The sequence below is a fragment of the Lysobacter sp. cf310 genome (assembly GCF_900114355.1).
GTDB lineage: Bacteria > Pseudomonadota > Gammaproteobacteria > Xanthomonadales > Xanthomonadaceae > Lysobacter.
This window is the reverse complement of sequence record NZ_FOSS01000005.1, coordinates 1-53,340: the sequence shown is the minus strand read 5'-3', so window position 1 is coordinate 53,340 and position 53,340 is coordinate 1. Positions and strand designations below refer to the sequence as shown.

Below are 53,340 nucleotides of genomic sequence, written 5' to 3'. Positions count from 1 at the left end.
TCGGCGGCGATCGCGATCAGATAGGCGATGTGCAGCAGCATCGGTGCGCTCCGTTACGGCCGCGCGCCGGATCGCGGCCTGTCGCGCGCATGATGACACCCTCGCATCGCGGCCGCGCATCCCCGCAGCGGGCGCTGACGGTCAGGCGCCCGCGAAACCGGCGATCGCCGCGCCGAATTCGGCGCCGACCAGATCGTAGTGGCGCACGTCCGGCTCGAACTCGAGCAGGAAGTCGCGATCTTCGGGGTAGTACTTGGCGACCTCGATCGGGTCGCCGGCGAAGGCCGCGATCGCGTCCCGCGATGGCCACAGGCTCACGGTCAGGAAATGGCTGACCTCGCCCTCGTCGCGGCGCAGCACGCCGGCGCCGAGATTGCCGGCGGTGGCGCGGTAATCCGGGATCGCGCGTTCGGCCAGGAAGCGCGCATACGCGTCGCCGCGGGCCAGCGGCGTGCGGCCGTGCCATACCCTCACGATCATGACCATGCTCCCGATGGACTGGGCCGATCTTAGCCGGCCGCGCGCATGGCGGCCTTGGCCGCGATAGGGGACAATGCCAGGCACGGGATGCCGTCGCGTCCCGCGCCTTCGGAACGCCCCGCATGAAGATCCTGGTCACCGGCAGTGCCGGCCACCTCGGCGAAGCGCTGATGCGCCGCCTGCGCCACGACGGTCACGACGCGCACGGACTGGACGTGATCGCCTCCGCCTGCACCGATACGGTCGGCTCCATCGTCGACCGCGCCCTGGTCGCGCGCTGCATGCGCGGCGTCGACGCGGTGCTGCACACCGCGACCCTGCACAAGCCGCATGTGGCCACCCACAGCCGCCAGGACTTCGTCGACACCAATATCTCCGGCACGCTGAATCTGCTCGAAGAGGCGGTGTCCGCCGGCGTCGGCGCGTTCGTGTTCACCAGCACCACCAGCGCCTACGGCCGCGCCCTCACGCCGCCGCCCGGCGCGCCCGCGGCCTGGGTCACCGAGGACGTGGTGCCGGTACCGCGCAACATCTACGGCGTCACCAAGGTCGCGGCCGAGAGCGTGTGCGAGCTGTTCCAGCACAAGCAGGGGCTGCCGGTGCTGGTGCTGCGCACCTCGCGCTTCTTCCCCGAGCAGGACGACCTCAAGGCCTCGCGCGATGCCTACGAGGACGCCAACATCAAGGCCAACGAGCTGCTGTACCGGCGCGTGGACATCGAGGACGTGGTCGACGCGCACCTGCTCGCGATCGCGCGCGCGCCGGCGATCGGCTTCGGCCGCTACATCATCAGCGCGACCACGCCGTTCACGCGCGAGGACCTGCAGCAGCTGCGCGAGGACGCGCCGGCGGTGGTCGCGCGCTACGCGCCCGCTTATGCGGCCGAGTACGCGCGCCGCGGCTGGCGCATGTTCCCCAGTATCGAGCGCGTCTACGTCAACCAGCGCGCCCGCGACGAGCTGGGCTGGCGCCCGCGCCACGACTTCGCCCACGCCCTGCAGCGCCTGGCCGCGGGCGAGGACCTGCGCAGCGATCTGGCGCGCGCGATCGGCAGCAAGGGGTATCACGCCGCAACCTTCGCCGAAGGCCCGTACCCGGTCGATTGAGACCGGTCGGCGGGCGCGTCGCGATCAGGGCGTCGGCGGCAACTCGTAATCGAAGTCGTAGTAGTGCTTGCCGTCGACGATGTCGATCGCCATGCGGCCGCTCAGTCCGGTCAGCTCCTCGTCGCCGGAATCAGGCACCACTTGCAACACCAGATTAGGCGTGCCGCGGTCCATGATCGCGCTGTGCTGCAGCACGAAACTGCCGCGACGACCGGCCAGGCTGCCTTCGACGCGCTCCATCGCGACATAGCCCGCCGAGCCGGCGACGCCGCTGCGGAACGCCAGCATCTGGCCCTGGCTGCCGGCCTCAAGCTCGCCGTGGTAGCGCTTGTCCAAACGCATGCGGCCGATGTAGCGCCCGGCTGCAGCCTCGTCGGCGGGTTGCGGAATCATTTCGACGTCGAAGACGCCGCGGATGCGCGTGCTCATGGGGCCGTCCTAGCGTTGGGCGCACGGGTCGCGCGCAGCGTGCGATCCTCGCTCCGCGCGCGGTGCAGGTCAATCGCCGCGCGTGCGGATCGGTCATGCAGCGGTCTTGGGCCGATGAACGGTCGTGCGCGCTAGCCAGGGGCGCGATCCGTGGCGATGGCGAACCTGGATCGTCAGCACCGATCGTCGGTTTCGTTGCGCGAGCGCACCGCCGACTCGTCATCCCCCGGGTAGAAGCCGTTGCTTCGTGTGTGAGCGTCGTAAGCCGCGATAGCGTCGCCCCGTGCCTTGCGCAATCGCGGCTTACGCCGCTCCCACAAACGCATCCGCGTCGGCGAACTTCATCGGCGGCGCATGCCAGGGTGCCGGACGACGGGACGGCCGCAGACGCAGGACGGAGAAGACTCCTCAGCCTAACGCCTGATTGCAACAAAGTTGCGACAGCATAGCGCTCGCGAACGCAGACCGGCGTCGTGGCGGCGCGCCGCGTTGTGATGCCGGCCACAGTCGCGCGGCCGCAACGCAAGGATGATCCGCTGCGTTGTCGTCGGACCCCGCAAGCGGCGCAGTCCGCTAGGGGCGCGAACACGCAGTGCAGGCGCAGGGGGCGCGTGCGCGGCGATTGCACCGACGGTCCGTGAGGGCCGTGCCGTCGGTGGACTGCCATCCGTTGCGCCGGCGCACCGCGTCCGGCGGCGATCGGAGTCGCGTATCCGGTGGGGCCATTGCCCGCCGCACGCATCGCCTTGAGCGCAGCGAACCGGCGCAAGCCGCACAGCCACGATGGAACCAACCAGGAAGATTCCAGTGAACAAGACCCACAAGGAACGGCTGCGCCACGGCGCGACCGCGACGCTCGCGCTGGCCGGCGCGCTCGTACTCGCGCCGAATGCGAGCGCCGGGCAACGCACCCTGCAATTGTCGGAAGACGATGCGGTCACCCAGCGCATCGCGCCCGCGCGTGGCGCCTCGATGCTGGCCGCGCCCAGTAATCGCGTCTGCCAGGCCGGCGCCAAATGGATACGCCTGGGCTTCAAGACGCTGGAGCTCAAACCTTACGATTCCCTGGTCATCCGCAGCTCCGGCGGCGACGTCTACCACTTCGAGGGCGGGCACTGGAACGGCCGCTCCTTCCACGCGCGCGCCTTGCGCGGCGATTGCGTCGAGATCCAGCCCTACTTCGGCAATCCCGACAGCCGTTTCGAGCTGGAGAGCTACGACTACGGCACGCGCGCCTTGGCCGCCAGCCCGGTGATCGTGGCCGGCGCCGGCGACATCTGCGACAGCAGCGGCAACGCCTGCGCAGGCACCTCGGACCTGATCGTGGCGATCAACCCGACCGCGGTGTTCACCGCCGGCGACAACGCCTACAGCAGCGGCACGCTCAGCGAGTACAACAACCGCTACGCGCCGACCTGGGGCCGCTTCAAGGCCCTGACCAGCCCCACTCCCGGCAATCACGAGTACAACACCAGCGGCGCCAGCGGCTACTTCGACTACTTCAACGGCGTCGGCGCCCAGACCGGTCCGGCCGGCGATCGCAGCAAGGGCTATTACAGCTGGGACGTGGGCGAGTGGCATTTCATCGCCCTCAACACCATGTCCGGCGGCAGCGTGGCCAGCGCCCAGATCACCTGGCTGCAGAACGATCTGGCCGCCAACACCAAGCCCTGCACGGCGGCCTACTTCCATCATCCGCTGGTGAGCCGCGGCAACTACACCGGCTACAGCCAGGTGAAGCCGTTCTGGGACGCGCTGTACGCGGCCAAGGCCGACCTGGTGCTGGTCGGTCACGACCACAACTACCAGCGCTACGGCAAGATGAATCCGAGCCAGGCCGCGGCCAGCGACGGCATCCGCCAGGTCCTGGTCGGCACCGGCGGCCGCGCGTTCTACGGCCTCAACGGCAGCCATCCCCTGCTCGAGGCCAGCAACGCCAGCACCCACGGCGTGCTCAAGCTCAGCCTCACCGCGACCGGCTACACCGGCGAGTTCGTGCCCAAGGCCGGCAGCAGCTACACCGACAGCTTCAGCGGCACCTGCAACAAGGGCGCGCCGCCGGCCAACAGCATGACCCTGGACGCGGTGCGCGACGTGACCGTGAAGTCCAACGGCAGCCGCGACAACGGCGCGGTGCTGTATGCCGACGGCGACGACGCAGGCCTGCAGCTGCGCGGCCTGATGGGTTGGAACGTGGGCGCCGCGGCCGGACTGGACATCACCTCGGCGACGGTGTCGCTCAACGTCAGCAATTTGTCCAACGGCGCCTACGATCTGTATCAGGTCACCGGCGCCTGGACCGAGGCCGACGCGACCTACGCCGGCGCGACGCTGGGCAGCAAGCTGGGCACGGTCACGCCCAGCGCCACCGGCACCCAGACCATCGCGCTCAACGCCGCCGGTGTGCAGCTGGTAGAGAACTGGGCCTCGGGCGCGGTCGCCAATCACGGCGTGGTCCTGGTCAACACCTCGGGCGTGGTCGACGGCGTGGATTGGAGCTCGCGCGAGGGCGCCAGCGCGCCCAAGCTCAGCCTGAGCTATACCGGCAGCGGCGGGAATGCGGCACCGGTGGCGAACTTCAGCGCCGCCGCCAGCGGGCTGAGCGTGGCCTTCACCGACAGCTCCAGCGACAGCGACGGCAGCATCGTCTCGCGCAGCTGGGCCTTCGGCGACGGCACCACCTCGACCGCGACCCATCCGAGCAAGACCTACGCGGCCGCGGGCACCTACACGGTGAGCCTGACGGTGACCGACAACGGCGGCGCCAGCAACACCAAGACCGCCTCGGTCACGGTGACCGGCAGCGGCGTGCAGACCTACAGCAACGCCACCGATTACGCCATCGGCGACAACACCACGGTCGAGAGCCCGATCGCGGTGTCCGGCCGCAGCGGCAACGCGCCCAGCAATGCCTCGGTGACGGTGGCGATCGTGCACACCTACCAGGGCGATCTGAAGGTGGACCTGGTGGCGCCGGACGGGTCGCTCTACAACATCCACAACCGTAGCGGCGGCAGCGCGGACAACGTCAACAAGACGGTGACCTTGAACCTGTCCAGCGAAACGCTCAACGGCACCTGGAAGTTGCGGGTGAACGACAACGCGGGCGGCGATATCGGCAAGATCGACAGTTGGAGCGTGACGTTCTGAGGCGGGCGTGACGCCGAACCGCTGAGGACGCCGCGAGCGTTCGCAGTCCACCCTGTGCCCCGGCCCGACCGCCTCGCGGTCGGGTCTTCGGTGCGGCGCGAGCCAGCGGCTCGCAAGCGGCCCCTCACCCCAGCGCGAGAGGGGCCAGACATCGCATCCTTACTCGAATCCCCTCTCCCGCGCGCGGGAGAGGGTCAGGGTGAGGGGATGAGCGCGTAGCGCGAATGCGTTGGCTTTCGCTCAAAGCGTCCGACTGATAGTGAAACTTCCGAACACCGGCGTCTGCTTCTGGCCCTCGAACTCGCGGCTGCGGTGATAGCGCGCCAGCGCGAACTTCCAGCGGCCGTACATGAAGGCCAGGCCGTAGCCGGCGTCGGCGACGAAGGGGCGCTTGTCGACGCTGTGGCTGTCGCGGAAGCTGTTGCCGTCCAGGGTGATGTCGTACAACACCCAGCGCGCGTCCAGGGTCAGGAACAGATGCGCGCCGAACTGGTTGGCGCCGCGATGCTGGCGCGTGGGCGCGGTGTTCTCGCCGGCCGGACGCAGCGGCGTGCTGCCGAAATCGTCGGGCAGGTGGCGGCCGAAGCGCCATTCGGCGCCGGCATTGGCATAGGTCGCCAGGTTGCCCAGGCTGCCGCCGTAGTGGGTGATCGCGTCCCAACCCCAAGGCCCGTTTTCCTCGTCGCCGGCCGAGTAGCGGCGCATGCGCTCGTGGACCAAACGCACCACCGGCTCGTCGTGCAACTGGTGGTCCCAACCCTGGAAGGTCTCGTCGCCGAGCAGCTTGTGGACCTCGTTCTGGACCTGCTTGCCGTAGGCCGAAGGGCCGACGATGCCGAACTGCAGCTGGGTGGTGCGCAGGTGGTCGCCGCTGCGCGCGTTGTAGCCCAGGCTGGCGAGCAGGGCGCCGGCGTAGGGCCGGTCGTCCTCGATCAGGTCGCGGCGGCTGTAGTCGGTGGGGGTGAAGATGCCCTGGGCGAAGCTCACCACCATGTTCTGCTGCTCGAAGCCTTCCGGCGTGAGCGCGCTGACGTGGCGGTTGATCCAGCGCGCCAGCCGCGGCAGGCAGGGGTCGTCGGTGTAGTCGACCAGGTTGGGCGAGACCAGGGTCAGCTGCACGCCGTTGCTGTAACCCTGGTCCTGGCCGCCGAACAGGTCGTTGTCGACGCGGAAATTGACCGTGGGCGGCAGCTTGGTATGGCCGGTGACGCAGGTTTCGCGCTCGTCGGCGCGGGCGGCGCGGGCGGCGTGGGCGGCGTGGGCGCCGAGCAGGAGCAGTAGCAGCAGTGCGATGCGATGCATGGGGGCGGTCGGATAGCGGTGGGGAATGCGCGCGCGCCGGGCGGTGGCTTCGCGTGGCCGGATTCACATGAGGGCGGGGCGGCCGCACTGCAGGCGCAATGGCGCGACGCTGCATCCCATTCGGACGCCGGTGGCGCCCGCGTGGGCGCTGGTTCGGCAAGACTGGTTCCACTCAATCCAAGGAATCTGGACCTGATTAGGGAGCCATGGCAGACCTAAGCTGGTCCCGTCTCCCCAGCCAGGTCCGGACGATGGCCCGCTCCGCTCCCCTCCCGCCGGCGGCCGAGATCGCCGCGCACGATCCGCATCCGCGCCGCGAACTCGACGTGCTCGGCACCACCCTGCGCTACGTCGACAGCGGCGCCGGCGACCCGATCGTGTTCCTGCACGGCAATCCGACCTCGTCCTATCTGTGGCGCAACGTGATCCCGCATGTCGGCGACCTGGGCCGCTGCCTGGCGCCGGATCTGGTCGGCATGGGCGGCAGCGGCGCGTCCGCGGACGGCGGCTACCGTTTCGCCGATCACGCGCGTCATCTCGATGTCTGGTTCGACGCGCTGGCGCTGGAGCGCGTGGTGCTGGTGCTGCACGACTGGGGCTCGGCGCTGGGCTTCGACTGGGCGCGCCGGCATCCCGAACGCGTGCAGGCGATCGCCTACATGGAGGCGCTGGTGCAGCCGCGGCGTTGGGAGGACTTCCCGGACGGCCGCGATCGCATCTTCCGCGCGCTGCGTTCCGAGGACGGCGAACGTCTGGTGCGCGAGCACAACTTCTTCGTCGAGCAGGTGTTGCCGCGCAGCGTGCTGCGGACCCTGAGCGAGGACGAGATGGACGCCTACCGCGCGCCGTTCCGCGCGCCCGAGGCGCGCGACCCGACCCTGGTGTGGGCGCGCGAGCTGCCGATCGAGGACAGCCCGGCCGATGTCGCCGCCTGCGTCGAGGCCAATGCGCAGTGGCTGGCCTGGAGCCCCATCCCCAAACTGTTCGTCAACGCCGAGCCCGGCGCCTTGCTGACCGGGCGCGCGCGGCGTTTCTGTCGCAGCTGGCTCAACCAGCGCGAGGTCACGGTACCCGGCATCCATTATTTGCAGGAAGATGCTCCGGACGAGATCGGCCGCGCCTTGCGCGACTTCGTCGCCGAGGTTCGCGGCGTCGAAGCCGGCGATCCCGCCTCCCCCTTTGCCGGAGTTCGCTCATGATCGACCTGTATTTCTGGCCCACGCCCAACGGCCTCAAGCTCAAACTGTTCATGCTCGAGTCCGGGCTTGCGCATCGCCTGCTGCCGGTCAACATCGGCAAGGGCGAACAGTTCGAACCCGAGTTCCTGAAGATCTCGCCCAACAACAAGATTCCGGCCCTGGTCGACCACGCGCCCGCCGACGGCGGCGCGCCGCTGGCGCTGTTCGAATCCGGCGCGATGCTGCAGTACCTGGCCGACAAGATCGGCCGCTTCCTGCCCAGCGACGCGCGCGGTCGCGCGCAGACCCTGCAATGGCTGTACTGGCAGGTCGGCGGGCTCGGCCCGATGGCCGGGCAGATCGGTCACTTCAACATCTACGCGCCGGAAAAGGTGCCCTACGCGATCGACCGTTACACCCGCGAGACCCATCGCCTCTACGGCGTGCTCGATCGCCGGCTGGCCGGGCGCGACTACATCGCCGATGCGTATTCGATCGCCGACATGGCCTGCTACCCCTGGATCGTGCCGCACGCATCGCATGGCCAGTCGCTGCAGGACTTCCCGGAGCTGCGACGCTGGTTCGAGCGCATGCGCGAGCGCCCGGCGGTGCAGGCCGCCTACGCCGACACGCCCGATGCCTACGCGCCCAACACCAGCATCAGCGAGGAGCAGCGCCGGATCCTGTTCGGGCAGGGCGCGCCCACGCGTTGAGGCGAGCGCTCAACGCACCCGCCGCGCGTCCTCGCGCAGGTTGACGGGGCGGTAGTTCGGGTCCGACTCGCGGCGCAGGTACACGCTCTCGTGCACCAGCGCGCCTTCGCGCAGGGTGCGCGCGCGCTCGCGATGCGGTTGCCAGCGGCGCTGCCAGCGCCCGTCGGCGGTTTGCGACCAGCGCGGGATCGGCAGCCGTTCGGACAGCTGCCACAGCCAGCGCCGGATCTCGTCGTGGCGCGGCGCCAGCGCGAAGCGACGCAGCGTCTCGTGATCGTCCAGATCGGGCAGTCCGGCATCGGCGCGCGCGCGCGGCTCGCTGCGCAGGCCCGCGGCCTCGGCTTCGCGCAGCATCCAGGCCAGCGGGATGCGCGCCAGCTCCAGTTCGCGGCCGCCGCTGGGATAGCCGCCGCCGACATCGCCGTGGCCGCCCGCGAACCAGACCTCGCGCACGTCCTGTCCGGGCGGCGGCGTGCGCGTCCACAGGTTCTGCACGAAGTTGCCGCGGCGCTCGTCCAGCGCCATCGCCTGGCGCACGGTGGCGACGCTGGGGTTGGACGCGGTGTGGCTGTACACGCGCGGCAGCCAGGGCAGGCCGACCGAGCTGACCGTGTCCCACAAGCCGAGGAAATGCACCGACACGCGCCGCGAATAGCTTTTGCGAAAGCTGCGGATGCGACGGAAGTAGTCGCGCAGCGCCTGCTGCTGGCGCGGTGGCGGCGTCGCGGTCCGGCGCGGCGGCGTGGGCATGCTCGCATAGGCCTGCCAGGCGAACGCGACCATCTCATGCATGCCCGGCTGCAGCAGGCCCACCGTGTTGAGCATGCCCGCCAGCACTCGCACCGAATAGGCGCCGCGGCTGAAACCGAACAGGTACAGGCGGTCGCCTTCGCGGTAAGCGTCGGACAGGAATTCGTAGGCGGCGCAGACATGCCGCTGCAGCATCCAGCCGCTGGCCGAGTCCAGCCCCATCAGCAGCCGCCGCCGCATCGGGCCGAGCACGCCGATCGGCTCCAGCGTGCCCACGCCGGGCTGGTAGTAGGTGAGCTGGGACGGGGACTTTTCGATCAGCCGGTACAGGCGCTGCACATGGGTGCGCGCGTCGGCGGGGGAATTGTTGGTGCCGTCCAGGCAGACGACGATATTGCGCGCTTCGCTCATGCACGGCCTCGCATGGGTCGATCAGTATGGACCGGGCTCATCGCACAGCCTGAGACCACGCGCCTAGCGTTGCCGGCGCAGTTCGGCCAGGCGCGCGCGCACGCCGGCGATCAGCGCCTCCAGCGATTCGTAGCGCGGTACGCCGTAGCGGTCGGCGGTGATGTCGACGTTGCCCTTGCGCCAATAGCCTTCCGGGCAGGCCAGCAGCACTTTGCCGGAGGGTGCGTGCAGGCCCAGTTCGAGCAGGGTGATCGGGCTCTGCGAGGCCGGCGCGAAATACATCAGGATCACGTCGGCGCGGTTGAGCGCGCTCAGTTCCCATTCGACCTGCTTGCGGAATTCCGGCTCGGCGGCCGAGGGCTTCCAGGCCGGGTTCCAGTCCTCGCGGCGCGGGTTCAACAGCACCACGCCCTCGTCGGCCAGGGCCTGCTCGACGCGCGCCTGCCAGTTCTCGCTGCCGCCCATGTCGATGCTGCCGGCCAGGAACACCTTGAGGCGGTCGTCCGTGGGCAGCGGCTGCGGGGATTTGACCGTGACGGACGCGGGCGCCGGCGGCGCCGCGACCTGCGCGGCCAGCGTGGGCGCGGACAGCAGCGACAGGAAGCACAGCAGCCAGGTTTTCATCGCGACCTCGGGCGGGACGGTGGGGCGCGCCGCGTGGCGCGCCCGCAGTCTAGCCCAGCGGCGGCTTACTCCAGCACGCCGGTCAGGGCGGGTTTCCAGCACTTCTTGGCGATCGCCTCGAAGCCGCTGGCGACCGGGTGGATCTCGTTCTCCCACTGCGACACCGTCTTGAGCGTGCCGCGCGAATCGACCAGGCGCATGTTGGCGTTCTGCGACACGAACGCGCGCAGCGCGCGCGCGAACTGATCGACCAGCCAGGTCGTGACCACGCGTTGGCCCTTGGGATCGGTGAGGCCGACATTGTCCAGGAACGGCTTGACCCAGGGCCCCATGGTGAACGGCCCGAGCTTGAACGCCTTGCCGCTGGGGAAGATGTAGTCGTAGGTGTGCACGTAGATGATGGTGTCGCGCGAGAGCAGGTCGCGCATCTGCACCACTTCCTTCATGTCCTTGATCGCGTAGCGCAGCGCGTGTTCGAAGGTTTCCAGGCGGATGTGGTCGAACACTTCCGGCGGAATCTCGCCCCAGGGGCCCGCGCCGGTGGACTGCGGTTGCGCGGCGGTCTTGACGAATTCGCGCAGCTCCTCGCCGACGATGTCGTTGCCGCCGTTGGACAGCAGGATCGCGTCGAAGCCGAAGGTGCCGATCTCGCGCTGGATGCGCGGCAGCGCCGCCTTCCACATCGCGCTGTCGCGGCCGGCCACGCCCTCGCGCAGGAATAGGGTCCGCTTGAACAGCCGCGCGATCTGCTTGTTGAGGTCGGTCGGATGCGGCACGTACTGGAACCAGGAGTCGCCGAAACACAGGGCGCGCCTGGCGTCGGGATGCTTCTCGATCGCCGCCGGATATTTGCTCAGGACCAAATTGTTGTTGCCGATGTTCATGCTGCACTCCCTGTGCGGTGGTTCCCTCATGCTCCAACGCCGGCCCTCGCGGCGGGCGGACAGCGGTCGCGGTTTCGCCCTCAGCCGGCCAGCGCGGCGGCCAGTCCGCCGACCGTGCGCAGCGCGGTTTCGACCGGCTCGCTCCAGGGCTGGCCGCAGCTCAGGCGCAGGTGGCGGCCGTAGTCGCCGCGGTTGGAGAACAGATGCCCGGGCAGGGTGCCGATGCCGCGCGCGAGCGCGGCTTCGAACACCGCCTGGCCCTGGACCTGCGGCGGCAGTTCCAGCCACAGGGCCATGCCGCCGGCCGGCGCGCTCACGCAGGTGCCGGCCGGCCAATGCAGCGCGATCGCCTCGCGGTAGCGCTGGGCGTTGATCGCCAGTTCGCGGCGCAGGCGGCGCAGGCCGCGGTCGAAGTCGTGGCGCTCCAGATACTCGACGATGGTCAGTTGCGACAGCGTGGAAGTGGCCACGGTCGAGAAGCACTTCGCGCGCAACAGCGCGGTCGCCCAGCGCCCGCCCAGCACCCAGCCCACGCGCAGGCCCGGCGCGAGCATCTTGGAATAGGAGCCGCAGGTGATCACGCCGCCGCCCTCGTCGTAGCGGCGCAGCGGGCTGGGGCGTTCGCCGGAATAGGCGAGCTCGCCGTACAGATCGTCCTCGATCAGCACCGTGCCGTGCGCGGCGCAGGCGGCGACGATGCGGCGCTTGTCGGCATCGCCGGTGAGGCTGCCGACCGGATTGTTGAAGTTGGGCACCAGCACCGCCGCGCGCACCGCATGCCGTTCCAGCAGCTCGGACAAGCGGCTGGGATCGATGCCCTGGCCCGGGCGGTTGGGGATCTCGATCACGCGCAGGCCCAGTTCGGCCACCGCTTGCAGCAGGCCGTAATAGGTCGGGGTTTCGACCAGGACCACGTCGCCCGCGCGCGCCACCGTGCGCAACGACAGGCTGATCGCTTCCATCGCGCCGGCGGTGATCACGATCTCGTCCGGGTCGACGTCGACGCCGCATTGCGCGTAGCGCTGGGCGATGCGCGCGCGCAGCGGCGCCAGGCCCTGCGGCACCGCATAGCTGAGCGCGGCCTGGGCGTTGCGGCGCATCACCCGCGAGGCCGCCGCGGCCAGCGCGGCGGTGGGCAGCAGCGAGGGTGCGGGCGTGGCCGCGTGCAGCGAGATCAGGTCGCAGCGGCCGAGCACGTCCAGCACCCCGAGCAGGGCCGGGTTGCGGATCGGCTGCGGCGCGCGCGGGCGGCGATGACTGCTCGCGCGCGGCGCCGGCGCCGCCGGCGCGCGCACGTAATAGCCCGAACGCGGACGCGCTTCGATCAGGCCCTCGCGCTCCAGTTGCAGATAGGCCTCGACCGCGGTGGCCAGGCTGATGCGCTGGTCGCGGCCGAGCCGGCGCAGCGAGGGCAGGCGTTCGCCTGCGCGCAGGGCGCCGCGCTGGATCTGGCCGCGCAGGCGCTCGGCCAGGCGTTCGTAGAGCAGCTCATTGGCCATGGCGGGCCTCCCGGCAGGCCACGGGCCTGCGCATCTGTACCGGTCGAAACCGAGTCTAACTGAATCTGTACCGGTCGCGCGCGCGGCCCTAGCCTGCTCGCATGAACCCGACCGCCGCCCCCGCCGTCAGCCCCGCCGAATCGCGCACCGCGCTGATCCAGTTGTTCGTCGCCGAGATCCTGATCGGCTCGGTCGGCGTGTTCGCCCACGAGGGCGGTCAGGACGCGATCACCACGGTGTTCTTCCGCTGCGTGTTCGGCAGCGGCTTCCTGATCGCCTGGGGCCTGGCGCGCGGCCACCTGCGCGGGCTCGGCGGCGAGCCCGCGCTGATTCGCGCCGCGATCGTCAGCGGCGTGCTGCTGGTGTTGAACTGGGTCGCGCTGTTCGCCGGCATGGCGCGTTCGTCGATCGGGGTGGCGACGATGGTCTACCACTTCTTTCCGTTCGCGATGCTGGCGATGGCGGCGCTGTTCTTCGGCGAGCGCACGCGTCCGGCCGACTGGGCCTGGACCGCGCTGGCCTTCGTCGGCGTGGCCTGCTCGGCCGATCCGATCAAGCTGTGGCGCAGCGCCGATGCGGGTTATCTGATCGGCATCGGCCTGACCTTCGTCGCCGCCCTGCTGTGCGGCGCTTCGCTGATCCTGTCGCGTCGGATCAGCCGCGAGCGCCCGTTCGCGGTGGTGCTGATCCAATGCCTGGTCGGCGTGGCCATGCTGGCGCCGTTCGCCGACTACGCCGCGGTCGCCCAGGTCGGCCCGCACTGGTATTGGCTGGCGGGTCTGGGCCTGATCCACAGCGGCGTGTGCTACGTGCTGTTCTACTCGGCCTATCCGCGCCTGCCGGTGGTGACCATCGCGGTGCTCGCCTTCGTGTATCCGGTGATCGCGCTGCTGCTGGACTACCTGCTCTACGGCAGCGTCCTGGGCGGGGTGCAGATGTTGGGCGTGTCCCTGATCGTGCTGGGCACGCTCGGCGTCAATCTGCGCTGGCAATGGCCGCGGCGGCCGCGGCCGGCCGAGGCCTGAGCGCAGCCGCGCGACGCGCCCGCCGGTCTACAGGCGGATCGCGCCGTGCCAGGCGGCCTCGACGTGATCGACCACGTCCGGCCATTGCGCGCGCCGATAGCCGCGCATGCGCGCCCAGCCGGCGGCGAGTTCGTGTTGTATGTCGGTCCACGCGCGTTCGGCGTGGTGCCGGCGCGCTTCGATGCCGTAGGTGACGGCCAATTCGCGGTCCTCATGCGACAGGGTCGCGTGAGACGACGCGGCATCCAATGCCAGATCGTTCATGGCTCCACCTCTCCTTGAGCGGGCCCCCTGCCAGGACGACGATACGCCCGGCCGGTTAACTATCCGTTACCCGTGCGGCGCTGGCGAGGGCCGGAATCGCGCACCGCGTCGCAATCCGGCTGTTACGTTTTGTTGCGTTCGCAAAATTGCGACGGACGGCGGTCTTGGACCGCCGATTCGGGCCGGTCGCGCGGCGGCCGCCGGACAAAAAAAGCGCCGCCCCTCGCGGAGCGGCGCTGCGCCCATGGCGACCGACCTCATCCCTTGATGCAGATCACCTGGCGCAAGGTATGCAGCACCTCGACCAGATCGGTCTGCGCGGCCATGACCGCGTCGATCGATTTGTAGGCCGCCGGCGATTCGTCGATCACCGCCGCGTCCTTGCGGCATTCGACGTGGGCGGTGGCCTCGCGGTGCTGCTTGAGGGTGATGCTCTGACGCGCCTGGGTGCGGCTCATCACCCGGCCGGCGCCGTGGCTGCAGCTGTGGAAGCTGTCGGCGTTGCCCTTGCCGCGCACGATGTAGCTGCGCGTGCCCATGCTGCCCGGAATGATCCCCAGCTCGCCCGCGCGCGCGCTGACCGCGCCCTTGCGGGTGACCAGCAGGGATTCGCCGTGGTGCTGCTCGCGCTGCACATAGTTGTGGTGGCAGTTGACCGCCATCTTCTCCAACTGGAACTTCGGCAGGCGCTGGCGCAGCTCGTGCAGCACGCGCGCCATCATCGCCTCGCGGTTGTGGCGCGCGTAGTCCTGCGCCCACGACACCGCCTCGACGTAGTGCTCGAACAGGGGCTCGCCCTCCAGGAAGAAGGCCAGGTCCTTGTCGGGCAGGTGGAAGCCGAGCACGCGCCGCTCCAGCTCGCGCCGGGCCAGCTCGATGAAGTAGGTGCCGATCAGGTTGCCGGTGCCGCGCGAACCCGAGTGCAGCATCACCCACACCGCATCGGCCTCGTCCAGACAGATCTCGATGAAGTGGTTGCCGCCGCCGAGCGTGCCCAGCTGCTTGTCCACCTTGTCGTAGCGGATCTTCGGATGGCGCGCGCGCACGGCCTCCAGCCGCGCCATCAGCCCGGACTGCGCGAGCCGGGTGTCGATGCTGTCGGGTCGCTTGCGGTGATCGCCGCCGGGACCGTTGCCGACCGGCACGCTGCGTTCGATCGACGAGCGCAGCAGGGCCAGGCTGTCGGGCAGGTCCTTGGCGCGCAGGGTGGTGCGCACCGCGGCCATGCCGCAGCCGATGTCGACGCCGACCGCGGCCGGAACGATCGCGCCACGGGTCGGCACCACCGATCCCACGGTCGCGCCCTTGCCCAGATGGACGTCGGGCATCACCGCCACCCAGGGCCCGACGAAGGGCAGGGCGGCGATGTTCTGCAACTGGCGGTGGGCCTGTTCGTCCAGCGGTACGCCGCGCACCCAGCCCTTGATCGGCGTGGCGCCCGGTGCATGCAGCAGTTCGTATTGATGATTCATGGTGTCGCTCCTGTGCGCTGGCGCCGCGGAGTCCGCGGCGCCAGCGCTTGCTTCTCTCTTAATGCAGATGTTCGCCGTCGTGGTTACGCAAGCCGTAACGCTGCAGCTCGTGCCGATTCAGCTGGCGCTTGCTGCGCGCGTACAGGTCGCTGCGACCGTAAGGTTTGCAGGCCCCGCAGGCGCGATGACCGCAGGGCTTGCCGATCCAGCGGGCCGGGCGCCTGGCGATCACATCGAACGGCATCGTGAACTGAGCCGGCTTGCCGCGTACGCTCGTCAGTGCGGCCGTTTCGGGCAACGGGGCCAGTTCGACCTCGTACCAGATGCCGTCGATGCGGCGCAGCTGATGCAGTTCGTCGACGCGACGCAGATCCGGCGACGCCTTCGCCGCACGTTCGAGCGCGCGCCGACGCCGCAGCGCACGCCTGGCCGCGATCGCCTCATCGTTGTTCAGCAGCAAGCCGCTGTCCGGATCCACGTACAACTTCGGCGACCAGGGATCGCTCAGCGGTTTCAGGCCGCCCCAACCGTGGTCGAGGTGGAGCCTGCCGTCGAACGCGACCACCCGCAGCGCGACGAACTGGTCGAGGTGCTGGTGGATGTGCTGCTGCACGGTGTTGCGGCGGTCGATGCGCGCGCACAGCTCCGAGTAGACCTGGTCCCAGCGCCGGCCCACCTGTCCTTCGAGGTAGCGCCGCAGCGGGTTGAGGTTCTCGTTGAGCCACTTGTGCGAACGATGGCGGAACTTGAGGCTTTCGCGTTGGGTCTGGTCCTCGGGATCGGTCGAGGGGCGGCGTTCGCTGCTGTAGCGACCTCCGCGCCGCGGCCGTTCCACGATGACCTTGTACATGTCCTTACGCATAAGGGTTTCCAATGGAATGGGATGCGATGGCCGCTCCCTGGGGAGCGGCGTTCTCGGTGTGGGTCGGCGGCCGAGTCGTCATCCGGGATTCCACGGATCACCCCTTCAGCCGCCGCTCTTGAGGCTGACCAGCTGCTTGAGCACGCCGTCCAGGCCGCCGAAGACGGTGAGCTTGTCGATCTTCTCGGTGACCTTCTCCAGCGCCTCCAGCTCCTTCAGGCGCATCAGCGTCGGGCTGTCCTCGATCAGCTTGGCGGTGTTGAGCAGGCTGCGCGTGGCGTTGGCCTCCTCGCGACGGCGGATCACGTTGGCCTGGGCCGTCTTCTCCGCTTGCACCACGCCGTTGAGGATTTCCTTCATCTCGCCCGGCAGGATCACGTCCTTGACGCCCACGCCCAGCACTTCCACGCCGAGACCGTCGAGCTGGTCGCGCACGTAGCCGTAGATGTCGGCGTCCAGCGAGGCCTTGTCGCCGAGCAGCTCGTCCAGGGTCTTGGCCGAGACCGCCTTGCGCAGGCCGTACTGCAGCTCGCGGTACAGGTAGTCATTGACCTTGGCCACCTTGCTGCGCGTGGCGACCGGATCGGTCACGCGCATGCTCGCGGCCAGGTTCACGCGCAGCGATACCTTGTCGCGCGTCAACAGCTCCTGGCCCGAGACCTCGACCGACTGCACGCGCAGCTCGACCAGCTCGACGGCGACGTTCTTCTGGAAATTCCAGTAGGCGTAGCTGCCGGCGTCCAGCGTGCGCACCAGCTTGCCGTCGACGTAGAGCAGGCCCGCCGAATCGTTGGGCACGGTCACCGCCAGAGCGACGCGATCGAGCAGGCCGATCTGGCGCAGGCGCTGCGCGATCTCGCTCCGCAGCTCCAGACCCGCCGACAGGGTCGTGGCGACGACCTCGATCGGGACCAGGCCCTTCCAGTACAGCTTGCGCGAGCCCGGCGCGAGCAGGTCCTCGAGCTTGCCGTTCTTCATCACCAGGCCCACCTGATCGACGCCGATGTCGGCCAGGACGAAGTGTTCGCCCAGACGCGCGCCCAGCGCGGCCACCAGCGCGTCGGTGTCCTTGCCGGCGTACTCCGGCTTGGCGATGTCGTGCAGCACCACCTCGGTGCGGCCGCGCCAGTCGACGATGCGATAGACGCCCGGTCCGAGCACGCGCTCGAAACGGCGGTTGCGGTAGATCAGGGCGCGCTCGGCGTCGCCGACCACGACCCGCTTGTTCCAGAACATGACGCTTTCTCCTTAGGTGTTCTGCGGGTTTCGATCCGGTCGTGTGGACGGCGCGCGACCGGATCGTTCGTCGCGCGCTGCGTGGACGTCGCGGTCGCACGCGCACGCGGCGACCGCAAAGCGGAAGGGGGTGGAAGCGCCCCCGACGGCGTCGGCGCGGAACCCGCGCGCGCTGGGCGAGGGTCCGTGGCGGAGCCGGTGCGCGACGCTGTTCCGTCGCGTCCGGCCGTCCGCCGCGGTCCCTCGCCTCGTGGGCGCGGGTCCGGCGTCGTTGCCGCTGCGGCGCTCCGTCCTCCGCCGCATCGAAACGCGGCGTCGGTCGAAACGCCGCAAGGGGCGTTTCCGGGTGGGGGCTTGCGCCCCCGGTATCACTGACTGCGTGAAAGGCAGTTGTCGGAACGGGATTCGAACCCGCGACCGTCGGATTAAAGTCCGATGCTCTAACCGTCTGAGCTATCCAGTGATCAACGTGCCGGACTCGAACCGGCGACCTGCGGAATATCCGCCGCTCTTGCCTCTGAGCTAACGTCGCTTTTCGAAACACCGCTGGCGTCCCGTGGCATACGCAACGGCAGGGCCGCGCGCACCGGACGGGATGCGAACCCGTGCCGCTGCGGAACGTTCGATCGATGTTTCGCATTGGCGTCTGTCGCCAGACGCCAATTCGTGCGGGCGCGTGCGCCCCATGCCTTGCGTTCTCCCGCCCTACCGCCCGTGCCGAAGCATCCGGACACAGCGCCTTGCGGCGCCTCGACGACAACGCCCCTGCGGCGCGCGAATGCGCGCGGATGCTTCGGGGCCGGCTGGAAACCGCTGAATTAAAGGAAGAGTGATCCTTCGCGGACGCGGAAAACAAAACGCCCCCGGGTTTCGAACCCGAGGGCGTTCGCGTTCCTCGGGAGGTCGGGGTCACCGACCTCCCGCATAGGCAAGGTCAGTGTGGAGTGCGCAGCTGCGCTTCGATGCGATCGCCGACGTTCATCGGCGCGCACGCGTCCTTACCGTGGCGCAAGGGCCGCGGCTGGAGCGATTTGGCGATGTCGATGAAGACGTTCATGGCGGAAGATTCGAAGTCTGCGTATGGCCGCGCTGGGCCGAGGTCGCGCACATTACGCCCGTTAAAATTTAGTTGCAAGACCGTTCGTCGCCTCATCAACGGTCGTTGCGATGCCTGCGTCGCGATCACGCCGCTTGCGACCGCGCACGCAGCGCCGCGATCACGTCCTGGCTGTCGACGACTTCGGCGAACTCGGCGCGCAACGTGGCCAGGTGCGCGCGCGCGATATCGTCGGCGGCGACGATGCGGCCGTGTTCGTCGCGCAGATCGAAACAGGCGCAGGCATCGGCGACGACGATGACGCGGTAGCCCAGGTTGGCGGCCACGCGCGCGGTGGTCGACACGCACATGTCGGTGCTGATGCCGAACAGCAGCACACAGTCGATGCCGAGCCGGCGCAGGCGCAGGTCCAGATCGGTGCCGATGAAGGCGGCGTTGACCGACTTGCTCACCAGCGCTTCGCCGGGCAAGGGCTCGAATCCGGGCCGGAACGCGTTGCCCGGATGCGAGGGCCGCAAGGATGAGCCCTCGATCACCGAGTCGTGGCGGACGTGGATCGGCGTCAGGCCGGCGTCGCGCCAGGCCGCGAGCAGGCGCAGGCCGTTGGCCTCCATGGCCGGGTTGTTGCGCGGGCCCCAGGGCGGATAGTCGAAGCCCTGTTGTACGTCGATCGGAATCAGGGCGGTGCTGCGCGGGTCGAGCTTCATGGCGTGGTCTCGTCGGGTGGGGAGGGAGCGGGGCGCGGTCCGCCGTAGGCGCGCTCGACGCGGGCCACGCGTTGTTCGAAGCGTTGGTACCAGAGGCGATGGCCGCGCTCGCGCGCGAGGGTGTGTTCGGCGTGCATGCGCCAGGCCGCGATCGCGGCTTCGCTGTCGAAGTAGGCCACGGTGATGCCGAAGCCGCTGCCGTCGCGTGTGGATTCGTAGCCGAGGAAGCCGGGCTGTTCGACCACCAGCTCGACCATGCGCTCGGCGGTGGCCGCATAGCCGGCCTCGTCGCAGCGGTTGCGCTGCGAGGAGAAGATCACCGCGTAATAGGGCGGCGGCGGCAGCGCGGCGAAGCGCGGGCTGGGGGCGGTATCGGACATGGGCACGCACGGCATCGGGGTGGCGGGTACTGTGCGCACTCGCCGGCGCCGGTCTCAACCCGGCACAATGCCGGTCGCACCGACATAACGCCGGATCCGACCATGAAAGCGCTGGATGCCATCGATCGCCAGTTGATCGCGCTGCTGCAGGACAACGCGCGCCTGTCCACGGTCGCTCTGGCCAAGGCGGTGGGGCTGTCGCGCAGCACCGTGCAGGAGCGCCTGCAGCGGCTGGAGGCGGGCGGGGTGATCGCGCAGTACACCGTGCGCCTGGGCCGCGACGGCGATCCGCTGCAGGCCTGGCTGCTGGTGCGTTATGCGGACGGCTTCAGCTGCGACGACGTGATGCCCCTGCTGGCGCAGTTGCCGCAGCTTCGGTTCTGCCACAGCGTCGCCGGCGAGATCGATCTGATGGCGCTGGTGCAGGTGGAATCGCCGGGCGCGCTGGCCGATCTGCGCGAGGTCGTGATGGCGATGAAGGGCGTGGACGACGTCACCACGATCCCGGTGCTGCGCACGATGCTGGACCGGATGAGCGGCTAGCGCGCGGCGCGCACGCGTCGTCGCGACGCGTGCGTGGTGGGGCGGGCGCATCCGCTCGCGCGGATGCGCCGTGGCGCATTCACGAAAGGCGGCGCGAAAGCGCGTAGTAAGCCAGGTTGCCCAGGCCGGTCGCGCCCAGCAGCACGGCGATCACGCCGGGGGTCACGTCGCGCCAGCCGAAGGCCTCGATCAGGGCGAAGGCGACTGCCAGGGTGAGGGCCAGCAGGCCCCAGCGCAGCGAGGAGTGGCGGCGGCGCTGATCCTCGCCCTGAACCAGGGAGCGGATCAGTTCTTCCGAGCCGCTGCCCTGCTGGATCAGCTTGCTGCGGAAGCGGGCATCGACCACGAACTTGATGGCGTAGGTGACGCAGAGGAACAGGGTGACGGGGATGAGGAAATCTAGCTCCATGGCACGGTCTCGGGATTGGGTCTCGGGGCAATGGATACGGCCGCCGTCGGAACGGTTGCAGACCCCAGCATGGCCGGCCGGTGGCCGGCGGTCCAGCTGGGGGGGCGGCGGGTCGCCTCACTAATCGTGTGCCGGCATTGCAACCATTCGCCCCCGCGACGTATCCACTGCCCTAGATGACCGTTCCCCCGCCCCCCGCCAACGACGATCGCGCGCTCGTGGACGCCGTACTGGCGCGCGCGCCGGGGGCGTTCGAGCGTCTGGTGCGCGAGTACCAGGGCCTGTGCTGGCACATCATCCAGCGCATGGTCCGCCAGCCGGACGATACCCGCGAGCTCTGCCAGGAAGCCTTCCTGCGCGTGCACCAGTGCCTGCACCAGTACCGCTACGAGAGCGCGCTGAAGTCCTGGATCGGCCAGGTCGCCTACTCGGTGGCCAAGCGCCATCTGGAACGCAAGCGCATCCCCATCCTGGAGGTCGCCGACGACGAGGACGCGCTGTCGCCGCTGGACCAGGTCAGCGACGGCTTCGACCTGGAGGCGGCCTGCGCCGACGCCGAGGTCGCCGCCGCCCTGCACGCCCAGATCGAGGCGCTGCCGCCGCTGCAGCGGACCTTGCTGACCCTGTATCACCTGGACGAGGTGCCGATCGTCGAGATCGCGCGCATCACCGGCCTCGCCGAGGGTACGATCAAGAGCCATCTGTTCCGGACTCGGGCCTTGCTGCGCGAGCGCCTGCAGTCCAGCATGGGAGTCACCGCATGAACATGTCCCACACTCCGCCTCCGCCCGACGATCGCGAGCAGCGCGAAGCCCAGGAATGGCTGGCGCAGGAACGCGCCCTGCGCGACGAGCGCGCCGGCCTGCCGATGGACGCCGGCGATGCGCGCGTGGCCCAGTACCGTTTGCTGGTGCGCGCCCTGCGCGCGCCGGCGATGGAGCCGCTGCCGGCGGATTTCGCGGCCCAGGTGGCGCGTCGGGTCGAAGCCAGCGCCACGCTTGGCGACCGCCTCGAACAATGGCTGCTCAACGGCTTGATCCTGGTCATGGCCGCGGTCGCGCTGTACGTGGTCGCCAGCTACGGCGGTGCGTGGTGGGATGCGATCGCCGCGCCGCTGGCGCGGATGCCGTCCGGCTTGGGCGCCTGGTTGCCGGTGCTGGGACTGTGCGCGGGCGGCACCTGGCTGTGGGATCGCATGTCCGATCTCGGCGGCCGCGACCAGCGCGCGCACGCCGCCTAGGCGTAGCTCAGGGCGCGATAGCGCTGGAACGCCGGCCGCGCCGCGATCCGCGCCAGATAGGCCTTGAACACCGGCCGCTCCGGTATCGCGCCGAGCACGCGCATGCCCCGATCCAGGCCATGGGCCCACTGCGTATCGGCCGCGCTGTAGCGCGCGCCGGCGGCGTAGGCGTGCGCGCTTAGTCGTCGCTCCAGATAGCCCAGCACCTCCTCGTAGGCGCCGAACGGGAACGCGCGCGGCGCGTAGTCGCATGCGTGCGCGTGCGCGACCAGGCAGGGATCGAGCACGGCGTCGGCATACACCAGCGCGCTCAGATACGCCGCGCGCATCGGATCGTCGATGGCCGGCGCCAGCCCGGCCTGCGGAAACGCATCGGCCAGATACACGCAGATCGCCGCGCGCTCGATCACCACCACGCCGTCGTGCACGATCGCCGGCACCTTCTTGTGCGGATGGATCGCGCGATAGCTTTCCGGCGCGCCGTCGTCGGCGTGGATATCGATCTTGAGCACGTCGTAGGCGACGCCCAGTTCCTCGAGCAGATAAAGGATGCTCGAAGAGCGCGATCGCGGCGCGTGATAGAAGGTCAGCATGAGGGGTCCTCGGACAGGCAGCGCGAGCCGGGCGGAGCCGCCGCCGGCGACGCGTCCGCCATCGGGTCCTTGTAGGCAAGGGGGCTGACAGGTTTTGTCAGTAGTGGAAAATCGCCCTGCCGTGTCACCCAGGTAACAGCCTTTCCGTGAGCGTCTCACCAGACTCGCCTGTGTGTACTCAACACAGGAGGTGTTGGTGATGAACAAGCCGGGCGATGGATCGCAAGAACTGGGCCTAGCCGACGAGATGTTCGTGAAAGCCTGGCGAGCGACCAAGCCGGAACTGGACCGGCGCGCCCGCAGGCTCTCGGACGGCCACCGCGACCGCGCCGACGACTTGCTCGCCAACACCGCCATCAAGGCTCTGTTGTTCATGCGCCGCTCGCCGGACGCGATGAGCGACCCCGAGGGTTTCCTGTTCGTGGTCCTGCGCCACGTGTTCCTGGACAGCGTGCGCCGCAACGGCCGCGACGGCGAGGTCTTCGACCGCGGCGTCGACATCGAGGCCGAGGGCGTGGCCCAGGGCCTGGACCTGTCCGCGCTGCAGCGCATGGAGCTGGAAGAGCAGTTGGGCCGGGTGATCACCGCGGTCGCCTCGCTCAGCCGCGACCAGAAGCGCCTGTTCGTCTACCGCTTCATCGACGACCTGCCGTACCCGGCGATCGCCGAGCGCCTGGCGATCAACCAGCCGTTGGCGCGCAAGCGGGTCCAGCTGCTGCGCGAGCGGATCAAGGTCGCGGTGGACCGCGATTGAAGGCGCGGCCGCGTTCACAGAATCGGACGCGGCGCGTTTAACCCATAGCTATCGCATCAAACGTCGTACGCCGACGCCGCCTCCGCGCCGTCGTACGGCCATAGGACGCCGCGCGTGCCGGGTTTCGGGCACGCGCGGCGGAACGCCTCGGCGCGGCGCTGGTCGGGGACTCCATCAAACACGCGACTCCCAAGGACAGGTCCATGGCCGACACCACGCCCGTGAATTCGCAAATTACCGATGCCGTCACCCAGACCAACGTCAAGGTCGTGGCCGAGGCCCCCGCGCAGGCGATCGCCGCGCTCTACCAGGTCGCCAGCCACTCGGCCGGCCTGTCGTTGCAGAACGCCGTGCACAGCCAGCAAGTGCTCAACCAGATCTCGACCGCGGTGGTGTCCAAGGCGGTCGGTCTGATCATGGCCATAGGCGAGAAGTCGTCATGACCGCCCCCGCGACAGCGGACGTTGAGTAGGGGAGTAGCGCCATGCCTTTCTGGAACAGGAACAACCCGCCGACCGCGCCCGCGACGACGCCGGCGGCGCCCGCAACGCCGGCGAGTCCAGCGGCGCCCGCAACGCCCGCCGCCCCGGCGACCGCGGCGATACCCGCCGATCCGGCCACGCCCGCCTCGCTCGCGGCGGCGGCGAGCACGACCCCCGCGGCCACGGCGACGACGCCCGCGATCACACCTGCCGCCGAGGCCGATACGGGCGCGACGCCCAGCGCGACCACCGCCGCGGCGGGTGATCCCGCCAGTGGTTCGGGCACGACGGGCTCCGGCACCACCGACTCGGGCACGACCGGTAGCGACACGACGGGATCGGGCACGACGGACAGCGGCAGCACCGGATCGGGCACGGCCGGCAGCGGCACCACCGGCTCCGCGGCCACCGGCTCCGGGACCACCGGATCGGGTAGTGGCGGATCGGGCGGCGGCGGTTCCGGCACGACCGGCTCCGGCACCGCATCGGATCCGCCGGCCAACCCGCCCGCGCCGCCGCCGAGCGTGCTGGCGACGATGAATACTCAGATGCTGGCCCAGTCCGCGGCCGCCAGCCCGCCGACCGACGCGCTCAATCAGAAGATCGTGCAGGCGGTGCAGCTGAGCAACGCCGAGACCGCGCAGTACGCGCCGTCGCAGATCGCGATTCCGCCCAACATGATGATCACCCAGGCGGCCGGCCTGGTCGCGCAGTCGGCGGCGGCCTACTTCGACGGCGTCAGCAAGCTCGCGCTGGCCAGCCAAGGCATCTTGCTCAAGGAGATGACCCAGAACCTGGTCGAGAACCAGCTGGAGAAGGCCGCCGAGGACGCGCTGGGCGTGCTCGCCACCGACATCCTGATGGGCGCGGCCGCCGCGGTCGCGGCCGCCGCCGGCGCGATGGAGGCCGAAGCGGCGAGCTTCGCCATCGATCGCATCGATCAGAGCATCTCCAAGTACGCCAGCGTGCTGCAGAACCACAAGAGCGCGTCGTCCTGACCTGACGAACCCCGCGAGAGCGCGTCGCCGCGATGCGCTCCGGACCCGAATGCCGCCTTGCGGCGCAGACCTTAGGAGCCCCGTCCATGGCCTTTTTCGAATTGACCTCGCCCGTGGCGATGCAGCAGTACCCGTTCGACTACCACAGTCACTTCGGCGGCATCCTGCCGGTCGAAGGGCGGCTGGATGCGTCCAGCGAATACAAGATCACCTACCAGCCGCCGAAAGGTGACCCGATGGAGGTGACCGTGCCCAAAGGCCTGCGCCTGTCGCTGGCCGGGATCATGGGGGGCGGAAGCGGAGACGAGGCGATCGTGGAAGGCACGATCGCGCTGTTCGATCTGGCCCTGCAGATGATGATCGAGAACGGCAATCCGCTGAATGCCCTGGCCAGCAAGGTCAACAAGGCCCAGTACGAACGCGGCGAATGCGCGGCCGAATCCATCTATGTCGCCTGCGTGGTGCTGGCGCGGCGCTGGTCGCTGTCGCCGAATCTGATCAACGCCTTCGCCACCAGTCCCGAGCTGTACGAGGAGATCCGTACTCAGCTGCGCACCCGCGTGCAGGGTAATCCGGAACTGATCAAGGTGCTGCGCTATTTCAACAACAAGATCTACAGCGCCAACAAGTACACGCCCTTCGACGACTGCTACAAGACCCGTTCCAGCCTAATGAAGGCGGTGCGGCGCGATCCCAAGTACAAGGGCCGCTACGAACAGTGGATGCTGGCGACCTACGCTTTTCTGTACCAGAGCGGGGTGCGCTGCATCCAGGCCGCGATGGGCGCCGACGAGATCGTGGCCGCGGACCAGATCGCCCAGGCCTTCAACAAGTTGAATCCGGACGACCAGAGCAGCTATCGCCTGCTGGTGCACACGTCGGCCGGCTACATGCCGGGCGATAGTCTGAGCAAGGAGTTGAAGGAGGTCATCCTGCCGCTGCTGACCGGCCCCGGCACCAGCACGGTGATCGGCATCGACCTGCTCGGCACCGAGACCAAGGTCGCCGACTTCGGCCAGTTCTTCCGGTTCCTGTTCGAGAACCAATCGGATCTGAACAAGAACTTCAACAGCGGCGATGGCGCGCGCTCGCAACAGCTGATCTGCCACATCCACTGCGGCGAGGGCGCGGCTTCGACCACCGACAACCGATCGATGATCGGCTATTACTACGTCAATGCGGCCGAGCCGCCCGGCGAGGACTTCTATCGCGCCTACTCGGCCTACATCGCGCGCGGTGTCGCCACCGCCCAGGGCCGCCTCGCCGATGAGCCGCGCGGCAGCCGCGGCGCCGCACCGCGCAAGAAGAGCGACGTGTCGGGCCTGTTCGACGAGCTCTTCCGCAGCGATTCGCTGACCCACGGCGGCTGCACCCTGCGCCGCTTCGACATCAACAGCCCGGCCAGCATCGCCATCGTCGCCTACAACGGCAAGCGCAGCGAGATGGCGATGAGCGAGACGCTGGACACCATATGGGCGCCGCAGAAGCAAACCTGGTACGCGTTCTTTTCCGGTAGCCAGCAGTTCGCGTTCCGGCTCGGGCATGCCTATTACTACCGAAACTACATGGCGGCGCGCTATCCGCTGATCGCGTTCGATACCAACATGGGCAGCAACGCGATCACCGGCGCCTCCGGCCTGTTCGATTCGGTCGAGGGCTATCGCATCAATCGCGGCTTCCGTCATCTGGACGGCTACATCGACACCGACGTGCTGCACCAGGCCGGAAACGCGGTGGCCTACCTCGGCGCGAATGCGTTGACGCAGGCGCAGGTCGCGGAGCTCATCGCGATGGTGCGCGCCCAGTCCAGTCTGACCGATGTGTTGAACGACGAGACCAACGCGACCTGGATCAAGAGCCAGCTGACCACAGGCATGGCGCCTATCTGCACTCTCAAGAATGTCGGCGCCTACTACAAGCTCTATTCCGCGCTGGTGGTGCAGCTGGCCGATCAGACCAAGGTCAAGTCGTACTGGTTCGACGCCCTGAGCCGAGTGCTGACCCTGTTCAACAACTGGCGTTCGTACTTGTTGGGCGCCGACGGTCAGGGCGTGGAGCACACCGACGTCCAGGACGAGTTCCTGCGCATGGTGATTCTGCTGGCCTACCAACTGCTGCCGCCCGGCCAGACCCGGGTGCTGAACCAGACCATGCTCTCTCTGCAGGACCTGGTGATAACGATCGCCACCGACTACTGGAAAACCACGGTGAATTCGTCGCTGAGCCTGAAGTCGAACACGGCCTTGGGGGTGGAGACGATGTACGGCTTCAAGTCGCCGGCCTCGGTGGTCACCTTGACCCGGCCCAAGCCGGACAAGAAGTGAGTGCCGCCGCGTCCGCGCTCGGCGTGGACGCTTTCCTTCCCGGCCGCGCGGCGCGCGCGGCCGGCACCGCCAGGAGCTTGCGATGAACGAACTCGTCGAACACCTGCTGCATGAAGAGATAGACGGTGCCGATACGCCGGCAGCGGCCGGGAAGTCGGCCGACCCATCGGCGCCCGCGTCGCCGCCGGCCTCCCCGCCCGTCACCGCCGCGGCCGCCGACAAGGCGCTGGATCCCGAGCTGGTGAAAGTGCTCGAGCGCCTGATGCAGCCCGACGTGCTGCGCGCGCTCACCCAATTGCTGCGTGCGCGTTGAGCGCCCGTCCCCCAACGCCTGCGAGTAGTGCCATGAGCGTAAGCCGGAACGAGTTGACCGAGCAGGTGCATGAGTTCGCGCGCCAGTGGCTGGGCCACGATCTGGACGAGAACGAGCGCAAGCAGCTGGCCGAGTTCCTGACCACCCTGAGCGCGGACGAAGCCGTGCTGGGCGGTTACACCGACCAGGCCCGGCGCCATGCCGCCGACATCGTGGATCAGGGCCGGCAGCGCGTGGAGGCGGCGATGAAGAGCGTGCTCGGCGCCGCCAGCGCGCCCCCCGGCGAGGCCGCGGCGCCCGCCAAGGGCGCCGCGTCGACGCCCCCGCTGACCCGCGAAGAGCAGGCGATCCTGCGTTTGCTGGAGTCTTCGCGCACGCTCGACGACCTGCGGCCCTCGCAGCTGAAGGGCGCCGGCGTGGGCGAAACCGCGGCCGCGCAGCTGGCGATCGCGCAGATCGCCGACCGCCTCGCGATCCTGATCAAGGCCGAAGTCGAAGCCTGTTTCGAGCGCCAGTACGGCCCGCTCACGCGCCAGATCGAGGCCGTGCTCGAAGCCGGGCGCGCCGAGGCCGGCGCCCGCAAGACCCCGTCCGCCGCGTCGTCCGCCTGATTCACAAGGCGGGTTCCGCAGCGTTCTTTGAAACGTACGGCATGGGCCGTACACGACCCCGAGGAGTTAAACCATGGCTTTCCCGACCGCCGTCAACGATCAGATCACCGATGCCGTCACCCAATCCAACGTCAAGGTCATCGGCGAAGCGCCGGCCTTTGCGATGGGCTCGATCTACCAGAGCCTGGCGCACTCGACCGGCATCCTGTTCCAGAACGCCATCGCCGCGCAGCAGCAGCAGAACACGCTGGCGCAGGCCGCCGCCAACCAGGGCGTGATGCAGATCTACAGCCTCGACACCACCGCCGCCGCGGGCGCGACCGAGAAGGTCGCCCAGACCGGCGTCTCCGACAACCTGACCAGCCTGCTCACCGTGCTCAACGCCTTCAAGTAAGGGATCCCCGGCCGATGGCCACCGCGCCATCTGCCGGATCTCCCAGGCGCGCACGTTCCTGATGACCGCACAACGAGGATGACCTCATGGCATTTCCCACCGCCGTCAACGACCAGATTACCGATGCCGTCACCCAGTCCAACGTCAAGGTGATCGGCGAAGCGCCGGCCTTCGCGATGGGCTCGATCTACCAGAGCCTGGCGCACTCGACCGGCATCCTGTTCGAGAACGCCGTCGCCGCTCAGCAGCAGCAGAACACGCTGGCGCTGGCCGCGGCCAACCAGGGCGTGATGCAGATCTACACGCTCGACACCACGGCCGCCGCGGGCGCGACCGAGAAGGTCGCTCAGACCGGCGTGTCCGACAACCTGAGCAGCCTGATGACCGTGCTCAAGGCCTTCACCGGGACCAAGCCGGTCAAGGGTTTGAACAGCGGTTCTCCGTAAGGCGGAAGGCGTCGGGCGCGACACCCGACGCCGGACGCAAGGGATGCGGCGGCCCCCGATGCCGCGTCCGCGAGGCAGTCCGCCGGCGTCCGCGCCGGCAGTCGGCCCCGCACCAGCCCGGACCCGTCGCCGCCCACGCGGCCTCAGTCCGGACCCAGGGAACGACCGCGACCGAACCGCAGGCGGCCCAATGGATGGGCGCCCGCCGATCGCGGCACAGGCCGGCGCGGCTTCGGTTGGCGGCGGCAGGGGATCGAATATGGATCGTTCGTCACGCAGCGGCGGCCTCAGCCACCGGCGTCGCGGCGGCTGCATGCTTGCCTATCGCCGGTCATTCGGTAGCGACGGCTTCGCGGCGGTCGCTTTCGCGTTTTCGGCCCCATGGGCCATCGCCGAACCCGAGCGCGCCGACGCGCGCCCCCCGTCGCGCGTGTGGTCGTGCGCATGTGCATGACGCTGGACCGTTCCGCCAACGCACGCGCAAGGCAGTTGATCCTGGAGCAATCTCCGCTGTTTCAGGGCTTGCCCGACACCCTGCTCGAGCACGTCGCCCGCAACGCCACCGAACGCACGCTGCGCGACGGCCAGGCCCTGTTCCTCAAGAACGACCCCAGCGATTTCCTCGCCCTGGTCGCGCGCGGCCGGATCTACAAGATCCTGTACGGCCCCGACGGCCAGGAGCTGATCGTCGACACCATCGAGGCCGGCGAAACCGTCGACGAAACCGCCTTGCTCGACGCCAAGGACCGCAACTTCACCGCCATCGCCTACGGCCCCGCGCGCGTGCTGCTGCTGTCGCGGCGGCATTTCCCGGCCCTGACCTCCGAACCGGTGCTGCTGGAGCGCGCGCACGCGACCTTGTGCCTGCGCCTGCGCAAGGCCGTGGACAGCCTGGAGACCATGTGCCTGCATCGCCTGGAGTCGCGCCTGGCGCGCTATCTGCTGTCGATCATGCACGATGGCGGTCGCGCCGCGGTCGACGGCTTCGAGGTCGCGCTGCCGCCGACCCAGAGCATCCTGGCGGCGATGGTCAACGCCAGCCGGCCGAAATTGAACGCGCAGCTGCAGACCTGGCATCGCAGCGGCCTGGTCAGCCGGCGCCGCAACATCCTGCGCATCAACGATATCGACCAGTTCCGCTGCAAGGCCTATCTGGGCCGCGATTTCGCCCGCGCCGAACCGCGTGCGCGCGCCAAACCGAACTAGCGCTCGTCGGCGGGCAGGTGGGGCGCGTACAGCTGCGCGACCATCTCCTTGAGCAGCGCGCCGCGCCGGCGCGGCAGCGGGTCGGGCAGCACGTCCAGGGCGACGATGCGGTCGAGGCGGAAATGACGGTAGTCGCCGCGCAGCTCGCACCAGGCGCCGACCACGCGCGCGTGGTCGAAGAAGGCCAGCGCCAGCGGCCAGATCGTGCGCTCGCTTTCCTGGCCGTCGCCGCTGCCGTAGCGGATGCGCAGCTTGCGCTCGTCGCGCATGGCGTCGCGCACGCGCTGCATGGTGGTGGGCGCGCCGCGTTGGGCGTTGCTGGGCGACACCCATAGCCCGATCTCGCCGATCGCGTCGCGCAGGTCGCGCGGCGCGGCCGCGGCGATCTTGGCCAACGCGTTGCTGGCCGCCAGCGACAAGGCGCGATCGTCCTGGCGCTGCACCCAGCGCGCGCCCAGCACCAGCGCCTCGATCTCGTCCTGGGCGAAGTTCATCGGCGGCAGGAAGAAGCCGGGCCTGAGCAGATAGCCGACGCCGGCCTCGCCGTCGATGGGCGCGCCCAGGCTGACCAGGGTCTGCACGTCGCGGTAGATCGTGCGCAGCGACACGCCCAGTTCCTGCGCCAGGCTCGCCGCCGCGATCGGCTGGCGGTGCCGGCGCAGGGCCTCGATCAGATCGAACAGGCGTTCGGTGCGGCTCATGCGGCGACGGTGATGGGATGAGCTGCGCACGATAGCAAGCGCGCGGACGCGGCGCGCATGCGCGTGGCGTCGGACGCGCGGCGACCGCCGCCGCCGCAGTCGCGCGATCGTGGCCTACGCCGCTCCCGCAGCGCGTGTCGCCGCGCTCAGCGCAGCAACGGCCCCAGCTGGGTCCACACGTGATCGCGCAGTTTGGGTTGCGCGCTCGCGACCGGGTGCAGGTTGTCGTCCTGGAACGCCTGGCGATCCAGCGCGATCGGCTCCAGCAGGAACGGCAGCAGCGCCGCGCCGTGGCGCCGGGCGAGTTCGGCGTAGTTGCGTTCGAAGCCCTGGGTGTATTCGCGGCCCAGGTTCGGCGGCATGCGCATGCCGATCAGCAGCACCCGCGCCTTGGCGGCCTGGGCGGCGGCGATCATGCGCTCCAGATTGGCCCGGCTCTGCGCCAGCGGCAGGCCGCGCAGTCCGTCGTTGGCGCCCAGTTCGATCACCACCACCGCGGGTTTGTGGCGGGCGAGTTCGCCGGCGATGCGCGCGGCGCCGCCGGCGGTGGTTTCGCCGCTGATGCTGGCGTTGACCACGCGCCAACCCGGGCGGGTCTGGGCCACGCGTTGCGCGGTCAGCGCGACCCAGCCTTGCGAGGCCGCCAGGCCGTAACCGGCCGACAGCGAATCGCCCATCACCAGCACGGTACGCGCGGCCTTGGTCGCGGGCGCCGGCGCCGCGGCGGCCGGCTGCGCGCGCGCGGGCTGGGCCTGCAGCGGCGTCGCGATCAGGGCGCAGGCCAGGATCAGGGCCAGGGGCCCGGTACCGATGGCCCATTGAAGCCGGCGCCGCGATGCCGCATATCCTTGTTTATTAAGCGTCATTAATAAGGCCTCCGGATGATGTCGCTGGAGCAAGCATAAGGACGATCATGGCCGATTCCATTCAAGTGCACGCCGTACGCGCCGGTTCCGTTCAGCGTGATGCGGGCCGCCGCGGCGCCGCCCGTCGCGATGCCGGCGCCGACCCCGTTCATGGCGCGCCCGCGCTGCGCGTCGAAGGCCTGGGCAAGCGCGTCGCTCTGCCCGGCGAAGAGCTGACCATCCTCGACGGGGTCGGTTTCGATATCGCGCGCGGCGACACCGTCGCCATCGTCGGCGCGTCCGGCTCGGGCAAGAGCACCCTGCTGTCGCTGATGGCCGGCCTGGACACGCCCAGCAGCGGCAGCGTCGCCCTCGACGGCGAACCGTTGTCGGCGTTGGACGAGGATGGGCGCGCCCGCGTGCGCGGCGAGAAGGTCGGCTTCGTGTTCCAGAGTTTTCAATTGCTGCCCTCGCTGACCGCGCTGGAGAACGTGATGCTGCCGCTGGAGCTGCGCGGCGATCGTGAAGTCGAAGGCCCGGCCAAGGCGATCCTGGACAAGGTCGGCCTGGGCCAGCGCCTGGGCCACTACCCGCGCCAGTTGTCAGGCGGCGAGCAACAGCGCGTCGCCCTGGCGCGCGCGTTCGTGACCCGGCCCTCGCTGCTGTTCGCCGACGAGCCCACCGGCAATCTCGACACCCATACCGGCCAGGCCATCATCGAGCTGCTGTTCGAACTCAACGCCGACGCCGGCACCACCCTGGTCCTGGTCACCCACGACGAGCACCTGGCCCAGCGCTGCGGCCGCATGCTGCGCCTGGACAGCGGCAGGCTGGTGCCGTGAGGACGCTGGGGCTGGCCTGGCGCCAGCTGCGCCGCGACTTCAAGGCCGGCGACGTGCGCATCCTGTTCGCCGCGCTGGTGCTGGCCGTGCTGGCGGTGACCTCGGTGGGCTTCGTCACCGATCGCGCCGAGCGCGCGCTGGCGATCGAAGCCAACCGCCTGCTCGGCGGCGACGCCGTGGTCCGCGCCGATGCGCCCATCGCGGGCGCCTTGCGCACCGCCGCGCAGCGCGACGGCCTGCGTCGCACCGAGACCATGGAGCTGCAGACCATGATCCGGGTCGGCGAGCGCCTGCAATTGGGCGAGCTGCGCGCGCTGGGCGAAGGTTTCCCGCTGCGCGGCGCGTTCCGGGTCGCCGACCGCGGCGGCGAACGCGACGCCGACGGCGTGCCCGCGCGCGGCACGATCTGGATGAGCCGCGCCGGCGCCGACACCCTGGGCGCCGCGCTGGGCGACAGCATCGCGATCGGCGATGCGCGTTTCACCCTGGCCGCGCTGGTGGTGCAGGAGCCCGACGCCGCGCTGGACTATTTCAATATCGCGCCCAAGGTTTTCCTCAACCTCGGCGACGTGGGCGCCACCGGCCTGATCCAGGAAGGCAGCCGCATCCGCTATCGCCTGGTGATCGCCGGCGACGCCGCCGCGGTCGAAGCTTTCGTCGCCGCCGCGCGTCCCGCGCTGGGGCGCGGCCAGCGCCTGGAAACCATCAGCGACGCGCGCCCGGAAATCCGCTCCGCGCTGGACCGCGCCGGCCGATTCCTCGGCTTGGCCGCGCTGGTGTCGGTGGTGCTGGCGGCGGTCGCGGTGGCGATGGCCGCGCGCCGCCACAGCGAACGTCATCTGTCCGGCACCGCGGTGATGCGTTGCCTCGGTGCCAGCCAGCGCACTCTGGTCGGCGTGCACGTGGGCGAGCTGCTGATGCTGGGCCTGGTCGCCTGCACGGTCGGCGTGCTGCTCGCGTTCGGACTGCAGTGGCTGGTCGGCAGCTGGTTGGCGCAGGCCTTGAAGCTGTCGATACCGCCGGCCGGGCTGATGCCGGCGCTGCAGGGTTACGGCGTCGGCCTGGTCGTGCTGCTCGCGTTCGGCGCGCCGCCGGTGCTGGCGTTGCGCCGGGTGCCGGCGCTGCGCGTATTGCGCCGCGATCTCGACCCCACCGAGCCCAGCGCCTGGCTGGTCGCGCTGGCCGGTTTCGTCGGCCTGGGCGCGCTGCTGTGGTGGAAGGCCGGTTCGGCAACGCTGGGCACGGCGATGCTGCTCGGCATCGCAGGCACCCTGGCGGTGCTGGCGCTGCTGGCCTGGCTGCTGATCGTGGCGGTGCGCCGCCTGCGTTCGCGCCTGCGCGGTAGTCTGCGTTATGGGCTGGCCAACGTCAGCCGCCGCGCCGGCACCAGCATCGCCCAGGTGTCGGCGTTGGGCCTGGGCTTGATGGCTCTGCTGCTGCTGACCTTCGTGCGCACCGATCTGCTTGACCGCTGGCAGCTCGCGCTTGCCGCCGATGCGCCCAACCGCTTCATCATCAACGTACAGGACGACCAGCTCGCGCCGGTACGCGGTTTCATGAGCGAGCAGGGCATCGCGGCGCCGACCTTGTACCCGATGATTCGCGGGCGCCTGGTGTCGCGCAACGGCAAGGCGGTCACCGGCGCCGATTACGCCGATCAGGGCGAGCGCGCGCAGCGCCTGGCCGAACGCGAATTCAATCTGTCGGTGGCGGCGAAACTGCGCGACGACAACCGCGTCACCGCCGGCCGTTTCTGGGGCGAGGCCAAGCTGGCGCGGCCCGAGGTCTCGGTCGAGGAAGGCTTCGCCGAGCAACTGGGCTGGAAGCTGGGCGACCGGGTCGCGTTCGACATCGCCGGGCAGCCGTTCGAAGCCACCATCACCAGTCTGCGTAGCGTCGATTGGGAAAGTTTCCGCCCCAACTTCTTCGTGATCGCTTCGCCGGGTTCGATGGAGGGTTATCCGGCCAGCTACATCACCGCCGTGAGCGTGCCGCCGCAGCGCACGCGCTTCACCGCGGACCTGGTGGCGCGCTTCCCTAACCTGTCGGTGATCGACGTCGACGCCGTGCTCAAGCAGGTGCGCGGCACCGCCGACCAGGTCTCGACCGTGGTCGAAGTGGTGTTCTATTTCTCGCTGGTGGCCGGCGTGCTGGTCCTGATGGCCGCCGTCAGCGCCAGCCAGGACGAGCGCCTGCTCGAAGGCGGGGTGATGCGCGTGCTCGGCGGCAGCCGCCGCCAGCTGCGTCTGGCCCAGGCTTCGGAGTTCGCGGCGATCGGCCTGCTGTCGGGCCTGGTCGCGGCGACCGCGGCCTCGGTGTTGGCCGGCGTGATCGCGACCCAGGTGTTCGACCTGCCCTGGCGCGTGGACTGGGTCATGGCCGTGGTCGGCGCGGTACTGGGCCTGGTCGCGGCCTTGCTCGCGGGCCTGTACGCGACCCGGCGCGTGCTCGACGCGCCGCCGTCGGTGACCTTGCGCGAACTGCAGAACTGAACCCGCGCGACGCCTGCGTTCGCGTCGGCGAGCGCAGGCGCGTGACCGGCGTCAGGCCTCCGAGTGCGGCTCGGCCTGAAAGCGTCGCGCGTAACCGCGCTCCTCGGCGACGCGCTCGACCTCATCGTCGGCCAGCTCGGGCGCGGCATACACCGCATACGCGACCGCGCCCTCGCGTCGGCCGGTGTGGTGCAGCCGGTAACGCGGCCGCCCGCCGCCGGTGTTCTCCGGGTAGTGGCGCGGCGGCTGCGCGCCGTCCAGGTCGAGTTCGCTGTTGTCGACCATTCCGCCGATGAAAAGAGCTCGCATGCGTGGGCTTCCTTCGTTTTGCATGCAGCATGGCGCGGCCGATGTTGCGGTGGCATGAAGCCCGCGTTCGCGCTAGGCGGCTCCGCGCGTGCGCCGGAGCAGCCACAGGCCCTGCGCAAGCAACACCGCGGCGATCGCGAGTGCGATCCAGGCCGCGACCGGCGCGCCCGACAGGGGCGAGCGCGATTGCTGCACATACACGCCGACCAGGCCCCACAGCGCGGCCAGCGCGTACGCCCAATTGCCGCGCATGCGCGCGTTGAGGGTCAGCAACAATGCGGCGGCGACCGCGTACAGGCCCAGGCTCCAGGCCAGCATGTCGTCGCTGGGCAGCAGGCGATAGGCGACGATGGTCTGCGCGGTGTTCAGCAGCGCGGCCAGCGACAGCCAGCCGGCATGCAGCGACAAGGGCAGCCAGGCCAGCCAGCGCTGGCCGGGCAGGGGGCTGGGATCGCGCGACAGGCGCAGCGCGCACCAGCCCAGGCAAGCCAGCGCGGCCCAGATCACCAGCAAGGCCAACCAGAACCATTGCCGCGAGAACACCGGCATCCACAGCGCGGTCAGGGCGAAGCCCGCGGCCGCGACCGGACGTATGCGCGCCAGGGTGGCGTCGTGCTCGCGCCGCGCTTGCGACTGCCAGAACGCGAACAGGGCATCGCAGAGAAAGATCGGGCCCCAGATCGCGAAGGCGTAGCCGGCGGCGACCAGCAGCGTCGGATAGCGGTCGGACAGGGTGCCGTTGTCGGGGCCGAACGCGCCGCGTTGCGACCACCATGCCACCAGCGGCATGGACAGGGCGGAGAGCAGGACTAGCAGGCGCATGGCGTCGCTCCTCGGGACCGGCCCGCACCCTAGCGCGGAGCGGCGTGAAGGCGGCGCAGTGGCCGGCACGGGCGTCCGCGCGCTGCGACAGGTAAAATGAATCGGATGATCCGCATTCGACCCTGCCGTGCGCGCTGACGCACCCGATAACGCCCTCGAAACCCTGTTCCTGCCGTTCGCCGAAGGCCGGTTGAGCTGGCCTGCACAGGGGGGAGCGCTGTTCCTGCGCGCGCGCGACGGTTGGTCGCTGCATGCGCAGCCGCGCCCCGGCCTGGTCTGCGAGCAAAGCTTCAAGCCGCAGGCCGAGGCGCTGCGGCGCTCGGGCCTGAGCCTGGACGAGGACGACGGCATGCGTCGTTACCCGCTGGTGCTGATGCTGCCGCCGCGCCAGCGCGACGAGGCGCGCGCGCTGATGGCGCGCGCGCTCGCGCGCACCGCGCCGGGCGGGCGCGTGGTCGCCTGCATGAGCAACGACGAAGGCGCGCGTTCGGGCGAGACCGATCTGGGCAAGCTGGTCGGCCCGGTCGGGCAGTTGTCCAAGAACAAATGCCGGGTGTTCTGGAGCGCGCCGCTGGACGGTCCCGCCGACGCGGCGCTGGCCGCGCAATGGCAGGGCCTGGACGCGATCCGGCCGATCCTGGGCGGACGTTTCCAGAGCCGGCCGGGCGTGTTCGCCTGGGACCGCATCGATCCGGCCTCGGCGCTGCTGGCCGCGCATCTGCCGGCGGATCTGGCCGGGCGCGCGGCCGATTTCGGCGCGGGCTACGGCTATCTCGCCGCCGAACTGCTCGCGCGTTGTCCGCGCATCGTCGCGGTGGATCTGTACGAAGCCGAAGCGCGCGCGCTGGATCTGGCGCGGGTGAACCTGGCCGCTGATCGCTTGCCGGCCTCGGCGCGCGAGGTCGCGCTGGACTATCGCTGGCAGGACGTGACCGCCGGCGTCGACGCGCGCTACGACGTGATCGTCAGCAATCCGCCGTTCCACGCCCAGGGCCGCGCCGAACGCCCCGACATCGGCCGCCGCTTCATCGAGGTCGCGGCGCAGGCGCTCAATCCCGGCGGCCGGCTGTGGCTGGTCGCCAATCGCCATCTGCCCTACGAGGGCGCGCTGGAGACCGGATTCGCGCAGGTGCGCACGGTCGCCCAGCAGGGCGGTTTCAAGATCGTCGAGGCGATCAAAGAGGCCGCGCCCGCGCGCGGCCGGGCGGGGCGCGCATGAAGCTGGTCAAGTTGATCGGCAATCTGGGTTACGGCAGCCGCAAGGAAGTCGCGGCGATGTTCCGCGAAGGCCGCATCACCGACCCGGAAGGCGAAGTGCTGTATGCCGACGATCAGGTCGGCCATGAGCGCATCCGCATCGACGGCGCGCCGCTGGATCCGCCCGCGGGTCTGGTGCTGATGCTGCACAAGCCGGTTGGTTACACCTGTTCGACCAAGGACCCCGGCCGCATCGTCTACGACCTGCTGCCGCCGCGCTTCCGTCTGCGCTCGCCGCTGTTGTCCACGGTCGGGCGCCTGGACCGCGACACCAGCGGTCTGTTGCTGCTCACCGACGACGGCGGCCTGCTGCATCGCATCGTCTCGCCCAAGGCCAACCTGGCTAAGGTCTACGAGGCCAGCCTCGCCGCCGATCTGCGCGGCGACGAAGCGGCGACCTTCGCCAGCGGCACGTTGATGCTGGAGTCGGAAAAGACGCCGCTGGCGCCGGCGACGCTGGAAACGCTGACGCCGCGCCAGGCCCGGCTGGTGCTGACCGAAGGTCGTTATCACCAGGTGCGGCGCATGTTCGCCGCGGTCGGCAATCACGTCGAAGCGCTGCATCGCAGCCGCATCGGCGGCCTGGGCCTGGACGAATTGCCGTCCGGGCAATGGCGCGCGCTGGACGCGGCCGATCTGGAGCGATTGTTTGGCGGTTGAACCGGCCGCCGCCGTTCACCGCCCGCGGCTGTCGTCGCGGGCCGACATCCTGCAGGACCCAAGATGCTGACCGACACCGCGCGCGCCGCCGCGCTCGAGTTCCTTCCCGCCGCGGTGCTGTTCGACATGGACGGCACCATGATCGAAAGCGAAGCGGCGTTGCTGGAGTGCTGGCGCCAGGCCGCGCAGGATTTGGGCTACGACCTGGAAGATGGCTTGTGGCTGTCGATGGTCGGTTTGCACGACAGCGCCTGCCACGACCTGTTGCGCACGCGCCTGGACGAGGCGCAGGTGCAGGCGCTGCTGCGCACGATGCAGGCCTTGTACGACGTGCGCGTCGATGCCGGGCTGCCCGTGAAGCCGGGCCTGATCGACTTGCTGGACCGCCTGGCCGCGCAAGGCATGGCGACCGCGGTGGTGACCTCCACGCGCCGGCCGCGCGCGCTGTACAAGCTGGAGCGCGCCGGCCTGCTCGCGCATTTCGCGCTGGTGGTCGGCGGCGACGAGGTCGCGCATCCCAAGCCCGCGCCGGACATTTACCTGCTGGCGGCGCAGCGCCTGGGCGTGGACCCGGCAGGCTGCGTGGTGCTGGAGGACTCGCCGGCCGGCGTGCGCGCGGCGCTGGCCGCCGGCATGACCCCGATCCACATTCCGGACCTGGTCGCGCCCAGCGCCGAGGTGCGCGCGCTGGGCCATCGCATCGTCGCCAACATGGGCGAAGCCCACGACTTGCTGGCGCCGTGGCTGCGCGATGAGGCGCTGGCGGGCCTCTAGGGGGCGGGCGTGATTCCCTGCTCCTTTGAAATGGAGGCTAGGGCGATTGGCTACTGCCTGAGTAGCAACGGCGAACAGCAAATCTCCCCTAACCCCTCTTTTTCAAAGAGGGGGACCAGGCGCAGGAACGGCCTGGGCTCGGGGCACGCAACAACGTTTGCAGACCCTCCATGTCGCATCCCCCCTTTGAAAAAGGGGGGCTAGGGGGGATTTGCTTCTGCTCGAATAGCAACAGCGAACAGCAAATCCCTCCTAGCCCCAAAGCGGAGGGTCGATGGCAGGAGCGGTCCGGTCTTAAGGCGACAACAACTTGCGCCAGCCCTCGATGCCGAGCTTCTCCAAGGTCTCCAGATTGCGCTCCACGATCACCTCCGGATCCGGGAACGCGACCACCGCGCGTTCGACGCTGGCCTCGCGCAGCAGGTGCAGCATCGGATAGGGCGAGCGGTTGCTGCAGTTGCCGACCTCGTCGTAGGCGGTGTCGGCGAACTGGTAGTCCGGATGGAAGCTGGCGACCTGGATCTCGCCGTCCAGCTCCAGCGCCTCGACCGCGGCGTCGGCGGTGTCGAGGAAATCGTTGTAGTCCAGGAAATCCGTGAGCACGCGCGGATGGATCAGCAAGGTGGTGTCGACCTCGTCGGGCTCGGTCTGCTGCAGCCGGACCAGTTCGTAGGCCAGCTCCTCCAGCAGGGCTTCGGGCGTGGTCGCCTCGCTGAGCACGTAACGGACCTGGTCCTTGGCCACCACCGCCTTGGCGAACGGGCACAGATTCAGCCCGATCACCGCCCGTTCCAGCCAGCGACGGGTGGCGACGATAGGTTCGGCTTCGGCGTCCATGGCCTGGGGCTCAGTCGCGGAAATTTTCGAACTGCAGCGGGCGCTCGAACTCGCTGGCCTTGAGCAGGGCGATCGCGGTCTGCAGGTCGTCGCGCTTCTTGCCGTTGACGCGCAGCTTGTCGCCGTTGATCTGGGCTTCGACCTTGAGCTTGGCGTCCTTGATCGCGGCCACGATCTTCTTGGCCAGCTTCTGCTCGATGCCCTGTTGCACGGTGATCTTCTGGCGCGCGCCGGCCAGATTGGTCTCGATGTCGCCGAATTCCAGGCAGCGGCCGTCGATGCCGCGCGCGATCAGGCGCGCGCGCAGGATGTCCTGCATCTGCTTGAGCTGGAACTCGCTGGGCGCGGACTGGTTGATGAACTTGTCGTCGAGCTCGAACTTGGCCTCCACGCCCTTGAAATCGAAGCGGGTGGACAGCTCGCGATTGGCCTGGTCGACGGCATTGGTGAGTTCGTGGGTGTCGACTTCGGAGACGACGTCGAAGGAAGGCATGGCGGTATCCGGATCGGTGCTGCGGGTGGGGAGGTAAAGGGTAGCGCAGGCGCGCAGCCGCGGCACGTAGCGTTGCGCGCGCATTGACGGCGGGCCCACGCGGGCCTGGCTAAACTGAGGGCCTTGCTCAGCCACCGGACCCCGCACATGCTCAAGACCGCCGCCTACGCCGCCGCCAGCGCCCAGTCGCCGCTGGCCCCGCACTCGATCGAGCGCCGCGAGCCCGGTCAGAACGAGGTCCTGATCGACATCCTGTATTGCGGCGTCTGCCATTCCGACATCCACCAGGCACGCGACGAGTGGGGCGGCTCCATCTTTCCGATGGTGCCGGGCCACGAGATCGTCGGCCGCGTCGCCCGGATCGGCGCCGGCGTCGACAAGTTCCAGGTCGGCGACGCCGTCGGGGTGGGCTGTTTCGTCGATTCCTGCCGCGAATGCCCGCAATGCCGCGACGGCCTGGAGCAGTACTGCGACCAGGGCATGACCGGCACCTACAACTCGCGCGAACGCACCGGCGGCGCGCCCACCTACGGCGGCTACTCGACCCGGATCACGGTCGATCAGGACTACGTGTTGCGGATTCCCGCCTCGATCCCGCTGGACCGCGCCGCACCGCTGCTGTGCGCGGGCATCACCACCTATTCGCCGCTCAAGCACTACGGCGTCAAGGCCGGCGACCGGGTGGCGGTGGTCGGCCTGGGCGGCCTGGGCCACATGGCGGTCAAGCTGGCGGCGGCGATGGGCGCGCAGGTCACGGTGCTGAGCACCTCGGAGTCCAAGCGCGAGGCCGCGCTGGCGCTGGGGGCGCAGGACTTCGCCGCCACCCGCGATCCGGCGGTGTTCAAGCGGCTGTCGCGATCCTTCGACTTCATCATCGACTCGGTGTCGGGCGAGCACGACTACAACGCCTACCTGTCGCTGCTGAAGGTCGACGGCACCATGGTGCTGCTGGGCATCCCGGAAACCCCGGCGCCGGTCGCGGCGGGCATGCTGATCTCCAAGCGCCGGCGTCTGGCCGGTTCGATGATCGGCGGCATCGCCGAGACCCAGGAAATGCTGGATTTCTGCGCCGAGCACGGCGTGGCCTCGGATATCGAGCTGATCGACATCGCCCGGATCAACGAGGCTTACGAGCGCATGATCAAGGGCGATGTGCGCTACCGCTTCGTGATCGACATCGCCAGCCTGGAAAACGCGGCCTGATCGCGACTGCGGCGGGTTCGCTTCGCTGTCTGGGGGGAGCCGCTCCCGCAATGGAGCGGCGGCGCCTGCGGTCGCGCGCCCCGCCCCGCGCCATCGTCTAAGCTGGCCGCATGCAACTGCTGCTGATCCCGCTGCTCGTCCTGCTCATGATGCTGCTCGGGGCCTTGCTGCTGCCGGTGGCGCTGATCCAGCGCTATCGCTACGGCAAGTCGCGCCGGCGCGCGATCGCTTGGACGATTTCCCTGAACCTGGTGGCGACCTTCGCCTCGCTGCTGCTGTTCTTTCTCAGCGCCTGGATCGTCGGTCACTGGATCGCCGACGCCAGCGTCTACGCCGCGGTCGGCGTGGCGCTGGGTCTGTTGCTGGGCGTGACCGGGCTGGCCCTGACCCGGTTCGAGCCCGAGCCCGGCGGCCTGTACTACACGCCCAATCGCTGGCTGGTGCTGGCGCTGACCCTGATCGTCGCCGCGCGCCTGGGCTTCGGCCTGGTGCAGGCGTTGCACTTGTGGGGGCAGCAGGACGCGCGCGACGCCTGGTTGTCGCGCCAGGGCAGCCTGCTCGCGGTCGGCGGCATGATGCTGGGCTACTACCTGAGCTACGCGTTCGGATTGCGCCGGCGTTGTCGACGCTTGGCCTGATCGGGCCATGACGCCGGCCGCGATTGCCGGCAAGATGGGCGTTCGCCTCCCCCGGCCGCGGACATGACGCCCGACTTCCCTTCCAACGCCGTACGCGGCGACGCGGCCGCATGAGCGCCGATCGCAAGCGCCAGACCCGCGCGGCCTTGAGCATGCTGGCCGCGGTCGGCCTGTTCGCGGTGATGGACGCCGGACTCAAGCTGCTCAGCGCGCGCTACCCGCCGTTCCAGGTGGCGTCCTTGCGCGGCGCAGCCTCGCTGCCGTTCGTGCTGGCCTGGGCGCTGGCCACGGTGGGGCCGGCGGCGCTGCTGCGCGTGCGCTGGTCCCTGCATCTGCTGCGCGGCGTGCTCGGCATCGGCATGATGGCGGCCTTCGTGTACGCGCTGCGCACCCTGCCGCTGTCCACCGCGTACTCGATCTTCTTCGTCGCGCCGCTGCTGATCACCGCGATGTCGGTGCCCTTGCTGGGCGAACGCGTCGGCCCGCGTCGCTGGATCGCGATCGCGGTCGGTCTGATCGGCGTGCTGGTGCTGCTGCGCCCCACCGGCGAGGGCATGCTCAGCCTGGCTTCGTTGGCGGTGCTGGGCGCCGCCTTGGCCTATGCGATCAGCGCGATCACCGTGCGCCTGCTGGCGCGTACCGACAGCACCCAGGCGATGATGGTGTGGCTGATGGCGATGCTCGCGATCGGTGCCGGCGCGCTGGCCTGGCCGGATTGGGTCGCGATCCGCGGCGCGGATCTGTGGCTGATCCTGGGCGTCGGCGTCGCCGGCGGTCTCGGCCAGTACGCGATCACCGAAGCCTTCCGTCTCGGCGAGGCCTCGCTGATCGCGCCGTTGGAATACACGGCTCTGGTCTGGGGCGTGCTGCTCGACCTCAGCCTGTGGGGCGTGCTGCCGGACGCGATCACCTGGGTGGGCGCGGCGATCATCGTCGCCAGCGGCCTGTACCTGCTGCGTCGCGAGCGCGTGCACGCCGAATCCGAACATCCCTGAATCGGGCTCTGGCCGGGCCCAGCCCGGTATCGCGTTTGCCTGTCTGTCTCCACACACAGGCAGGCTCGATGAAAACGTTCAGGACGAACTCCGTCACCGGCAAGCGCGCAGCGGTCGCGCTGCTGCTCCTCAGCGCGGTGGCGGCCGCGACGGTATGGGCCTATCAGCGCCCGGGCGATCAAGTCGTATTGGAACCGGTGAAGCAGGGCGCGGATATTCCCGCCGGCAGCCGTCAACGCAAGCTCTCGCTCAGCGCCGCCAAGGCCGCCGCGCCGATCTCGATCGCGGGCGCAGCCGTTACCGACGAGGACGTCGGCGACAGCGACTCCTTCGGCCGCAATCTGCGCTGGCTGGGTTTGGCCGATATGGCGGTCGAACTCACCGACACTTGCCCGGGCACCGACCCGGATGCGGGCTGCCAGGTGCTCAATCCGGCGCCGGCATTCACCTCGTTCGCGTTCGAGGATCTGGGCCACATCACACTGCCGGGCAAGTCCACCCAGTCGCTGCTGTGCTACTGGTTTTCGCCGGTGCTGACCGTGCGCTACGCCAATCCGACCGCGAACCCGGTACTGGCGCGCTTCCGCTATTCGCCGACGCTGACCATCGAGAATCCGGTCCTGGCCACGCCCGGCCTGATCGACCCGACCACGGGCCTGCCGTTCAACGGCAAGCTGCTGACCGGCATGACCTCGTCGGAAATGTTCGAGGTGCCGCTGGCGGCGGGCGTGGCGTTCACCGAACGCTCGCGCGACTCGGCGGTGTGCATCGCCGGCTTCATCAGCCGCAAGTCGCTGGCCGACACCTACGGCCTCAGCGACGCCCAGATCAAGGAATTCTTCAAGAAGCCCACCACCGTGCGCATGAACATCAGCGGCAACGCGCAGTACGTGGAATCGGCCTCGCTCTACTTCGGCTTGCGCATCATCGGCGACTGAGGTCGCGGAGAGTCATTGGCGGCAGGCGCGGGGATGGGGGGCGCGCCTGCCGCCAGCTTTCGCCGCGCCGCGCCATGACGGCGCGGCGCGATCGGCGTAGCGTCCGCCATAGTCCCGCACCGAACGCCGCCATGCGCCACGATCCCGCTACGCTCAGCGATGCCCCGTTGTCAGGTTCGCGACCGCGGAGGCCGGGCTGATGGCCAGCAGCGCCGCCAAGACGGTTGCGGCCTACTTGGCCGAACTCGCGCCCGAACGACGCGCCGTGGTCGCGGCCGTACGCGACCTGGTCAAGGCGCATCTGCCGCCGGGCTATGTCGAGGAGATGTCCTACGGCATGATCGCCTGGAACATTCCGCTCGCGCGCTACCCCAAGACCTACAACGGGCAACCGCTGTGCTACGCCGCGTTGGCGGCGCAGAAGAACGCCTACTCCCTGTACCTCAACTGCGTCTACGCCGACTCCGAGCGCGAGCGGCGCCTGCGCGAGGCCTATGCGCGCGCCGGTCTCAAGCTCGACATGGGCAAGAGCTGTCTGCGCTTCAAGTCGCTGGACGGCCTACTGTCGGACGAGGTCGGCACGATCATCGCGTCGACCTCGGTGGAGCAGTACATCGCGATGTACGAAGCGAGTCGCAAGGGTTAACTGGCGGCACAGCAAATCCCCCTCGATCCCCCTTTTGCAAAGGGGGAAGACAAGCGTGCCCTCGGTCGTATGTCGTTCCCCGTTTGGAAAGGGGTTTAGGGGATTTGTCTTTAGTGCTTGCGCCCTACGGCGCCACCGCCTTCGCATCCCGCACCACCACCTCGCCGCCTTTCATCACGAACAGCGGCTGCGCGTCCAGGGCGTGGATGTCGGCGAGCGGATCGCCGCTCACCGCGACCAGATCGGCGTAGCGGCCGGCTTCGACCGCGCCGACCTTGTCCGACCAGCCCAGCAGCTCGGCCGCGTCCGAGGTCGCCGCGCGCAGCGCCTGCATCGGCGTCATGCCCCATTCGACCATCTTGGGGAACTGCTTGCGGTTGTCGCCGTGCGGATAGACGCCGGCGTCGGTGCCGAAGCCCATGCGCGCGCCCGCGTGCACGGCCTTGCGGAAATTCTCGCGCTGGGTGCGACCGACCAGCTTCTCCTTGTCGATCATCTGCTGCGGGAAGCCCAGGCGCGAGTACTCGGCCAGGATGTAGTCGTCGTTGTAGACGTCCATGACCAGCCAGGTGCCTTTCTGCTTGGCCAGGCGCAGGCCTTCGTCGTCGATGAAACTGGCGTGCTCGACCGAGTCGACGCCGGCCAGGATCGCCATGCGGATCGCCTCGGCGCCGTGCGCGTGCGCGGCCACGCGCTTGCCCCAGCGGTGCGACTCGTCGACGATCGCGTTCATCTCTTCCTGGGTGTACTGCGGCGCGCCCACCGAGGCCTCGGCGCTGAGCACGCCGGCGCCGGCCATGAACTTGATCACTTCGGCGCCGTGCTTGACGTTGTCGCGGACCTTGGCGCGCACCGCCTCGACGCCGTCGGCGACGCCGGTGGCGTTGTGGAATTCCAGATAGGGCGAGAAGCCGGTGTTGCCGTCGATGTGGCCGCCGGTGGCGCCGATCGCCAGGCCCGAGGGCAGGATCCGCGGGCCCTGCAGCCGGCCGCGCTCGATCGCGCGCGCCAGGGCGACGTCGATGTATTCGGCCGAGCCGACGTTGCGCACGGTGGTGAAGCCTGCATGCAGGGTGCGTTCGGCGTAGAGGTGCGCGGTCACCGCATCGTCGATCGGGCTGCGCTTGAGGATGTCCTCGAAGTAGTTGCCGGTGCCGCTGGTGGAGTCGCCGGTGATGTGCACGTGCAGATCGATGAAACCCGGCAGCAGAGTGGCAGACCCCAGGTCGATCAGCTCCATCCCGGCCGGCGCCTCGCCGCCGCCGGATACGCCGACGATCTTCTCGCCCTCGATCAGCACCAGCGGCCGCTCGATCACGCGCTGGTGGGCGGTGTCGATCAGGCGCGCGGCGCGCAGCGCGATGCGCTTGGGCGCGGCAGGCGCTTCGTTCGCAAGCGCCTCGGCGCCGGGCAGCGCGAGCAGCAGCAGGGCAAGCAGGACGGGTAGACGCATGGCGGCACTCGGCTGGGGCGGAAGCTGCGAGTGTAGCCACGCGCGCGCGCGCGCAGCAGTGCGCCAGCGCCGGATTCGGCGCCGGCGCGCGGCGGGCGTGGATCGGAACCGACGGCGACGCACAAAAAGGGCGGGCCCCGTCGCCGGGGCCCGCCTGTTGTCGCTGCGTGTTGCCGCGCTGGTCTTAGAAGCGCGCACCCAGGCCGACACCCAGGACCACCGGGTTCAACTCGGCCTCGCCGACCTTGACACCGTTGACGCGTGCGTCGGACTTGCCCTGCAGGTAGCGCACGTCGGCGCGCGCGAACCAGGTCGGGTTGATGTTGAGGTCGACGCCGGCGGTGGCCATCGCGCCCTTGGCGGTTTCCACGCCGATGCGCTGGCCGGCCAATGCGCCGGTCGGCTCGGCCTTCTCGCCGCTGTAGTTGGACTCGTAGTAGCCCAGGCCCACGAACGGACGCACGACCTTGTCCGGCGCGCCGAAGTGGTACTGGCCGCTCACGGCGTAGGGCTGCGCATCGACGCTGCCGGCCTTGGCGCCGTTGAGGTTGACGCGGTGACCGAACTTGTCGGCCGCGCCCCAGGCTTCGACCGCGATGTTGTCGGTGATGTAGTAGCTGGCGCTGAGGGTGGCGGCGCCATCGCCGTCGGCCTGGGCGCGGGCGCCGGCGATCGACGGGTTCTTGGTCGGCTCGGACAGGGCGTAGCCGCCGACGACGGCGAAACGCTTGCCCGCCGCGGTGCCGGTGTCGGCGTCCTGAGCGAAGGCGGCCGGGGCAACGGCCAGGGTGCCCAGCAGGGCGAGGGTCAAATGACGAAAACGCATCATGGCGTGGACTCCTTAAGTTTCTTTTGTGAGCCTTGGGGGAGGCGTGCGCAGGCTAGGACTTCGCGCATGAACCGTGCTTGTTTCGCGAGCGCGCGGCTCGGAACTTTTGCGCGCGCGGCGTCGCGATCGCCGTCGCGCGGCGGTGCCCGCAGTGATGAACCGAGCTTGAAAGGGCGCGCCGAGCGCGCCGCTTCCTGGCTGAACGAGCACGCCGCGAACGCTGCGCTGGTCATGGCGCGGCTGTGCGCAAACCGCATCGCAGCGGGCTGCGTATGGAAAGGAGTCGCGGCGCGCGGCGATGCTGAATATCGGCCGAAGCGCGAACCGTATGGAGGCCGTCGCTCACGCGCATACCGATGATCGTCTTGAAATCGCGGCGCGCGGCGCTTTGCAACCGACCATGAACGCTGCCGTTTGTCGCGGCGCCGCTGCGCCGCGCCATGACGAAGGTCACGCTCCCCACCGGCAGGGGACGCGCCGCCGCGCGCACGGCATGATGGCCGCATCCCGACATGGAGTTCGACGATGCGCCGCCCTGCCCAGATCCGTCCCGCCCGTTCCCTCGCGCCGCGTCTGCTGGCGCTGACCCTGCTGGCCTTGTCCTGCGGCGGCGCCTGGGCCGCGGAGATCGAGTGCAACGTCGAGAGCGACTACGAGCTGACCCTCAACGAGCGCAGCGTGATCTTCACCCGCGACACCGGCACCCCCAAGGCGATCGTGATGCGCCAGGGCCGGCTGTTCGTGGACGACAAGTGGCTGAGCCTGAGCGCGGCCGACAGCCGCCGCATCGCCGATTTCGAACAGCAGACCCGCGCCGCCATGCCCGAGGCCCAGCAGATCGGGCGCGAGGCCGCCGAGATCGCGTTCACCGCCCTGGGCGAGGTCGCGGCCAGCTTCAGCAGCGATCCCAAGACCGCGCGCGCCAAGATGGACAAGGCGCGCGCCCAGATCGACGCACGCCTGGCGCGCTCGGTCACGCCGACCCATTTCAACGGCGACGACCTGGGCGAGGGCATCGGCGACGCCGTGGCCGAGGTGATCCCCAGCCTGATCGGCGACATCGTCGGCGGCGCGATCGGCGCGGCCTTCAGCGGCGACGAGACCCGGCTCAAGCGCCTGGAGAACCTGGACGCGCAGGTCGAGGCCAAGGTCAAGCCGCGCGCCGACGCCCTGGAAGTGCGCGCCGAGAGCCTGTGCCGGCGCATGGTCGAGCTGGATCGGATCGACGATTCGCTGGAAGTCCGCCTCGACGGCAAGCCCTTGAATCTGATGACCGCGAAGGCCGAGCGGAGCAAGGTCACGACCAGGAAGTAAGCGCGGCGGGCCTCGACGCGCCTGCGGCACTGCCTTTCGGCACGAATGCCGCGGTCGCGCCCGCCTGGCCCCGACCGGGCCGCGCGCCCGCGCGGCCCCAGTACCCGCCCGTACGCGCAAGCCGCCAAAGGCCGCGGTTGGCGTGGCTGGCTCCAGCAGCCACAATAGGGTTTTCGCGCATTTGCGGAGCCCCACGATCATGGCTGAGCTGAAGGAAGCACGCGTCCCCGACATCGGCGACTACGACGGCGTCCCCGTCATCGAATTGCTGGTCGCGGTCGGCGACACGGTCCAGCAGGACCAGGGACTGGTCACGCTGGAGTCCGACAAGGCGACCATGGAAGTCCCGGCGCCGTTCGCCGGCATCGTGCGCGAGCTCAAGGTCAAGATCGGCGACAACCTGGCCGAAGGCAGCGTGGTCGCCCTGATCGAGCCCAGCGAGGGCGCCGCCGCCGCGACGCCGGCCGCCGCCGAAGCGCCGAAGGCCGAGCCGCCCAAGGCCGAGGCGCCCGCCGCTCCGGCTGCGGCCGCGGCTGCGCCGGCTGCCGCGCCCGCTCCGGCACCTGCCGCTGCTGCGCCCGCCGCGCCGGTCGCCCTGGCCGGCGCCGGTGCCGGCACCGATCCCGAAGCCATGCCGCCGCGTACTCCGCCGGTGGCCTTCACTGCCGACGAACTGCTGCCGGACAAGGTGCCCTACGCCAGCCCGGCGGTGCGCCTGTTCGCGCGCGAGCTCGGTGTCGACCTGGGCCGCGTCGCCGGCAGCGCGCGCGGCGGCCGCATCTCCAAGGAAGACGTGCAGTCCTTCGTCAAGGGCGTGATGCAGGGCGGCGGTGGCGCGCCGGCCGGCGCGGGCGCCGCGCCCGCGCTCGGCGGCGGCCTCAACCTGCTGCCCTGGCCCAAGGTCGACTTCAGCAAGTTCGGCGAGACCGAAACCAAGCCGCTGTCGCGCATCCAGAAGCTGTCCGGCGCCAACCTGGCGCGCAACTGGGCGATGATCCCGCACGTCACCCAGCACGACGACGCCGACATCACCGACCTGGAAGCGCTGCGCGTGGCGCTCAACAAGGAGAACGAGAAGGCCGGCCTCAAGCTGACCATGCTCGCGTTCCTGATGAAGGCCAGCGTGGCCGCGCTGCAGAAGTACCCGACCTTCAACGCCTCGCTCGACGCCTCGGGCGAGAACCTGACCTTGAAGAAGTACTTCCACATCGGCTTCGCCGCCGACACCCCGAACGGCCTGGTCGTGCCGGTGGTGCGCGACTGCGACAAGAAGGGCGTGCTGCAGATCGCCAAGGAAACCGGCGAACTCGCGGCCAAGGCGCGCGAAGGCAAGCTCGGCCCGGCCGACATGAGCGGCGGCTGCTTCTCGATCAGCTCGCTGGGCGGCATCGGCGGCACCGCGTTCACCCCGATCGTCAACGCGCCGGAAGTCGCGATCCTGGGCGTGTCGAAGTCGGCGACCAAGCCGGTCTGGGACGGCAAGCAGTTCGCGCCGCGCCTGATCCTGCCGCTGTCGCTGTCCTACGACCACCGCGTCATCGACGGCGCCGCCGCCGCGCGCTTCACCGCATACCTCGGCCAGCTGCTGGGCGATATGCGGCGCGTGCTGCTGTAAGCGGCCGCGCGGCGCCGGGCGCGATCATGCCGATCCGACTTCGCCACTGCGCGATCGGGCTGTTGCTTGCCGTCGGCCTGTGGGCGACGGCGGCCTCGGCCGCCGATGCGCCGCCGCCGCGCAACCTGCAGGCGACCTTGGACGCGCACCTGGCGGCGATCAACGCGCGCGACTTGGACGCCCTGCTGGCGACGGTCACTCGCGGCGATAAGCTCACCCTGATCCTGCCTAACGGTCAGGTGCTCGACACCCGCGAGCAGTTCCGCCAGTTGCATGTCGACTGGTTCGCCGAGCAGGACTGGCGCATGCGCTTCCAGATCCATTCGGTGCGCGAGCTCGGCGACGTCGGGGTCGCGTTGGTGAAGTACGAATCGCAGACCCGGCAGCCCGACGGCGCCTATCAGACCCGACGCAGCGCCTGGCTCAGCCTGGTGTTCGCCAAGGAGTCCGACGGCTGGCGCCTGGTGTACGACCAGAACACCGTGATTCCCCCGACCACGCCCTGACCCAGGATCCCGACAGGCCCCATGAGCGACTCCCGCGCCTTCTCTGTTTCCGCCTTCGCGTTAACGATCACCGCACTGTTGCTGGCCGCGCCACTGGCGTACGCCGCCGACGAGTGCAAACCCGAACTGGGCCGCGGCTGGCCGCCGGCGACCGAGAACCACGGCAGCGCGGTCGAACGCCTGTTCGCGGCCGGCGCCACGCCCACGCTCAGCCTGACCACCCTGCCGCGCTACAGCACCGAGAGCGGCCTGCTGCTGATCCCGGGCGAGGGCGATGCCGATTGGCGCCTGCGCTACGCCGAGGCCGACGACCGCGTCGCGTCCTGGAGCGGCGGCACCCTGCGCATGCGCGTGGACCAGGAGCCGGAAGTCGCCGAAGTGCCGATGCCGGCCGCGCTGGCCAAGCGCATGGTCGCCGACTGGCGGCGCGCGCTGCGCGCGACCGTGCCCGAGGACCGCGCCGCGAGCTTCCACGACGAGGACACCCTGCTGTTCATGGTCGACGGCATGCGCGTGAGCGGCCTGCTGCCCGAGTGCGGCGCCGGCGAACTGCTGATGCGGCAGAGCGAACTGTTGATCAAGGCGACCGACGACGGCAACGAGCGGCGCGCGCGCCGCTGGACCGAACTGTCGGCGCAACTGGACGAACTGGACCAATGGCTGGCCGGCAATGCCGCCGCCGGCGCGGGAGTAGCGAATGGCAACGATTGAAGTCAAAGTCCCGGACATCGGCGGTTACGACGACGTACCGGTCATCGAGTTGCTGGTCGCCGTCGGCGACACGGTCAAGAAGGACCAGGGCCTGGTCACGCTGGAGTCGGACAAGGCGACGATGGAAGTGCCCTCGTCGGCCGACGGTGTGGTCAAGTCGATCAGCGTCAAGCTCGGCGACAAAGTCGCCGAAGGCACGGTGATCGCGGTTCTGGAAGCCGCTGGCGAGAGTGAGGCCAAGGCTGCGCCCGCCGCTGCCGCGCCTGCACCGGCGAAGGCCGCCGAAGCCGCGCCCGCGCCGAGCGCGCCGACTGTGGCTGCCGCGCCCGCGACGCCAGCGCCTAGCGCCGCCGCGTCCAGCGGCCGCAAGGCCGACGTCGAATGCCGCATGCTGGTGCTCGGTTCCGGCCCCGGCGGCTACACCGCCGCCTTCCGCGCCGCCGACCTGGGCCTGGATACGGTGCTGGTCGAGCGCTACGCCACCCTCGGCGGCGTCTGCCTCAACGTCGGCTGCATTCCGTCCAAGGCCCTGCTGCACGCGGCCGCGCTGATCGACGAGACCTCGCATTCGGCCGACATCGGCCTGGATTTCGGCACGCCCAAGATCGACCTGGGCAAGCTGCGCGATTTCAAGCAGAACAAGGTGGTCGGCCAGTTCACCAAGGGCCTGGCCGGCATGGCCAAGCAGCGCAAGGTGCGCGTGGTCACCGGCACCGGCCGTTTCGTCTCGCCCAACGAATTGGAAGTGCAGGGCGACGGCGGCAGCCAGCTGATCCGTTTCGAGCAATGCATCATCGCCGCCGGTTCGCAGGCGGTGAAGCTGCCCGGTTTCCCCTGGGACGATCCGCGCGTGATGGATTCCACCGACGCGCTGGAACTGGCGGAGGTGCCGAAGAAGTTGCTGGTCGTCGGCGGCGGCATCATCGGCCTGGAAATGGCCACGGTCTATCGCGCCCTGGGCAGCGAAGTCACCGTGGTCGAGTTCATGGACCAGCTGATGCCGGGCGCGGATCCGGACCTGGTCAAGCCGCTGGCCGATCGCCTGAAGAAGCAGGGCGTGGCCGTGCATCTCAAGGTCAAGGCCGCCGGCACCGAGGCGAGCAAGCAGGGCATCAAGGTGTCGTTCGAACCCGCGACCGCGGGCGGCAGCGCGCCGGAGGCGCAGCTGTTCGATCGCGTGCTGGTCGCGGTGGGCCGCGCGCCCAACGGCGGCAAGCTCGACGCCGACAAGGCCGGTGTGCAGGTCACCGAGCGCGGCTTCATTCCGGTCGATCGGCAGATGCGCACCAACGTGCCGCACATCTTCGCGATCGGCGACTTGGTCGGTAATCCGATGCTCGCGCACAAGGCCACCCACGAGGGCAAGCTCGCGGCCGAAGTCGCCGCCGGCGAGAAGAAGGAATGGGTCGCGCGGGTGATTCCGTCGGTGGCTTACACCGATCCGGAAATCGCCTGGGTCGGCGTCACCGAGACCGAAGCCAAGGCCAAGGGCTTGAAGGTCGGGGTCGGCAAGTTCCCCTGGGCCGCAAGCGCGCGCGCGCTGGGCCTGGGCCGCAGCGAGGGTTTCACCAAGTTGATCTTCGACGAGGCCACGCACCGGGTGATCGGCGCCGGCATCGTCGGCGTGCACGCGGGCGATCTGATCTCGGAGTTGGCCTTGGCCATCGAGATGGGGTGCGAGGCGTCCGACATCGGCCACACCATCCATCCGCATCCGACGCTCAGCGAGTCGGTGGCGATGGCGGCGGAGGTGTACGAGGGCACGATCACGGATCTCTACATTCCGAAGAAGAAGGCGTAATCGCGCCCATCCGTTCCCTCTTCCGCTTGCGGGAGAGGGCTGGGGTGAGGGCGGCGGCGCCGCAGGCGCAACGGCTCTTGCTCTTCGCGTCGTTCGTCGTACACGACCGAACGCCGACCACTTGCTCCTAGCTCCTAGTTCTTTAGTTCTTTAGCTCTTAGCTCTTAGCTCTTAGCTCTCAGCTCCCTCCTTTGAAAAAGGGTGAAGCCGTGCGGCTTACGAACCGCAGGTTCGTGCACGGGTGAACGCCGGCAGGCTATGCCTGCTGGCCGGGCGGGTTGGGGAGGATTTGCTGTTGTTTCGCTTTCGTCTTTTCAGACCGAAGGTCAAGGGCTTCCGCCTGCTGCGCATGCGGGTCACTTGCCGTTGCTTCTAGCTCCCTCCTTTGAAAAAGGAGGGTTGGGGAGGATTTGCTTTTGCTGTTGCTTCGTCGGCTAGGTCCGAAGGTCAACAGCTTCCGCCTGCTGCGCATGCGGGTCACTTTCTCTTGCTAGCCCAAGAGAAAGTAACCAAAGAGAAGGGCTAGCGTGACCAAACCTCCCCTGCGGGTTCGGAGCTGGCGCGGGGATTTTTCGAATGGACATCCCTGTCCATTCGAAAAACGGCGCGCGTCCTGCGCGCCGCCCTTCGGGTCTACGGTTGGTCGTGTGAGTGCGGGGCTTTTGGGCTTCAATGCCGGGGCAACGGCAACGGCAACGGCAGCCGCAGCCGCAGCCGGAGCCGGAGCCGGAGCCGGAGCCGGAGCCGGAGCCGTTAGGCGGATTCGCCGATTAGAACGCGAACGTTACGCCGGCCATGGGGCCTTTGAAGCGCTGGT

The 53,340-nt window shown here is 69.4% G+C and carries 59 protein-coding genes and 2 tRNA genes (1 of these 61 only partly in view); 32 read left to right on the top strand and 29 right to left on the bottom strand.

The annotated features are described in order from the left end of the window. Together BMZ45_RS17555 and BMZ45_RS17550 are read right to left on the bottom strand one after the other, a co-directional pair. Positions 1 to 41, bottom strand: the start of a protein-coding gene (locus BMZ45_RS17555) for a trimeric intracellular cation channel family protein (RefSeq protein WP_091637836.1). The gene continues 577 nt to the left of window position 1, outside the view; the window shows 41 of its 618 coding nt (coding positions 1-41); it begins with the start codon at positions 39 to 41; its stop codon lies off the left edge, out of view. A 100-nt stretch (positions 42 to 141) separates the two neighbouring features. Then, complete coding sequence (locus BMZ45_RS17550) at positions 142 to 480, bottom strand: antibiotic biosynthesis monooxygenase (RefSeq protein ID WP_175489139.1); 339 nt, start codon at positions 478 to 480, stop codon at positions 142 to 144. Between the two features lie 122 nt (positions 481 to 602). Here BMZ45_RS17550 and BMZ45_RS17545 point away from each other — a divergent pair, with 122 nt between their 5' ends. Continuing rightward, positions 603 to 1,586: an NAD-dependent epimerase/dehydratase family protein gene (locus BMZ45_RS17545; RefSeq protein WP_091637834.1), complete on the top strand. Its 984-nt coding sequence runs from the start codon at positions 603 to 605 to the stop codon at positions 1,584 to 1,586. Between the two features lie 24 nt (positions 1,587 to 1,610). Here the strand turns inward: BMZ45_RS17545 and BMZ45_RS17540 are convergent, their stop codons facing one another. Then, on the bottom strand, positions 1,611 to 2,015 hold the full coding sequence (locus tag BMZ45_RS17540; protein WP_091637833.1) for a DUF3224 domain-containing protein: 405 nt from the start codon (positions 2,013 to 2,015) through the stop codon (positions 1,611 to 1,613). An 807-nt stretch (positions 2,016 to 2,822) separates the two neighbouring features. On the opposite strand from BMZ45_RS17540, the gene BMZ45_RS17535 reads away from it, so the two are divergent. Next, complete coding sequence (locus BMZ45_RS17535; protein WP_175489138.1) at positions 2,823 to 5,165, top strand: PKD domain-containing protein; 2,343 nt, start codon at positions 2,823 to 2,825, stop codon at positions 5,163 to 5,165. A gap of 240 nt (positions 5,166 to 5,405) precedes the next feature. On the opposite strand, the gene BMZ45_RS17530 is transcribed toward BMZ45_RS17535, so the two are convergent. Further along, positions 5,406 to 6,467, bottom strand: a complete 1,062-nt coding sequence (locus tag BMZ45_RS17530) for a lipid A deacylase LpxR family protein (RefSeq protein WP_091637831.1) — start codon at positions 6,465 to 6,467, stop codon at positions 5,406 to 5,408. A 251-nt stretch (positions 6,468 to 6,718) separates the two neighbouring features. Here BMZ45_RS17530 and BMZ45_RS17525 point away from each other — a divergent pair, with 251 nt between their 5' ends. Then, positions 6,719 to 7,666 (top strand): haloalkane dehalogenase, encoded by a 948-nt coding sequence (locus tag BMZ45_RS17525; protein ID WP_091637830.1) that lies wholly within the window; start codon positions 6,719 to 6,721, stop codon positions 7,664 to 7,666. Further along, the gene (locus tag BMZ45_RS17520) at positions 7,663 to 8,358 is read left to right on the top strand and encodes a glutathione binding-like protein (RefSeq protein ID WP_091637829.1); all 696 of its coding nucleotides are present in this window, start codon (positions 7,663 to 7,665) and stop codon (positions 8,356 to 8,358) included. Before BMZ45_RS17525 ends, BMZ45_RS17520 begins: the two co-directional genes overlap by 4 nt. 9 nt (positions 8,359 to 8,367) lie before the next feature. On the opposite strand, the gene BMZ45_RS17515 is transcribed toward BMZ45_RS17520, so the two are convergent. The 4 genes from BMZ45_RS17515 to BMZ45_RS17500 form a co-directional block, all read right to left on the bottom strand. After that, entirely contained in the window at positions 8,368 to 9,519 is a 1,152-nt protein-coding gene (locus BMZ45_RS17515; protein WP_091637828.1) for a T6SS phospholipase effector Tle1-like catalytic domain-containing protein, read from the bottom strand. Positions 9,520 to 9,582: 63 nt separating this feature from the next. Further along, positions 9,583 to 10,143 (bottom strand): nucleoside 2-deoxyribosyltransferase domain-containing protein, encoded by a 561-nt coding sequence (locus BMZ45_RS17510; RefSeq protein WP_091637827.1) that lies wholly within the window; start codon positions 10,141 to 10,143, stop codon positions 9,583 to 9,585. Positions 10,144 to 10,208: 65 nt separating this feature from the next. Further along, positions 10,209 to 11,027: a hypothetical protein gene (locus BMZ45_RS17505; RefSeq protein ID WP_091637826.1), complete on the bottom strand. Its 819-nt coding sequence runs from the start codon at positions 11,025 to 11,027 to the stop codon at positions 10,209 to 10,211. A gap of 80 nt (positions 11,028 to 11,107) precedes the next feature. Then, positions 11,108 to 12,526, bottom strand: coding sequence for an aminotransferase-like domain-containing protein (locus BMZ45_RS17500; RefSeq protein ID WP_091637825.1), 1,419 nt, complete (start codon positions 12,524 to 12,526; stop codon positions 11,108 to 11,110). A gap of 101 nt (positions 12,527 to 12,627) precedes the next feature. On the opposite strand from BMZ45_RS17500, the gene BMZ45_RS17495 reads away from it, so the two are divergent. Further along, positions 12,628 to 13,551, top strand: coding sequence for a DMT family transporter (locus BMZ45_RS17495; protein ID WP_091637824.1), 924 nt, complete (start codon positions 12,628 to 12,630; stop codon positions 13,549 to 13,551). 27 nt (positions 13,552 to 13,578) lie between these two features. Here the strand turns inward: BMZ45_RS17495 and BMZ45_RS17490 are convergent, their stop codons facing one another. From BMZ45_RS17490 to BMZ45_RS17455, 9 genes are all read right to left on the bottom strand, one after another. Further along, entirely contained in the window at positions 13,579 to 13,815 is a 237-nt protein-coding gene (locus tag BMZ45_RS17490) for a hypothetical protein (RefSeq protein WP_056180663.1), read from the bottom strand. 257 nt (positions 13,816 to 14,072) lie between these two features. After that, complete coding sequence (locus BMZ45_RS17485) at positions 14,073 to 15,287, bottom strand: RtcB family protein (protein ID WP_091637823.1); 1,215 nt, start codon at positions 15,285 to 15,287, stop codon at positions 14,073 to 14,075. Between the two features lie 58 nt (positions 15,288 to 15,345). Continuing rightward, entirely contained in the window at positions 15,346 to 16,149 is an 804-nt protein-coding gene (locus BMZ45_RS17480) for a hypothetical protein (protein ID WP_139215562.1), read from the bottom strand. 105 nt (positions 16,150 to 16,254) lie between these two features. After that, entirely contained in the window at positions 16,255 to 17,385 is a 1,131-nt protein-coding gene (locus BMZ45_RS17475; protein ID WP_091637821.1) for a slipin family protein, read from the bottom strand. 393 nt (positions 17,386 to 17,778) lie between these two features. Continuing rightward, positions 17,779 to 17,844, bottom strand: a tRNA-OTHER gene (locus BMZ45_RS17470). Between the two features lie 4 nt (positions 17,845 to 17,848). Continuing rightward, a tRNA-OTHER gene (locus BMZ45_RS17465) sits at positions 17,849 to 17,916 on the bottom strand. A 403-nt stretch (positions 17,917 to 18,319) separates the two neighbouring features. Next, positions 18,320 to 18,442: a hypothetical protein gene (locus BMZ45_RS22140; protein WP_256374560.1), complete on the bottom strand. Its 123-nt coding sequence runs from the start codon at positions 18,440 to 18,442 to the stop codon at positions 18,320 to 18,322. A gap of 125 nt (positions 18,443 to 18,567) precedes the next feature. Next, positions 18,568 to 19,149, bottom strand: a complete 582-nt coding sequence (locus tag BMZ45_RS17460; protein WP_091637820.1) for a cysteine hydrolase family protein — start codon at positions 19,147 to 19,149, stop codon at positions 18,568 to 18,570. Further along, positions 19,146 to 19,529: an antibiotic biosynthesis monooxygenase family protein gene (locus BMZ45_RS17455; protein ID WP_091637819.1), complete on the bottom strand. Its 384-nt coding sequence runs from the start codon at positions 19,527 to 19,529 to the stop codon at positions 19,146 to 19,148. Before BMZ45_RS17455 ends, BMZ45_RS17460 begins: the two co-directional genes overlap by 4 nt. A 102-nt stretch (positions 19,530 to 19,631) precedes the next feature. On the opposite strand from BMZ45_RS17455, the gene BMZ45_RS17450 reads away from it, so the two are divergent. After that, a complete protein-coding gene (locus BMZ45_RS17450; RefSeq protein WP_091637818.1) occupies positions 19,632 to 20,072 on the top strand; it encodes an Lrp/AsnC family transcriptional regulator in 441 nt (146 codons plus the stop codon). Between the two features lie 79 nt (positions 20,073 to 20,151). Here BMZ45_RS17450 and BMZ45_RS17445 read toward each other — a convergent pair whose 3' ends face one another. Beyond that, a complete protein-coding gene (locus tag BMZ45_RS17445; protein WP_091637817.1) occupies positions 20,152 to 20,481 on the bottom strand; it encodes a DUF6249 domain-containing protein in 330 nt (109 codons plus the stop codon). Positions 20,482 to 20,699: 218 nt separating this feature from the next. Between BMZ45_RS17445 and BMZ45_RS17440 the strand changes: the two genes are divergently transcribed. Beyond that, entirely contained in the window at positions 20,700 to 21,245 is a 546-nt protein-coding gene (locus BMZ45_RS17440) for an RNA polymerase sigma factor (RefSeq protein WP_235568758.1), read from the top strand. Then, positions 21,242 to 21,721 carry a hypothetical protein gene (locus BMZ45_RS17435; protein WP_091637815.1) on the top strand — a complete coding sequence of 160 codons (480 nt, stop codon included), beginning with the start codon at positions 21,242 to 21,244 and terminating at the stop codon, positions 21,719 to 21,721. Before BMZ45_RS17440 ends, BMZ45_RS17435 begins: the two co-directional genes overlap by 4 nt. On the opposite strand, the gene BMZ45_RS17430 is transcribed toward BMZ45_RS17435, so the two are convergent. Next, positions 21,718 to 22,314, bottom strand: a complete 597-nt coding sequence (locus BMZ45_RS17430; RefSeq protein ID WP_091637814.1) for a glutathione S-transferase family protein — start codon at positions 22,312 to 22,314, stop codon at positions 21,718 to 21,720. The genes BMZ45_RS17435 and BMZ45_RS17430 overlap by 4 nt on opposite strands. A 199-nt stretch (positions 22,315 to 22,513) precedes the next feature. On the opposite strand from BMZ45_RS17430, the gene BMZ45_RS17425 reads away from it, so the two are divergent. Beyond that, the gene (locus tag BMZ45_RS17425) at positions 22,514 to 23,068 is read left to right on the top strand and encodes an RNA polymerase sigma factor (RefSeq protein ID WP_091637813.1); all 555 of its coding nucleotides are present in this window, start codon (positions 22,514 to 22,516) and stop codon (positions 23,066 to 23,068) included. A 203-nt stretch (positions 23,069 to 23,271) separates the two neighbouring features. After that, complete coding sequence (locus BMZ45_RS17420; RefSeq protein ID WP_055904532.1) at positions 23,272 to 23,511, top strand: RebB family R body protein; 240 nt, start codon at positions 23,272 to 23,274, stop codon at positions 23,509 to 23,511. On the opposite strand, the gene BMZ45_RS17415 is transcribed toward BMZ45_RS17420, so the two are convergent. Further along, positions 23,483 to 24,016, bottom strand: coding sequence for a hypothetical protein (locus BMZ45_RS17415; protein WP_139215561.1), 534 nt, complete (start codon positions 24,014 to 24,016; stop codon positions 23,483 to 23,485). The two genes, BMZ45_RS17420 and BMZ45_RS17415, sit on opposite strands and share 29 nt — an antisense overlap. A 70-nt stretch (positions 24,017 to 24,086) precedes the next feature. Between BMZ45_RS17415 and BMZ45_RS17410 the strand changes: the two genes are divergently transcribed. The 7 genes from BMZ45_RS17410 (at position 24,087) to BMZ45_RS17380 (ending at position 29,842) form a co-directional block, all read left to right on the top strand. After that, positions 24,087 to 24,548 (top strand): hypothetical protein, encoded by a 462-nt coding sequence (locus BMZ45_RS17410; RefSeq protein WP_055904527.1) that lies wholly within the window; start codon positions 24,087 to 24,089, stop codon positions 24,546 to 24,548. 86 nt (positions 24,549 to 24,634) lie between these two features. Next, on the top strand, positions 24,635 to 26,872 hold the full coding sequence (locus BMZ45_RS17405) for a hypothetical protein (protein ID WP_091637811.1): 2,238 nt from the start codon (positions 24,635 to 24,637) through the stop codon (positions 26,870 to 26,872). Between the two features lie 82 nt (positions 26,873 to 26,954). Further along, positions 26,955 to 27,185 carry a hypothetical protein gene (locus tag BMZ45_RS17400; protein WP_091637810.1) on the top strand — a complete coding sequence of 77 codons (231 nt, stop codon included), beginning with the start codon at positions 26,955 to 26,957 and terminating at the stop codon, positions 27,183 to 27,185. A 32-nt stretch (positions 27,186 to 27,217) separates the two neighbouring features. Further along, entirely contained in the window at positions 27,218 to 27,796 is a 579-nt protein-coding gene (locus BMZ45_RS17395; protein WP_139215560.1) for a hypothetical protein, read from the top strand. Positions 27,797 to 27,869: 73 nt separating this feature from the next. Continuing rightward, the gene (locus BMZ45_RS17390; RefSeq protein WP_055904514.1) at positions 27,870 to 28,190 is read left to right on the top strand and encodes a RebB family R body protein; all 321 of its coding nucleotides are present in this window, start codon (positions 27,870 to 27,872) and stop codon (positions 28,188 to 28,190) included. Between the two features lie 86 nt (positions 28,191 to 28,276). Beyond that, complete coding sequence (locus BMZ45_RS17385) at positions 28,277 to 28,636, top strand: RebB family R body protein (protein ID WP_055904510.1); 360 nt, start codon at positions 28,277 to 28,279, stop codon at positions 28,634 to 28,636. A gap of 450 nt (positions 28,637 to 29,086) precedes the next feature. Next, positions 29,087 to 29,842 (top strand): Crp/Fnr family transcriptional regulator, encoded by a 756-nt coding sequence (locus tag BMZ45_RS17380; protein ID WP_217643231.1) that lies wholly within the window; start codon positions 29,087 to 29,089, stop codon positions 29,840 to 29,842. Here the strand turns inward: BMZ45_RS17380 and BMZ45_RS17375 are convergent. Continuing rightward, positions 29,839 to 30,543, bottom strand: coding sequence for a helix-turn-helix transcriptional regulator (locus BMZ45_RS17375; protein ID WP_091637808.1), 705 nt, complete (start codon positions 30,541 to 30,543; stop codon positions 29,839 to 29,841). The two genes, BMZ45_RS17380 and BMZ45_RS17375, sit on opposite strands and share 4 nt — an antisense overlap. A 146-nt stretch (positions 30,544 to 30,689) precedes the next feature. Beyond that, on the bottom strand, positions 30,690 to 31,409 hold the full coding sequence (locus tag BMZ45_RS17370; protein ID WP_091637807.1) for an arylesterase: 720 nt from the start codon (positions 31,407 to 31,409) through the stop codon (positions 30,690 to 30,692). A gap of 47 nt (positions 31,410 to 31,456) precedes the next feature. On the opposite strand from BMZ45_RS17370, the gene BMZ45_RS17365 reads away from it, so the two are divergent. Then, the gene (locus BMZ45_RS17365; protein WP_091637806.1) at positions 31,457 to 32,230 is read left to right on the top strand and encodes an ABC transporter ATP-binding protein; all 774 of its coding nucleotides are present in this window, start codon (positions 31,457 to 31,459) and stop codon (positions 32,228 to 32,230) included. Beyond that, a complete protein-coding gene (locus BMZ45_RS17360) occupies positions 32,227 to 34,722 on the top strand; it encodes an ABC transporter permease (RefSeq protein ID WP_091637805.1) in 2,496 nt (831 codons plus the stop codon). Before BMZ45_RS17365 ends, BMZ45_RS17360 begins: the two co-directional genes overlap by 4 nt. 51 nt (positions 34,723 to 34,773) lie before the next feature. On the opposite strand, the gene BMZ45_RS17355 is transcribed toward BMZ45_RS17360, so the two are convergent. Then, positions 34,774 to 35,031, bottom strand: a complete 258-nt coding sequence (locus BMZ45_RS17355) for a hypothetical protein (RefSeq protein ID WP_091637804.1) — start codon at positions 35,029 to 35,031, stop codon at positions 34,774 to 34,776. A 72-nt stretch (positions 35,032 to 35,103) separates the two neighbouring features. Continuing rightward, entirely contained in the window at positions 35,104 to 35,853 is a 750-nt protein-coding gene (locus BMZ45_RS17350; protein WP_091637803.1) for a hypothetical protein, read from the bottom strand. A gap of 127 nt (positions 35,854 to 35,980) precedes the next feature. On the opposite strand from BMZ45_RS17350, the gene BMZ45_RS17345 reads away from it, so the two are divergent. The 3 genes from BMZ45_RS17345 to BMZ45_RS17335 all read left to right on the top strand — a co-directional run bounded on the left by BMZ45_RS17345 (position 35,981) and on the right by BMZ45_RS17335 (position 38,544). Beyond that, positions 35,981 to 37,072, top strand: a complete 1,092-nt coding sequence (locus BMZ45_RS17345; RefSeq protein WP_091637802.1) for a class I SAM-dependent methyltransferase — start codon at positions 35,981 to 35,983, stop codon at positions 37,070 to 37,072. Next, positions 37,069 to 37,770 carry a pseudouridine synthase gene (locus BMZ45_RS17340; protein WP_091637801.1) on the top strand — a complete coding sequence of 234 codons (702 nt, stop codon included), beginning with the start codon at positions 37,069 to 37,071 and terminating at the stop codon, positions 37,768 to 37,770. Before BMZ45_RS17345 ends, BMZ45_RS17340 begins: the two co-directional genes overlap by 4 nt. Positions 37,771 to 37,833: 63 nt before the next feature. Further along, positions 37,834 to 38,544, top strand: coding sequence for an HAD family hydrolase (locus BMZ45_RS17335; RefSeq protein WP_091637800.1), 711 nt, complete (start codon positions 37,834 to 37,836; stop codon positions 38,542 to 38,544). Positions 38,545 to 38,838: 294 nt separating this feature from the next. Here BMZ45_RS17335 and BMZ45_RS17330 read toward each other — a convergent pair whose 3' ends face one another. Further along, positions 38,839 to 39,381 (bottom strand): DUF1415 domain-containing protein, encoded by a 543-nt coding sequence (locus tag BMZ45_RS17330; RefSeq protein WP_091637799.1) that lies wholly within the window; start codon positions 39,379 to 39,381, stop codon positions 38,839 to 38,841. A gap of 10 nt (positions 39,382 to 39,391) precedes the next feature. Then, on the bottom strand, positions 39,392 to 39,874 hold the full coding sequence (locus BMZ45_RS17325) for a YajQ family cyclic di-GMP-binding protein (RefSeq protein WP_056181266.1): 483 nt from the start codon (positions 39,872 to 39,874) through the stop codon (positions 39,392 to 39,394). A 147-nt stretch (positions 39,875 to 40,021) separates the two neighbouring features. Between BMZ45_RS17325 and BMZ45_RS17320 the strand changes: the two genes are divergently transcribed. The 5 genes from BMZ45_RS17320 (at position 40,022) to BMZ45_RS17300 (ending at position 44,294) form a co-directional block, all read left to right on the top strand. Next, positions 40,022 to 41,077, top strand: a complete 1,056-nt coding sequence (locus BMZ45_RS17320; RefSeq protein WP_091637798.1) for an NAD(P)-dependent alcohol dehydrogenase — start codon at positions 40,022 to 40,024, stop codon at positions 41,075 to 41,077. 110 nt (positions 41,078 to 41,187) lie between these two features. Then, positions 41,188 to 41,715, top strand: a complete 528-nt coding sequence (locus tag BMZ45_RS17315) for a hypothetical protein (RefSeq protein ID WP_091637797.1) — start codon at positions 41,188 to 41,190, stop codon at positions 41,713 to 41,715. A 110-nt stretch (positions 41,716 to 41,825) separates the two neighbouring features. Then, positions 41,826 to 42,710, top strand: coding sequence for a DMT family transporter (locus tag BMZ45_RS17310; RefSeq protein WP_091637796.1), 885 nt, complete (start codon positions 41,826 to 41,828; stop codon positions 42,708 to 42,710). A gap of 68 nt (positions 42,711 to 42,778) precedes the next feature. Beyond that, on the top strand, positions 42,779 to 43,648 hold the full coding sequence (locus tag BMZ45_RS17305; RefSeq protein ID WP_091637795.1) for a hypothetical protein: 870 nt from the start codon (positions 42,779 to 42,781) through the stop codon (positions 43,646 to 43,648). A gap of 199 nt (positions 43,649 to 43,847) precedes the next feature. Next, entirely contained in the window at positions 43,848 to 44,294 is a 447-nt protein-coding gene (locus tag BMZ45_RS17300; RefSeq protein WP_091637794.1) for a DUF1801 domain-containing protein, read from the top strand. 124 nt (positions 44,295 to 44,418) lie between these two features. Here BMZ45_RS17300 and BMZ45_RS17295 read toward each other — a convergent pair whose 3' ends face one another. The 3 genes from BMZ45_RS17295 to BMZ45_RS21365 all read right to left on the bottom strand — a co-directional run bounded on the left by BMZ45_RS17295 (position 44,419) and on the right by BMZ45_RS21365 (position 47,030). Continuing rightward, a complete protein-coding gene (locus BMZ45_RS17295) occupies positions 44,419 to 45,747 on the bottom strand; it encodes a Xaa-Pro dipeptidase (protein ID WP_091637793.1) in 1,329 nt (442 codons plus the stop codon). Between the two features lie 184 nt (positions 45,748 to 45,931). Next, positions 45,932 to 46,576, bottom strand: a complete 645-nt coding sequence (locus BMZ45_RS17290) for an OmpW/AlkL family protein (RefSeq protein WP_091637792.1) — start codon at positions 46,574 to 46,576, stop codon at positions 45,932 to 45,934. A 229-nt stretch (positions 46,577 to 46,805) separates the two neighbouring features. Continuing rightward, entirely contained in the window at positions 46,806 to 47,030 is a 225-nt protein-coding gene (locus BMZ45_RS21365) for a hypothetical protein (protein ID WP_139215559.1), read from the bottom strand. A 71-nt stretch (positions 47,031 to 47,101) separates the two neighbouring features. Between BMZ45_RS21365 and BMZ45_RS17285 the strand changes: the two genes are divergently transcribed. The 5 genes from BMZ45_RS17285 to lpdA all read left to right on the top strand — a co-directional run bounded on the left by BMZ45_RS17285 (position 47,102) and on the right by lpdA (position 52,523). After that, entirely contained in the window at positions 47,102 to 47,890 is a 789-nt protein-coding gene (locus BMZ45_RS17285; RefSeq protein WP_091637791.1) for a DUF2884 family protein, read from the top strand. 199 nt (positions 47,891 to 48,089) lie between these two features. Further along, complete coding sequence (locus BMZ45_RS17280) at positions 48,090 to 49,505, top strand: dihydrolipoyllysine-residue acetyltransferase (RefSeq protein WP_091637790.1); 1,416 nt, start codon at positions 48,090 to 48,092, stop codon at positions 49,503 to 49,505. A gap of 26 nt (positions 49,506 to 49,531) precedes the next feature. Further along, complete coding sequence (locus BMZ45_RS17275; RefSeq protein ID WP_091637789.1) at positions 49,532 to 50,011, top strand: YybH family protein; 480 nt, start codon at positions 49,532 to 49,534, stop codon at positions 50,009 to 50,011. Between the two features lie 21 nt (positions 50,012 to 50,032). Beyond that, positions 50,033 to 50,722: a hypothetical protein gene (locus BMZ45_RS17270; protein WP_254776683.1), complete on the top strand. Its 690-nt coding sequence runs from the start codon at positions 50,033 to 50,035 to the stop codon at positions 50,720 to 50,722. Next, a complete protein-coding gene (lpdA, locus tag BMZ45_RS17265) occupies positions 50,709 to 52,523 on the top strand; it encodes a dihydrolipoyl dehydrogenase (RefSeq protein ID WP_091637788.1) in 1,815 nt (604 codons plus the stop codon). Before BMZ45_RS17270 ends, lpdA begins: the two co-directional genes overlap by 14 nt. The last annotated feature ends 817 nt before the right edge of the window (positions 52,524 to 53,340 follow it).

Excerpts from the sequence above, each read along its gene's own strand:
- BMZ45_RS17455 (WP_091637819.1), bottom strand. The coding sequence starts at position 19,529 with ATGTCCGATACCGCCCCCAGCCCGCGCTTCGCCGCGCTGCCGCCGCCG.
- BMZ45_RS17315 (WP_091637797.1), top strand. The coding sequence starts at position 41,188 with ATGCAACTGCTGCTGATCCCGCTGCTCGTCCTGCTCATGATGCTGCTC.
- BMZ45_RS17495 (WP_091637824.1), top strand. The coding sequence starts at position 12,628 with ATGAACCCGACCGCCGCCCCCGCCGTCAGCCCCGCCGAATCGCGCACC.
- BMZ45_RS17445 (WP_091637817.1), bottom strand. The coding sequence starts at position 20,481 with ATGGAGCTAGATTTCCTCATCCCCGTCACCCTGTTCCTCTGCGTCACC.
- BMZ45_RS17490 (WP_056180663.1), bottom strand. The coding sequence starts at position 13,815 with ATGAACGATCTGGCATTGGATGCCGCGTCGTCTCACGCGACCCTGTCG.
- BMZ45_RS17485 (WP_091637823.1), bottom strand. The coding sequence starts at position 15,287 with ATGAATCATCAATACGAACTGCTGCATGCACCGGGCGCCACGCCGATC.
- BMZ45_RS17410 (WP_055904527.1), top strand. The coding sequence starts at position 24,087 with ATGAATACTCAGATGCTGGCCCAGTCCGCGGCCGCCAGCCCGCCGACC.
- BMZ45_RS17390 (WP_055904514.1), top strand. The coding sequence starts at position 27,870 with ATGGCTTTCCCGACCGCCGTCAACGATCAGATCACCGATGCCGTCACC.
- BMZ45_RS22140 (WP_256374560.1), bottom strand. The coding sequence starts at position 18,442 with ATGAACGTCTTCATCGACATCGCCAAATCGCTCCAGCCGCGGCCCTTG.
- BMZ45_RS17350 (WP_091637803.1), bottom strand. The coding sequence starts at position 35,853 with ATGCGCCTGCTAGTCCTGCTCTCCGCCCTGTCCATGCCGCTGGTGGCA.
- BMZ45_RS17395 (WP_139215560.1), top strand. The coding sequence starts at position 27,218 with ATGAGCGTAAGCCGGAACGAGTTGACCGAGCAGGTGCATGAGTTCGCG.
- BMZ45_RS17370 (WP_091637807.1), bottom strand. The coding sequence starts at position 31,409 with ATGACGCTTAATAAACAAGGATATGCGGCATCGCGGCGCCGGCTTCAA.
- BMZ45_RS17280 (WP_091637790.1), top strand. The coding sequence starts at position 48,090 with ATGGCTGAGCTGAAGGAAGCACGCGTCCCCGACATCGGCGACTACGAC.
- BMZ45_RS17520 (WP_091637829.1), top strand. The coding sequence starts at position 7,663 with ATGATCGACCTGTATTTCTGGCCCACGCCCAACGGCCTCAAGCTCAAA.
- BMZ45_RS17515 (WP_091637828.1), bottom strand. The coding sequence starts at position 9,519 with ATGAGCGAAGCGCGCAATATCGTCGTCTGCCTGGACGGCACCAACAAT.
- lpdA (WP_091637788.1), top strand. The coding sequence starts at position 50,709 with ATGGCAACGATTGAAGTCAAAGTCCCGGACATCGGCGGTTACGACGAC.
- BMZ45_RS17540 (WP_091637833.1), bottom strand. The coding sequence starts at position 2,015 with ATGAGCACGCGCATCCGCGGCGTCTTCGACGTCGAAATGATTCCGCAA.
- BMZ45_RS17355 (WP_091637804.1), bottom strand. The coding sequence starts at position 35,031 with ATGCGAGCTCTTTTCATCGGCGGAATGGTCGACAACAGCGAACTCGAC.
- BMZ45_RS17430 (WP_091637814.1), bottom strand. The coding sequence starts at position 22,314 with ATGCTGACCTTCTATCACGCGCCGCGATCGCGCTCTTCGAGCATCCTT.
- BMZ45_RS17270 (WP_254776683.1), top strand. The coding sequence starts at position 50,033 with ATGAGCGACTCCCGCGCCTTCTCTGTTTCCGCCTTCGCGTTAACGATC.
- BMZ45_RS17400 (WP_091637810.1), top strand. The coding sequence starts at position 26,955 with ATGAACGAACTCGTCGAACACCTGCTGCATGAAGAGATAGACGGTGCC.
- BMZ45_RS17365 (WP_091637806.1), top strand. The coding sequence starts at position 31,457 with ATGGCCGATTCCATTCAAGTGCACGCCGTACGCGCCGGTTCCGTTCAG.
- BMZ45_RS17505 (WP_091637826.1), bottom strand. The coding sequence starts at position 11,027 with ATGAACATCGGCAACAACAATTTGGTCCTGAGCAAATATCCGGCGGCG.
- BMZ45_RS17330 (WP_091637799.1), bottom strand. The coding sequence starts at position 39,381 with ATGGACGCCGAAGCCGAACCTATCGTCGCCACCCGTCGCTGGCTGGAA.
- BMZ45_RS17305 (WP_091637795.1), top strand. The coding sequence starts at position 42,779 with ATGAAAACGTTCAGGACGAACTCCGTCACCGGCAAGCGCGCAGCGGTC.
- BMZ45_RS17525 (WP_091637830.1), top strand. The coding sequence starts at position 6,719 with ATGGCCCGCTCCGCTCCCCTCCCGCCGGCGGCCGAGATCGCCGCGCAC.
- BMZ45_RS17545 (WP_091637834.1), top strand. The coding sequence starts at position 603 with ATGAAGATCCTGGTCACCGGCAGTGCCGGCCACCTCGGCGAAGCGCTG.
- BMZ45_RS17290 (WP_091637792.1), bottom strand. The coding sequence starts at position 46,576 with ATGATGCGTTTTCGTCATTTGACCCTCGCCCTGCTGGGCACCCTGGCC.
- BMZ45_RS17325 (WP_056181266.1), bottom strand. The coding sequence starts at position 39,874 with ATGCCTTCCTTCGACGTCGTCTCCGAAGTCGACACCCACGAACTCACC.
- BMZ45_RS17385 (WP_055904510.1), top strand. The coding sequence starts at position 28,277 with ATGGCATTTCCCACCGCCGTCAACGACCAGATTACCGATGCCGTCACC.
- BMZ45_RS17450 (WP_091637818.1), top strand. The coding sequence starts at position 19,632 with ATGAAAGCGCTGGATGCCATCGATCGCCAGTTGATCGCGCTGCTGCAG.
- BMZ45_RS17380 (WP_217643231.1), top strand. The coding sequence starts at position 29,087 with ATGACGCTGGACCGTTCCGCCAACGCACGCGCAAGGCAGTTGATCCTG.
- BMZ45_RS17480 (WP_139215562.1), bottom strand. The coding sequence starts at position 16,149 with ATGCGTAAGGACATGTACAAGGTCATCGTGGAACGGCCGCGGCGCGGA.
- BMZ45_RS17310 (WP_091637796.1), top strand. The coding sequence starts at position 41,826 with ATGAGCGCCGATCGCAAGCGCCAGACCCGCGCGGCCTTGAGCATGCTG.
- BMZ45_RS17275 (WP_091637789.1), top strand. The coding sequence starts at position 49,532 with ATGCCGATCCGACTTCGCCACTGCGCGATCGGGCTGTTGCTTGCCGTC.
- BMZ45_RS17460 (WP_091637820.1), bottom strand. The coding sequence starts at position 19,149 with ATGAAGCTCGACCCGCGCAGCACCGCCCTGATTCCGATCGACGTACAA.
- BMZ45_RS17285 (WP_091637791.1), top strand. The coding sequence starts at position 47,102 with ATGCGCCGCCCTGCCCAGATCCGTCCCGCCCGTTCCCTCGCGCCGCGT.
- BMZ45_RS17435 (WP_091637815.1), top strand. The coding sequence starts at position 21,242 with ATGAACATGTCCCACACTCCGCCTCCGCCCGACGATCGCGAGCAGCGC.
- BMZ45_RS17500 (WP_091637825.1), bottom strand. The coding sequence starts at position 12,526 with ATGGCCAATGAGCTGCTCTACGAACGCCTGGCCGAGCGCCTGCGCGGC.
- BMZ45_RS17475 (WP_091637821.1), bottom strand. The coding sequence starts at position 17,385 with ATGTTCTGGAACAAGCGGGTCGTGGTCGGCGACGCCGAGCGCGCCCTG.
- BMZ45_RS17550 (WP_175489139.1), bottom strand. The coding sequence starts at position 480 with ATGATCGTGAGGGTATGGCACGGCCGCACGCCGCTGGCCCGCGGCGAC.
- BMZ45_RS17510 (WP_091637827.1), bottom strand. The coding sequence starts at position 10,143 with ATGAAAACCTGGCTGCTGTGCTTCCTGTCGCTGCTGTCCGCGCCCACG.
- BMZ45_RS17300 (WP_091637794.1), top strand. The coding sequence starts at position 43,848 with ATGGCCAGCAGCGCCGCCAAGACGGTTGCGGCCTACTTGGCCGAACTC.
- BMZ45_RS17420 (WP_055904532.1), top strand. The coding sequence starts at position 23,272 with ATGGCCGACACCACGCCCGTGAATTCGCAAATTACCGATGCCGTCACC.
- BMZ45_RS17375 (WP_091637808.1), bottom strand. The coding sequence starts at position 30,543 with ATGAGCCGCACCGAACGCCTGTTCGATCTGATCGAGGCCCTGCGCCGG.
- BMZ45_RS17320 (WP_091637798.1), top strand. The coding sequence starts at position 40,022 with ATGCTCAAGACCGCCGCCTACGCCGCCGCCAGCGCCCAGTCGCCGCTG.
- BMZ45_RS17340 (WP_091637801.1), top strand. The coding sequence starts at position 37,069 with ATGAAGCTGGTCAAGTTGATCGGCAATCTGGGTTACGGCAGCCGCAAG.
- BMZ45_RS17425 (WP_091637813.1), top strand. The coding sequence starts at position 22,514 with ATGAACAAGCCGGGCGATGGATCGCAAGAACTGGGCCTAGCCGACGAG.
- BMZ45_RS17335 (WP_091637800.1), top strand. The coding sequence starts at position 37,834 with ATGCTGACCGACACCGCGCGCGCCGCCGCGCTCGAGTTCCTTCCCGCC.
- BMZ45_RS17405 (WP_091637811.1), top strand. The coding sequence starts at position 24,635 with ATGGCCTTTTTCGAATTGACCTCGCCCGTGGCGATGCAGCAGTACCCG.
- BMZ45_RS17530 (WP_091637831.1), bottom strand. The coding sequence starts at position 6,467 with ATGCATCGCATCGCACTGCTGCTACTGCTCCTGCTCGGCGCCCACGCC.
- BMZ45_RS17295 (WP_091637793.1), bottom strand. The coding sequence starts at position 45,747 with ATGCGTCTACCCGTCCTGCTTGCCCTGCTGCTGCTCGCGCTGCCCGGC.